The following is a 56,326-nucleotide window of genomic DNA, read 5'->3' on the forward strand; positions in this document are numbered from 1 at the left end:
CATCTAAGTGTGAAACTCGCCTCGAGATGAGATTTCCCATCTAATTAATAGAGTAAGACCCCTCAGAGATGATGAGGTAGATAGGCTAGAAGTGAAAGTGCTGTGAGGCATGGAGCGGACTAGTACTAATCGGTCGAGGACTTAACCAAAGAGTCAAATGAGTGGTTTGTTTAAGGAAAAAGAGAAGTAAGGATTATTTAGTTTTGAGTGTAAAAGCTCAAAAGGTGTCGTGTCGATGGCAAAGAGGAACCACCTGTTCCCATCTCGAACACAGAAGTTAAGCTCTTTAGCGCCAAAAGTAGTTGCCGGAACGCTGGCTGCGAGGATAGGACGATGCGATGCCTGTACATATAAAAATGAAAAAGAGTTTTGGAGAGGTGTCCGAGTCAGGCTTAAGGAGCACGGTTGGAAACCGTGTAAGCGGTTAACGCCGCTTCGAGGGTTCGAATCCCTTCTTCTCCATTCTTTCGGACGATTAGCTCAGCTGGGAGAGCACCTGCCTTACAAGCAGGGGGTCACAGGTTCGATCCCTGTATCGTCCATTTAAAATCTCTTTTTTTATTTTTACAGCGTGCACAATAGTGTTTGATAGGGTGCAAGTCCCTAGCATGTTGTTCAGTTATCAGACTGATTTTATTATACTAATCTTAGGGATATAGTTTAATGGTAGAATAGCGGTCTCCAAAACCGTTGATGGGGGTTCGATTCCCTCTATCCCTGCCATGGCGGTAGTGGTGAAGTGGTTAACACACTGGTTTGTGGATCCAGCATGCGAGGGTTCGATCCCCTTCTACCGCCCTAATAAAGTATTTATACTTTATATTGCCCTTGTGGCGGAATTGGCAGACGCGCTGGACTCAAAATCCAGTGGTGGCAACACCGTGTGGGTTCGACTCCCACCGAGGGCATACATACAACCTGGACTTTTGTCCAGGTTTTTTTGTTTATAAAAGGCCTTAAGAACCTTGATTATCAGGCCTTTTTTAGGTATTCTTAATATTAGTAAACTAGGGACAATTGGCCTGGTTTGGAGGAAAATTTTGGACCAAGAAACATTCAAAAAATTATTGAAAGAGGCTGGATTAGCCCTTTCAGATAAGCAAATGGAACAGTTCGAGACCTACTTCAACGAACTCGTTTTGGCCAACCAGTCTTTCAACTTGACGGCCATCACGGAGAAAAAGGAAGTCTATTTAAAGCACTTTTATGATTCCTTGACTTTAGCCCTTGAAATTCCAAAGTTAAAGGAGGGTGAGCCAACCTTAATTGACGTTGGTTCCGGAGCGGGTTTTCCAGCTTTACCCTTGAAGATTGCCCTACCTAACCTTCAAGTGACGATGGTTGATTCCTTGAATAAGCGTGTCAACTTCTTAAAGGAAATGGTCGTAAAACTCGGCTTAACTGGGGTAACTGTTATGCACGGTCGTGCTGAAGATTTAGGTAAGGATTTAAACTTACGTGAATCCTTTGATTATGCAACGGCACGAGCCGTTGCTCGGACACAGGTTTTGGCCGAATATACCTTGCCATTTGTAAAGATTGGTGGCGAATTCTTGGTGATGAAGGGTTCTGCTGGTAAGGATGAAATGGCGGCTGGTAAAAAAGCCTTGGCGACTTTGGGCGGAAAGTTAGTTTCCGAAAAGTCCTTTGAATTACCTAACGGCGATCCACGTGTTATTCAAGTGGTTGAGAAGGTTTCAAAGACCCCTAAGAAGTATCCTCGACAGGCTGGAACACCAACGAAGAAACCTCTCTAAGATTTTTGTAGTAAAGGAGCCTTATTGTGGCGAAAATCATTGCATTAGCAAATCAAAAGGGTGGTGTCGGTAAGACGACGACCAGTATTAACCTTTCGGCGGCTTTAGCAAAGGCTGGTAAGAAGGTTCTTTTAGTGGACGCTGACCCACAGGGAAACGCTTCTTCAGGAGTTGGGGTTGATAAGTCCGAACTAGAACACGACATTTATGATGTTTTAGTGAATGATTTCCCAGTGCAAGATGCTATTATGGCTTCTTCCTCAGAAGGATTAGACATTATTCCAACGACGATTCAGCTTTCAGAAGCGGAAGTTCAATTAGTGGACATGGAAGAACGAGAGTATCGTTTATCTAAGGCGCTTGCAAAGGTTCAAGGAAATTATGATTACGTTATTATCGATAATCCACCTTCGTTGGGATTGTTAACGATTAATTCCTTTACCGCAGCAGATGCTGTTTTAATTCCAGTGCAGACTGAGTTCTACGCTTTGGAAGGTTTAGGACAGTTGATTAACACGATTGAATTGGTTCGTCAGGGATTGAATCCAGACCTTGAAATGGCTGGTATCTTGTTGACGATGTACGATGGTCGTACGAACCTTGGAAAGCAAGTATCTGAACAGGTCCGTTCTTACTTTGAAGACCGTGTTTACGACACAGTGATTCCACGTTCTGTTCGATTATCAGAAGCACCATCATACGGACAAGCCATTATCGACTTTGATCCTAAATCAACGGGTGCTAAGTTGTACACGGAGTTTGCCAAGGAGGTCATCGCACAGTATGGCTAAGCAAAAAAGTGGCTTGGGAAAGAACATGGATTCCTTATTTGGTTCCAATGGGATTTCTAAACAAGCATTAGAACATTCAAAAACAATTACACGAACAGTTGAAGCTGGTGAAAAAGTCATTGACTTGCCATTGGCTAAAATTGAAGCCAACCCATTCCAACCACGTCTTCATTTTGATGAAACGTCAATTAAGGAATTGGCCCAGTCAATTCAGGAAAATGGTTTATTAACGCCAATCATCGTTCGTAAGTCCGGTGCTAAGTACGAAATCATTGCTGGAGAACGTCGTTTCCGTGCAAGTAAGACTTTGGCAAAGAAGACGATTTCAGCAATCGTTCGAGAGACCAACGATGAAACGATGGCGACCTTAGCCTTGATTGAAAACTTGCAGCGTGATGACCTGGATCCAATCGAAGAAGCCCGCGCCTATGCGAACTTGATGGCACAGCTCGATTTGACCCAGTCAAAGTTGGCTAGCCGCGTCGGAAAAGAACGTGCGACGGTTGCTAATGCCTTGCGTCTCTTGAAGTTACCAGATAACGTTCAGGAATTAGTTCAGCAGGGGCAGTTGTCCATGGGGCAAGCCCGTGCCTTACTCGGTCTTGAAAAAGAGTCACAGATGAACGCTGTGGTTTCTGCCATCTTGAAGGATGGGCTGAACGTTCGTCAGGTTGAAGCCTTAGTTAAGCGAGTGAACGCCGGCGACAAGCCTAAGCGAGAGGAAAAGAAGCCTTCGCCATTTGTTGAAGACTTATCCCAACGCCTAGAGGAAAAGTTTGGTACTAAGGTCAAGGTGAACGCTGGTAAAAAGGGTTCTGGAAAGATTGAAATTAACTACGTTTCCAACCGTGATTTGGAACGCATTTTAGAAATTTTAGCCATTGAGGTGGATTAATCATGGTTGATCAAAAAGACTACGGTCTAGGTGATTTGGTTGAAATGAAGAAGCCACATGCATGTGGTACCAATGCCTGGATTATTAACCGAATGGGGGCTGACATTAAGTTGACCTGCTCAGCCTGTGAGCGGACAATTATGTTGACCCGTTTCAACTTCGATAAGCGCCTTAAAAAGGTGTTGAAGAAGGCAGATGACAAACAAGAAGATTAGTCAAAGGAAAGGACTGATAACATGGCTTTAACAGCTGGTATCGTTGGTTTACCTAACGTCGGGAAATCAACACTTTTTAACGCAATTACGAAGGCCGGGGCCGAAATGGCCAACTACCCCTTCGCAACGATTGAACCAAACGTGGGAATCGTTGAAGTGCCTGACAAGCGTTTGGCACGCATTCAAGAATTAATTCCAGCCGATAAGGTTGTTCCTACGACTTTTGAATTTACTGACATCGCCGGAATCGTTAAGGGCGCTTCAAAGGGTGAAGGACTGGGAAACAAGTTCTTGGAAAACATCCGTCAAGTAAACGCCATTGTGCACGTTGTTCGTGCCTTCGATGACGATGAAATCATTCACGTTAACGGTAAGGTTGACCCATTGGATGATATCGCAACCATCAACACTGAATTGGTTTTGGCTGATTTGGAAGCCGTTGAGAAGCGCTATGCAAAGGTTGCTCGTGCAGCGAAGGGTTCTGATAAGGCTGCCAAGGCTGAAGCCGCAGTTCTTGAAAAGATTAAGCCTGTTTTGGAAGACGGTAAGGCCGTTCGTTCCATTGACTTCACTGAAGAGGAACAGGCCGTTGTCAAGGGATTGTTCTTGTTGACGTCAAAGCCAACGCTTTACGTAGCAAACATTGCCGAAGACGACATGGGTGACCCTGAGAATTCTCCTTACTACAAGCAAATTAAGGAATTCGCAGACAGCGAAAATGCCGAAGTGATTGCCTTGTCTGCAGAAGCAGAAGAAGAAATCGCTCAGTTGGATGACGACGAAAAGGCGGACTTCTTGGAATTGGCTGGTGTTGAAGAACCCGGTTTGGACAAGTTGATTCGCTCAGCCTACCACTTGTTGGACTTGCGTACCTTCTTCACCGCAGGTGAAAAGGAAACGCGTGCCTGGACATTTAAGGCCGGTTACAAGGCACCTCAAGCTGCTGGTGTTATTCACTCCGACTTTGAACGTGGCTTTATCCGTGCCGAAACCTTCTCATTCGATGATTTAGATAAGTACGGTTCAGAAAAGGCCGTGAAGGAAGCTGGCCGTTTGCGTTCTGAAGGTAAGGAATACGTTGTTCAAGATGGCGACATCATGGAATTCCTATTCAACGTTTAATATTTAGAAAAAGGTGAGACGATGACAGAAGTCGAACACAAATTTACGAAGAAAAACCAGGACTTCCTTTTCCATTTGGAAAAGGGCTTGGCTGATAGCGATAAAATCAGTGAAGAAAAGAAGGAAGAAATCCTAGGTGAAGTTGAACAACAGTTGGCCGAAGGACAAAAGCTTGGGCACACCGCTGCCCAACTCTTTGGTACACCAGCAGAAACTTTGGAAAAATATCTTAACCCTGTTGCCTTGGCAAAGGGCTTCCACGATTATTCCTTTGGATTTTTAGCTGGTGATACTGCCTTGGTTTTGATTATGTTCTTAACCGGTTTCTTTACAGTAACCATGGGATTCTCAGGATCTAAGTCAGGATCTGAAGGAATTGGTGTTTCATCAATTATCTTACTTTCCCTCTGGGGTGGTGCTATCTATACGATGGCCATGCAACGTTTCATTCCAAATCCTAAGGAAGACCAAAGCAAGAAAAAGATTCCAAGCTGGTTGATGTTGGTAATCGTCGCACTGCTTTGGATTGGTGGCTTTACAGCCTTCCTTTACTTGCCAGCTGCATTAAACCCAGTCTTGCCTGTATGGGGTAACGGTTTGATGTTCTTCATCGCTTGGGCACTGTACTTTGTTAACCGTCGTTATGCCGGCTTGAAGCGTGGTGGTGTTTTGGCCATTTCAAAGCTTGCACAACAGGAACGTTTACGTCAGGAAAACGAGAAGCAAGAGAATCAGAAGCGAGGCTAATCATGAAGATTTTAGTTGTTGATGACGATCAAGAGATCGCTGAATTACTCGAAATTTATCTGAAGAACGAAGGCTACGAAGCCCTTATCGCTAAAGACGGTAAGGAAGCTCTGTCAAAGTTTAATACGAACCCTGACATTGCTTTGATGGTCTTGGACATTATGATGCCAAACATGACAGGATTTGATGTGTTGAAGGAAGTCCGCAAGGACACCCACATGCCAATCTTGATGCTGTCTGCGAAGTCATCGGACATGGATAAGATTCAAGGTTTGATTTCTGGTGCTGACGACTATGTGACAAAGCCTTTCAACCCATTGGAAGTAATGGCACGTATCCGTTCTTTGATTCGCCGCTCACAAAACGCCGTGCAGGAACAAAAGCCTGATGTGTTGAACGTCGCTTCATTGGTGATTAACAAGGATTCACATGATGTGAAGACGGCATCTGGGGAATTGGTTAACCTGACAGCCCTTGAATTTGGCATTCTCTACCTTTTGGCTTCACACCCAAACCGTGTCTTCTCTGCTGATGACATTTTTGAACGTGTTTGGCAGCAAGAGTCCGTTGTTTCAGCCAAGACGGTTATGGTCCACGTGTCACACCTTCGTGATAAGCTTGAAGAAGCGACGAACGGTGACCAGGTCATTCAAACCGTTTGGGGTGTTGGTTATAAAATTGAAGTGAACTAATATGGTCAAAAAAGCAAAAATTATCTGCCAATCGATTCTTAAAATCATTTTCGGAATTGGCTTTATCCTAGCAGCAGGCTGGGTGCTTTTCTTTGACATTTTGAAAGAAAGGCCCAGCTGGTCATCATGGACTAGTTGGCCTTCTTTTTGCATTTTCACAGGGCTTTTGACTTTGCTTTTGCTGGTTCTTACCATCCGACGTGCCAAGAAAGAAGTTCGGATGATGCGTTTGGTGAATGAGCTTCAGTCAGCGATTGAAAAAGAAGAGAAGGTTCAGTTACCAGACAAGTTAACCGGCCCAATGGACCAGCAAATTAAAGAAATCTTTGATTTAACTCAGCAGCAGTTTGACGAAGAGCATCAGGAGCAGCTGCAGATGGCTGCTTCGAAGGAAGAGATGATGACCAACATCTCTCACGATTTGCGTACTCCTCTAACTGCCATTATTGGTTACTTGGGGTTGGTTGTGACGCCGACAACCGTCATGCAAGCAGAGGATGAAAAGAAATACCTTGAAACGGCTTACCATAAGGCTAACCAGATGAAAGTCCTGGTAGAGGACCTCTTTGAGTTTGCTAAGCTACAGTCTTCCCAGATTACATTGAATGTGTCGGACTTTTCACTGGGTGATTTGTTTGACCAGGTTTTGGCCAATTATGCCGTTGAGGCCGAGAAGAAGGGAATTCGTTTGACTACCCAATTGGCACCTGAGTTAATTGTGATGGCTGGCGACTCAGAAAAGCTGGCCCGTGTTTTAATTAACTTGGTTGAAAACGCTTTGAAATATGGGCAGGGTGCCTCGTTCATTAAGTTGACGGCGCAAGAAAAAGCGGATGGACAGGTTGAAATTCGTGTTGTCAATAACGGTCCTGCCATCCCTGAGCAGTCCTTGAACCAGCTCTTTAACCGTTTTTACCGTGTTGAGTCCTCTCGTAACACGAAAACAGGTGGAACGGGCCTAGGTCTCTCCATCGTGAAGGGTGTCATTGATAAGCACCATGGGCAGGTTCGTGCCGAATCAAATGCTGATTTAACGGCCTTTATTATTACTTTGCCAAAGCAACAAGAAAAAGAAGAAGTGAATGTTTAAGAAAAAGAAGCAACCTAAATTGAATCAGGTCAAGCAGCAGAAAAAGGGGGACCGCAGTAAGTGGTACGCTTTTGCCTTTTTTGTATTGGCCTTTGTAGCCATTATGGCTGTGGTTTTTTGGCCACACGTTCATAAAACGGTTGTTCAATCGACAGGAAAGACGGAAGAGCCCGTTCAACTTTCAGTTGATGCGAAATCCGGTTTGGTTGTGGATCTAACAACTGGTCAAATTATTGGGGAGAAGAATGCTAATAAGCAGGTAGCGATTGCCTCTCAATCAAAGATGTTAGTTGCCTACGGTGTTTTAAAGGCCATTCAAGAAAAGAAAATCGAATGGACTGATCAGGTAACCATTCCATCAAATGCTGACCTATCTAGTCAAAGTGATTCTTTGTATTCACACCTCGATATTAAGACTGGTGATAAGGTTTCTGTTAAGGATTTGTACACAGCAATGTTTACAAATTCTGCAAATGATGCCGCCTTTGCCTTGGTGACTTTCCTATCTGGTGATTCAAGCAAGGATCAAGCGACTCTTGAAGGCTGGGCGAAGGATTTGAAACTATCTGGTTCTGCCTGGTACAACGGTGCCGGTCAAAAGAACGGCGACGCCTTTGAAAACGAAATTACCTCCGCTTCTTCATCTGACTATAACCATGCTTCTGCAACACAGGTGGCACAGATTGCTATGAAGATTTTGAGCATGGATCCTGATTTGATGAAGTTGACTGAATCGGCCAACTTGAACTACACGAAGAATAAGACGACAAAGATTTCCCAGGCATCAGACTTTGGAACTTCATTTGCCAACATGGAAGCTAATCTGGACAATCCTAATAATTTGCAAATGTTGGGCTTGAAGACAGGGTCGACTCCAGAATCTGGTGCCTCTTACACGGGTGTTGTGAAGGACCAAAACGGGCACCTCTTCTTGACGGTGATTAACGGTGCTGCCGATTATACGGATAAGACGGAACGCTTCCAAAAGACTTTGGAAATGGTTGACCAGGTTTTGAAGGAGCGGAATGCACATGACTATAAGGCGGGAACGACTTTGTCGGGAGCTTCAAAACTTGCTATCAAGGATGAAAAGGTCAAAGCCAAAGTGCAGGTTGCTGCCTTAACGACCTACTGGACCAAGTCGAATAAGAACTTGTCCTTGATGGAAGCACCAACTTTGTCAACGAAACCAAGCACGACGGATACAGACGTATTGGCACACATTGCCGTTAATTTGAAGGCTAAGTACCTGCCTGGTACATCTGAAACGAAGAAGGAAATTCCACTTGAATTAGCGGGACAACCCGTAGAAAACGACTAAGTCTTTCGTTTCTCCAAAGGGCTTAAATAAGAATAATAAGCATTGAAAATGCTGAAGGAGTCTTCATGACTGCAATTCAATTTGATTCACATGGTGTTAAGACCTTTATTAAAGAACATGAGTACGAAGAGCTAAAACCACAGTTGGCTATGGCTCAAAAGCTTCTTTTTGAAAAGAAGGGGGCTGGTTCTGATTACACAGATTGGGTTAACTGGGCGTCAAACTTTGACCAACAGGAGCTGCAAGAAATTCAGCGCTTGGCTAAGAAGGTGCAGCAGCAATCAAAAGTCTTGGTTGTGATTGGCATCGGTGGTTCTTACCTCGGTGCCAAGATGGCCTTAGATTTTATGAAGTCACCTTGGTATAACGATTTACTCGAAGACGGGCAGACTAAGATTTACTTTGCTGGTAATAACTTGTCAGCCATGGCCTTGCAGCAGTTATTGCGCGTTATTGGTGATCAAGATTTCTCAGTTAATGTGATTTCGAAGTCAGGTCAAACGACGGAAGCCGCTTTGTCCTTCCGATTCTTTAAGCAGGCTTTGGAAGAACGTTATGGACGCGAAGGTGCCGTTGATCGCATCATCGCAACCACTGACCAAAAGAAGGGAACCTTGCGTGAAGAGGCCGATACTGCTGGTTACGAAACGTTGGTGGTGCCTGATGGTATTGGTGGACGCTTTTCTGTTTTGACTGCTGTTGGTCTCTTACCAATGGCCGTTGCTGGTATTGATATCGAAAAGGTTCTTGCTGGTGCTGCAGCGGGCGAAGAAAATTATCGTTCAGCTAATTTTAGCTCAAATGCTGCCTTGCAGTATGCAGCCAGCCGACGGATTCTTTACGATAAGGGATACACGACCGAAATCTTAGCTTCTTGGGAACCTTCCCTCCAGTATTTTGCTGAATGGTGGAAGCAGTTGATGGGGGAGTCAGAGGGGAAGAATTTGAAGGGGATTTATCCCTCATCTGCTAACTACTCGACTGATTTGCATTCCTTTGGTCAGTACATTCAAGAAGGTCGTCGTGACCTTTTTGAAACGGTTGTCCGTGTTGATGAAGTAGCGTCTGACCTTGATGTACCTAAGACACCTGAGAATTCAGATGGGTTAGCCTATCTCGAAGGGAAGACCCTTGATCAAGTGAACCAGACGGCGGCCGATGGCGTTGCCATTGCCCATATTGACGGTGGTGTTCCGAACTTAGCCGTTCGAATTGCTAAGCAGGATGAGCGAACTTTGGGTGAGCTGATTTACTTCTTTGAAATGTCAGTGGCTATCTCGGCTTACCTCTTCGGTATTAACCCTTTCAATCAACCTGGTGTGGAAGCATACAAAACAGCGATGTTTGCCTTGCTTGAGAAGCCTGGTTATGAAAGTGAAAGTCAACTTTATAAAGAACGATTGAAGAACATATAAAAAAAGCAGACCACATGGTCTGCTTTTTTATTTTGATTAATTTGTGGATGGTCCTTCGAAGAACTGTTGGATGGCTTCTACTGTTTTTTCCGTTCCAACAAAGTAAATGGTGTCACCCGGTTGGATGTTGGCATATGGTCCTGGTGAAAGAATCAAATCTTCATCGTGTAGGACCGCGATGATAGTTGCCCCAGTGTTCTGCCAAATATTTAGAGAACCGATTGAGCGGTTGAGCTTGTCGGAATTGGCATCGGGGATGTATTCAAAGGGAGACATTGGATTGTGCTGATTGACACGCTGGGTCTGGTCGAGCAAAAGAGTGAAGGATTCGTCCAAATTTGTTAGATCTTCTTTTTGCTTGGCAATCAGTGCTTTAATTTGGCTGTGTGTTTCCTGTAGGTTACGGGATTCCTTAGCCTGTGAGAGAAATTCGCGGGCCCGCTCGCGGGAGAGCACCTCAACGCCAGATCCGTGGACGACTTTGACAATATCTAAGTCTGCAAGAACGGAGATGGCCTTGCGGGCTGTTTCGGCAGACACGCCAAAAGTAGCGGCCAGTGTCGAACGAGCGTGTAACTTTTGGCCAACTTCAAATTTTTTATTAACAATCGCTTCAGCAATTTCTTGGGCGATTTTATGATAGCGGGGTTCCTTAATTTTAGGCATCAGATAGCATCCTCGAATAAAATGTTACTTAAATTTAATATTCATTTGAAAAAAAGTGACAATCTATGTATGATAGTAGGTGGTCACTATTGCCCATCTGCTTTTTTATGCAGGTGGTCACTTGTTAGTTTATTTTAAATTAATGAGATAGTCAACTATAGGAGGATTTATGCCAAAAGTGCAACTGAAGCACCTAACTAAGATCTTCGGTAAGAAGCAAAAAGCTGCTTTGAAGATGGTTAAGGAGAATAAGTCTAAGAACGAAATCTTTGAGAAGACTGGTTCAACAGTCGGTGTTTACGACATCAACCTTGAAGTTAACGAAGGGGAAATCTTCGTTATTATGGGTCTCTCAGGTTCTGGTAAATCAACGTTGATTCGATTGCTTAACCGTTTGATCGAACCAACTTCTGGCCAGATTATCTTGGACGGAAAAGACATCACCCACTATAACAAGAAAGAAATGTTAGACATCCGTCGTAAGAAGATGTCGATGGTCTTTCAGAATTTCGCTCTATTTCCACACCGTACCATTCTGGAAAACACAGAATACGGTTTGGAAATTCAGGGAGTGCCTGCAGCAGAACGTCGCAAGCGTGCTGAAAAGGCCTTGGAAAATTCAAAGCTAATTTCTTTCAAGAACCAATACCCATCACAACTTTCAGGTGGTATGCAACAGCGTGTTGGTTTGTCACGTGCTTTGACAAACGATCCAGACATTCTGTTGATGGATGAGGCTTTCTCAGCCCTTGATCCATTGGTTCGTCACGAAATGCAAGATGAATTGTTGGACTTGCAGCAAAACGTGCAAAAGACAATTATCTTCATCACCCACGATTTGAACGAAGCCCTTCGTTTGGGTGACCGGATTGCCATCATGAAGGATGGTCAGTTACAACAGGTTGGAACTGGTGAAGAAATTTTGACTAACCCAGCAAACGATTACGTTGAAAACTTCGTTGAGGACGTTGACCGTTCAAAGGTTTTGAACGCTGAATCAATTATGATTCCTGGTTTGACGGTTAACATCGATTCAGATGGTCCAAACGTTGCCTTGCACCGGATGTCTGAAGAAGAAGTTTCTGGTTTGGTTGCCGTTGATGGTAAGCGTAAGTTTGCCGGATACCTAACATCCGATAACGCAGTGAAGGCCCGTAAGGAAAAGTTGCCATTGCGCGATGTGATTGACGACATGCCAATTGTTAAGCCTGATACGCTTGTGGCTGACATTATGCCAATCATCTACGATGCCCACTCACCAGTGGCCGTTGTTGATGATGACCAAAAGATGCGCGGAATCATCATTCGTGGTGCCGTCATCGAAGCCTTAGCACAAACGGAAGGAGACGGACAAACAAATGCCTAGTTTATTCTCCATTGATAAATTGCCATTGGCCCAATGGGTATCGGATGGCGTGAACTGGATGACAAAGAACTGGTCAGGTTTCTTTGATGCCATCCAAAATGGTGGACAAGCCTTCATGGACGCCATGACCAACTTCTTGACGGCCATCCCACAGCCGGTCTTCATCATTGCATTGGCCCTCTTGGCCTGGTTCACAACACCTAAGAAGTATGGTTTGCCAACTTTGATTGTTCTTGGTTTGGCCTTGATTGCCAACCAGGGACTCTGGTCAGATTTGATGCAGACGATGACTTTGGTCATCACCTCATCATTGGTTTCATTGATTATCGGAATTCCTTTGGGAATCTGGACGTCAAAGTCGCCTAAGGCCTATGCCATTATTAAGCCAATCCTGGACTTCATGCAGACGATGCCCGCCTTCGTTTACTTGATTCCAGCCGTTGCCTTCTTCGGTATCGGAATGGTTCCTGGAACCTTCTCATCAGTGATCTTCGCGCTGCCACCAGTTGTGAACTTCACTTACTTGGGAATGAAGCAAGTGCCAGAAGCCTTGGTTGAAGCAGCCGATTCATTCGGTTCAACCACTTGGCAAAAGCTGTTCAAGCTTGAATTACCTTCTGCCAAGCCATCAATCGTTGCTGGTTCAAAGCAAACGATTATGTTGGCCCTGTCAATGGTTGTGACGGCTTCAATGATTGGGGCACCAGGACTTGGTCGTGGTGTTCTCTCTGCCGTACAACACGCCGACGTTGGTGCTGGATTCGTTAATGGTATTGCCTTGGTTATCTTGGCCATTATCATCGACCGTTTTGTTTCAAAGTTGAACACGGACCCTGTTACCACACCAAAGTTGCCAAAGTGGCGTAAGTGGGGCGCATGGGCCATGGTTGCCATCATTGCCGTTGCTGGTATCGCTGGTTCAATCACTGCTGCTCAACAATCTGGTAAGAAGGTTAACCTTGGTTATGTTGAATGGGATTCTGAAGTTGCCTCAACAAACGTCTTGGCCGAAGCAATGCGCCAACACGGTTACGATGTAACGACAACGCCATTGGACAACGCGGTTAACTGGCAATCAGTTGCTAACAAGCAAATTGATGGTACGGTTTCTGCTTGGTTGCCAAACACTCACAAGGCCATGTACAACAAGTACAAGGACCAAGTGGATGTCTTGGGTACAAACTTGAAGGGTGTTAAACTTGGATTAGTTGTTCCTGATTACATGGACGTTAATTCAATTTCTGATTTGACCAACCAAGCTGACAAGCAAATTATTGGTATTGAAGCTGGTGCTGGTGTTATGACCGCCGCACAGAAGACAATCGATACTTATTCAAACTTGTCTGGTTGGAAGCTAACTGCCTCATCATCAGGTGCCATGACGGCTGCCTTGGATAAGGCTTACAAGAACAAGCAACCAATTGTTGTAACTGGTTGGACACCACACTGGATGTTCAACAAGTACAAGTTGAAGTTCCTGCAAGATCCTAAGGGAACGATGGGTGGTGACGAAACCATCAAGACGGTTGTTCGTAAGAACTTGAAGTCAACCAACCCTGACGTTTACAAGGTCATGAAGAACTTCCACTGGAACCAAGAAGATATGCAATCTGTCATGTTGGATATCCAAAACGGTAAGTCTGCTAAGCAAGCTGCCGATGACTGGATTAAGACACACAAGAGTCAAGTGAACGCTTGGTTTAAGTAAGCACTTAATAAAGTTAAAGAAAAAGCGTAATCCGAAAGGATTACGCTTTTTTGTATGTCATTAAGTATTTGCTATGACTTCTTTTTCTTTAACCATTTTTCAGGTAGCAAGGAAGCAAGCAACTGCTTTGAAATGTTTTCTTCTGAGTAGGAGAGAACATTCTTCTTGTAGAGCTTCAAACCAAAGTGGAGTAGGAAGGCGAAGAAGAGAATGGCTAGGACTAATGAAAGGCTAGCCTGCCACCAAGCCGCATAGTGGTTGGCCAACTGACTTGGCATGATGGACTGTCCCATGAGGGGAATGTAGGAGAGAACCTGGATAAAGGCGTTGTTTCCTGCACCGGCTGAGGAGCTGGAGATGGCAACGATGTAAGGCACCATGGCAATCAGCGTCACTGGCGTCATGGCCTGTGAAATCTGACTTTGATCGTTGACTAGTGAAGCAGCGATGGCCGCCAGAATCAGGTAAGAGGCCGTCGAAATGATAACAAAGGCCAGCGTGAAGAACCAGAAGCCAGGTGTTAGCGCGGTTAGATATGAGAAGACCATCTTGGTAATGGCCATTTTCTGTCCGACCATGGCAATGACGCCACCGGCTAGTCCGTAAAGAACAAGCTGCGTAAGGAGCAAGTAGGAAACACCAAGAATCTTACCGAAGTACTGAGCCTTCGCTGATGAAGCCGCTAGCAAAGTCTCCATGATGCGTGAGGACTTCTCGTTAGCAATTTCATTTCCAATGATGGAAGAGTAGGTGGAAACGATGATGAAGACGACAATACCAATGGCCATCGTCAAAATTTGCTTAACGGCATCGGCTGCTTCGGAATCCTTCTTTTCGTTCTTATCAACGACCTTAGATGACAGGTTGAAGGGGCTCTTTAGGTCAGCAATCTGCTTATCCGTCAGGTTGTACTTAGCAGCTTTATCGGCTAGGAGTTGCTTACTTAGGAAGGACTTCAACTTATCGGTATCGATGCTGTTTGACTTCGGCTGCGTGAGCAGGGTCCCCTGGTCATTATTGATGATGAGGACCCCGTCGAGGTCACCGTTGTTCAGGGACTGCTTAGCAGCGGTCTCCGTTTTCTCGTTCTTGACTTTGATGTTCAAGTGTTTTTGATTCTGCTTGATGGCCGATTGTACTTCGCTTGGTGCAACCACCGCCACATCCGCTGTTTTATTGGAAGAGAAGACGGAAACGCCCCAGCCAATGGCGGCTGAGAAAACAATGAGGGCGACTGGTCCGAAGAGGACCCACCAGAAGGACTTTTTCTTCAGGCGTGTGAAGAAGGTATGCTTGGCAACTAGTGTAATTTGCTTATCCATGGCTGGCCACCTCCGTCTTGAAAATTTCTGCCAGAGTTGGTGGCTGCTGTGAAAAGGCAGGGATGTAACCATTAGCGGTTACCTGGTCGAAGATTGCCTTTCCTGCGTTTTCATTATCCAAATAGAGTAGGTAGCCGGCACCCTGTTTCTCGACACGGTTAACACCATCCATGGCACTGTAATCGACTGCTGAAAAGTCAGGGGCTTCAACATAGAGTCGAATCCGTCCAAAGGACTCACGAATCTCTTGGACAGGGCCCTGTAGGACTGTGCGTCCTTGCTTCAACATGACTAGTTGGTCGGAGATTTCTGTCACGTTATCCATGTTGTGGGATGAGAAGATAATCATGGCACCCTGTTCTTTTAGTTCCTTAATGGTATCCATGAAGAGTCCGGCGTTAACGGGATCCAATCCAGAGAAGGGCTCATCCAAGATGATGAAATCTGGTTTGAAGATCAAAGCCAAAATCATCTGAATTTTCTGGGCGTTTCCCTTGGAGAGGGTTTGCACGAGGTCAGAGGCCTTGCCGACAACCTGGAGTTTGTTCATCCAGTCTGTTAGGGCTTCTTTGGCATCCGCCTTGTTCATACCGTGCAATTCGGCCAGGTAGAGAACCTGATCCTCAATACTTTCTTTTTGATAGAGTCCACGTTCTTCCGGCAAAAAGCCAATCTTGTGGCGCTCTTTTTCAGTTAGGGGCTGACCGTCCCAAGTGATGGAACCAGAGTCTGCTTCAATGAAGTTCAAAATCATCCGGAAAGTCGTTGTCTTTCCAGCACCGTTTTGCCCAATCAAACCCAGTACTTCACCGGGCTTAATGGAAACAGATAAATCTGAAACCGCTTGGTGGTCACCGAAAGCTTTATTAAGCTTCGAAATGGTGATCATATTCTGCTCCTTTGTATTTTTTGGCAACTCGAATAAGTGAGTTACTCATCACTACTATTATACTGAATTCGATAGTTACTATTAACCCGATTCCGGAATTTCACTGGTTTTCGAGTACTTTGAAGGCCTGACTGCCTCTGAGTTTACGTCTAAAAAAGTCGCGCTTCTTATTGACCGAATCGCATTTCTTTAGTAAACTAATTAAGTGCTAAATTTATGGCCCCATGGTCAAGTGGTTAAGACGTCGCGTTCTCAGCGCGGAATCGAGGGTTCGACTCCCTCTGGGGCTATCAGAAATAAAAAGGTTCAACTCAGCGTTTGAAAGTGCTGTGGTTGAGCCTTTTTTGTTTTTCGGAGTTCTATGAATTACAAGAGAGTTCAAGCAAAATAACACAAAAAATAACACATAAATATATAGCGGGGAGGTTATGTCATTTAACTGTTTGGTTGACCTTGCTTTTCTGTAGCCCAAATTGGGTAATATTATAGATTAGCCAACGGTTCTTCAATCCGACGCTAAAAGAGTGTGGCCTGTTCGCTTTTATGATTCTTTTTCTACTTTCTTCTTAACCACACGACTATAAAAGGTGTGCGTCAATGTATCAACAACCCATGCGATTAATACGATTTCCAATATATTCAAGAACACATTTCCGCTGAATAATTTCTTATAAAGAAATAACCAAATTACAAGCCCAAATGCAATCAAAGAAAACAAATCTTGTAAAAACTCTTTTTGATCTCTTTTTGTTGTCCGTTCAATTTCAATGGTGGTATGCACACCACGCTTACTCATGTATTCTTTTTTCATGTTTAGATTAATCCCTCTTCTCTTCGTCTGACCAATGCTGTGTTCCATCATACGCGGGATGATTGGTTTCTAAAACCACTTCAATATCACTTGGTTTGATGTCATCTAATCCAATTGTGTAGCCGAGGTTAACTTGATCCATTACTTCAATCATGGCGTCGCCGGTTTCGTTGGACCATATTTCAACTAAAAATCCTTCACGACCATCTTTTAATTTGACGTAATCATATTGTTTTAATTCCATGTTCTTGAGTCTTTCAACGATTTCCTATAATACTTATTAAGCTATCTTTTTTAGTTTATCAAATATACCTGTTCTAATTCCCCTTACTTTTTAATTAATTTTGTTTCATACCTAACAGTTTGATTGTTCATACAGATTTGATTTCTAAATTCCTGTACACTATTTAAGTATTGTATTTATACAAAATGAGAGAGAAAGTATAGGAATTTTATAATGAATAACATATTTGCCATGTTGTTTTTCATTGGAATCGTCTGGTTTTTCGTTGAATGGCGTAAAAATCGTAAGAACGGTTTGAAGTTACAGAAGAAGGGCAAGTGGTTACTTGCTGCCAGCTTACTTTTCTTCGTTGGGGTTGGTATGACTGCCGATGCGGACGATAACCAGTCCTCGTCCACCCATCAGCAAGCCGCCAAGACCAGTCATAAAAGCAGTTCGTCTAAAAAGTCGTCAAGTGCTAAGTCGGATTCAAAGAAGAAAACCTCTTCGTCAGATAAGGAGGACTCTTCGAAATCTTCTAACCAGAAGCCTGTTCAAGAATCAGACGGTGTTCTGACTTTTACAGGAAAGAAACAGCACGTCATGGGAGACTTAGACTCCTTGCAGCGTGCGACCTACTCCCACATCCAGTTACAGGATAAGGACGAACCGAAGAAGAAGCGTTCGGCTCGTTTGACCTATAACCCCGTTGGTTGGCACAATTTTAAGTTTTACTATGGGGATGGTTCCAAGCAGGCCTGGCTGATGAACCGTGGCCACCTGGTTGGTTATCAGTTCTGCGGCTTGAACGATGAGCCAAAGAACCTGGTGCCTGAAACGGCCTGGATGAATGCTGGTAACTACAAGGGCATGAATGATGGTAACAAGGATTCGATGCTCTATTATGAGAATCGCTTAGATTCTTGGTTAGCTAATCATCCTCATTACTGGCTGGATTACCAGGTAAAGCCAATCTATCAGGGGGATGAGCTTATTCCTCGTCAGGTTGTTTTGTCCTATGTTGGCCTTGATTCAGACGGAAAAGTCTTAGAAATTAAGTTGGGATCGGATAAAGAGTCTGTTGATGCTGCGGGAATCACACACGTGACTTTGGATAACGTATCACCAAATGCACAGATTGACTATTTGACTGGACGTGCCACTAATACGGTTGATAAGGAAAGTCATACCGTTAGCTCCTCAAAGTCTAAAAAGAAGAGTAGTAAGAAGTCGACCGAGAAGAAATCTGAACCTGCTGCTAGCCAACCTGCTCAGCAATCACCAGCTGTGCAACAGCCTGTTCAAAACGAAAATGCTGGATCAAGCCGAACAGTTTATGTAACGGGCGGTGGTAAGTCTAACGTTTGCTGGTATGACACAAGTAATATGCCTGCTCGAACGAACAAAGCAAATATTATCACGATGACGGAAGCGGATGCCATTGCGCAGGGAAAGCGATTGTCGAGCCGATGATGAAACTTTGATATTACGATGAGTTATGGGGATGGTAACTTTTTGATGCTACAATTTATTTGTGGATAAGCATAAATTCATTGGCTTCTATCTTTCCCGAGAGCCGCCATGGAGATGGTGGCTTTTTTATGCTATAATTCATCTAGAATAAGTACGAAGTCGAGTTTCCGACTTTCCAAAGATCGCCATGGGGATGGCGGTCTTTTTTGTACAAAAGAAGCCCCGACTGGGTAGTCGAGGCACGTACGGTTACTTCTCCTTTTGGAATTGTAACCATTTATCCAATCGAGCTAGTATCAGCTCAGTGATAAGCTGTATGGCTAGATTATCTAGCAATTGAATTAGAATAAGTACAAAATCTATCATAAGCTTCCTCCTTTCCCGGCACCTAGTTCCAATGCCGTAAAAAGGGAAGTTTTTGAAATCCATACTGAATATCACGAGAAAGAAGTAAAATTTTCTCAGTTTTGAATTTCTTTACACAAAATGATTACTGAATTAACTTAAAAAAGTCAGCATCCCATCACGGTTTGCTGACTCTTTTTATGTATTTAGAAGGATATTACATTTCTGTTGTTTAGAGAATTTCTGAGACATTGTATTTATATTTTATACTGTTAGAATGAAGGTGTATTCAGATGAACGACTTTTTTAGCCGCACGCGTAAAAAGGAGATTAATGATGCACTACAGTTCAGGAAATTATGAAGCTTTCGCACATCCCCGTAAGCCCGAGGGTGTTGATCAAAAGAGCGCCTACATTGTGGGTGGGGGATTGGCTGGTTTATCAGCTGCCGTCTTTCTAATCCGTGATGGTCAAATGGCCGGTGACAAGATTCATATTTTGGAAGAATTAAAAGTCAACGGTGGTTCCTTGGACGGAACGGAACGCCCTGACGTTGGTTACGTGACCCGTGGTGGCCGTGAGATGGAGAACCATTTTGAGTGCCTATGGGACATGTACCGTTCAATTCCTTCCTTGGAAGTTCCTGGAGCGTCCTATTTGGATGAGTATTACTGGTTGGATAAGGATGACCCAAACACTTCAAATTGCCGTATGATTGAAAAACGCGGTAATGAAGTACCAACTGATGGCCAATACACCCTTGGTAAGAGCTCACAGGAATTGATGAAGTTGATTATGACTCCTGAAGAGAAGTTGGGTAATCAAACGATTGAAGACTTCTTCTCCGATGACTTTTTCAAGAGTAATTTCTGGACGTACTGGGCAACGATGTTTGCCTTTGAAAAGTGGCACTCATTAGCTGAGATGCGCCGTTACATGATGCGTTTCATTCACCACATTGACGGCTTGCCCGACTTTTCAGCCCTTAAATTTAATAAGTACAACCAGTACACTTCAATGGTCATGCCACTGTTGAAGTACTTGGAGGACCACGGCGTGGATTTCCAGTTGGGTACGCAAGTACAAAACGTTGAAGTTGATACGTCCAATGGTAAAAAAGTCGCTAAGAAAATTGATATGACGGTCGATGGTGAAGCAAAGTCCATCGAGTTAACCAAGGACGACTTGGTCTTCGTCACAAATGGTTCAATTACTGAAAGTTCAACTTATGGTGATCAGAACACGTCTGCTGAAAAGACGGACGCGCCTGGTGGCTCATGGAAGCTTTGGGAAAACTTGGCCGCTCAGTCGGACGACTTTGGCCACCCAGGGGTCTTCTACAAGAACTTGCCTAAGAAGTCCTGGTTTATCTCAGCCACGGCGACGATTAAGAACACCGAGTTGGACCCATACATTGAGCGCTTGACGAAGCGTTCTTTGCACGACCACAAGGTCAACACCGGTGGAATCATTACCATTACTGATTCAAACTGGATGATGAGCTTTGCGGTTCACCGTCAACCTCACTTTAAGAGCCAAAAGGAAAACGAGACCATCGTTTGGATTTATGGTTTGTACTCTGATGTTGAAGGAAATTACATTCACAAGAAGATTGAGGACTGCTCTGGTCAAGAAATTGCTAAAGAGTTGCTCTACCACTTAGGAGTACCTGAGAGTGAAATTGATCGCTTGTCATCAGAAGATTCGATGAACACGGTACCTGTTTACATGCCATTCATCACTTCTTACTTCATGCCACGTGTAAAAGGTGATCGTCCTGATGTTATCCCTGCAGGTTCAGAAAACTTGGCCTTCATTGGTAACTTCGCGGAATCACCAACTCGTGACACAGTCTTTACGACCGAGTATTCAGTCCGTACGTCAATGGAAGCGGTCTACAGCCTCTTGAACGTTGAGCGTGCTGTACCTGAAGTCTTTAACTCGACTTATGATATTCGTTACTTGCTCCGTGCCATGTACTACATGAACGACAAGAAGGGTATCTTGGAAGCTGACTTGCCAATTCCAAAGTTGGTTGCAAAAGTTGGATTGAATAAGATTAAGGGTACCTGGGTCGAACAGTTGATGAAGGAGCAGCATTTGATGTAAAGTTTGCTTGCTGATTTCGGCTAATGCCTTAATTATTGACAATATAAAAAAGGAAACGGTTCGTGAAGAATCGTTTCCTTTTTGTTTTGCTGTAAAGGTTGTGGATTAGTTCAAAGCGAAGGTAACTTTTTCCTTCTTTGAGAACATGTTACCGTCATAGATAACTTTCAATTTATCTGATGAATTAGCTTCACCAATCAAGTTGCTGGTTACTGAAGCACCCTTAGCTAAATCACCACTTTTTAGAGTGTCTTCTGTGTCTGGATCGTATGAATCCATATCCGTTTGATTGCCATTATCATCAAGCTTGAAATCAAATGGGTTATAAGAAATTTTATCGTCATTATCCTTGTTTGTGATAGTAACGTTAACGACAACGTACTTGTTGCCATCTTTATCAGGCTTTACATATTCGTTTCCAGAATTGTAGTTAACACTGTTAATCTTATATTCAACACCCTTGTAAGTAGCTGTTTCGCCGACTTTAAAGGTACGAGTTGAAATCTTATCAGTGCTCTTTGAACTTGTTGCGGTTCCAGTTGCCTTGTCGATTTCGTTAGAATACGTATTTTGAGTGCTCAAAACAATAAAGAATGCAACAACTGAAAGTACTAGACCAACAATTGACTTAGTCTTCTTTGACTTACGGTTCTTAACCAAAGCGATGATTCCCAAGATGGCACCAACAACGGCGAAAATAGCAGCCATGTTGTTAATGATTGGTACCCATGAAAAGGCTAATCCGATTGCACCAAAGACAATTGCTAAGATAGCGAGTACTTTATGCTCGTTATGTTTACTCTCTTCCATTATGAAGATACTCCCTCGTACAGCTTTTAACGTGGTTCAGCTTTGCACGTATTGATTTCTTTTGTTTGAATAAATTAGAGTAGTGCTAATTTAACAGAATTCTCTAGAATTATTATAGTAATATAATCACAAGATGGCAATGGCTTTTATTTTAAAATAAATCAATATTTATGTTACTTTTGACATTTAATAATTATTATTGAAATATAAAGTGAAAACTGTTTGTTTTTTGCTCTCATAAATTGTTTTAATTAATCTGAATGTTTGGAAAATAAAAAAAGAACCCAAAGGTTCTTTTTGAATAGTATGATTATTAAATCACAAAATTCTGTTTTTCATGCTTCCAATAAGCTAGAGCCAATAACAATTGACCGACTAGTAAGAATCCAAATAGAATCAGTACGTCGTTTTCCAGGTTCAAGCTATTGAGCGAGATTAACTTTTTAAAACCATCGATACTATAGGTCACTGGTAGGTAGGGGTTAATGGTTTGAAAGCATGAAGGAATCGTTGAAAGAACAAAAAATCGAGCGGATTATTCCGCGTGATGAGAACGGTCACTTCTTAGAAATTGATTGGCAGTCCGTATTAGCAAAGTAAAAAGGCCAGCCCGATGGGCTAGCCTTTTTTGAGTGGGTAATTTATGCCAACAGCCATGTGTAAGCAACCATGCATAATACTGCCAGGATGCAGACAAGGATGAACCATGGATTTTTATACAAGTAGAAGGTTGGTTGCTTCTGTTCTTCTTGATTTTTGTTCATAGCATTTCTCCTTTTGCATTCTCTCTAGTTCGAATATAGTCTCATTGTTCAGAAAATGCAAAGAGCGCTATAATAGAATTATTCTTAATAACTGGAGGGTTCTATGAAATTCGGAATGCGAACACCATCGTTGAAAAAGTCGTTTAGTGCACGGACCAAGGGACGTGCCACGCGTGCTTGGAAGTCAGCTGTGATTCCCGGATACGGGAAGAAGGGCATGGGGATGATTAAGAACCCTCGTAAGTCACTGCACAATCGGATTTACCACCGCACGACTTTTTCACTGACAGATTTGCTGAAATAGCATAAAAGAAAAGCAGACCGGAATGGCCTGCTTTTTTATTCTTTCATTTAGACAGCAACTGGTGCCTTGATGGCTGGTTCTGATTCATAATCAACCAACTTGATGTCGTCCATTGTGTAGTCGAAGATGGACTTCACTTCAGGATTCAACCAAATCTTTGGCAGTTTATGCATTGGACGTGAAAGTTGTTCTTTCACTTGATCCACGTGGTTCTTGTAGATGTGGGTGTCGCCGATGGTGTGAACAAAGTCGCCCACCTCCAATCCAGTCTGTGCTGCAATCATGTGAATGAGCAGTGAGTAGGAAGCGATGTTAAATGGCACACCGAGGAAGAAGTCACCAGAACGTTGGTAAAGTTGTGCAGATAATTTACCGTCGGCTACGTAAAACTGTGAAAGGACGTGGCAGGAAGGCAATGGTGCCTGTGGCGTTGTCTCAGGGTTCCAGGCCGTCAAGATTAAACGACGTGAGTTGGGGTTCGTCTTAATCTGTTCGATTAAGTTTGAAATTTGGTCGGTTTCTTGTCCACCAGGTAAAACCGATGCCCATGAACGCCAAAGCTTACCGTAAACTTCACCGATGTAGCCAAACTTTTCCATGAAGTCATCGTCTTCTAGGATGAGTTGAACAAAGCGGTCCTTTTGCTTCAAGTATTCTTCCTTGAATTCTGAATCTTGTTCTGAACGAAGTCCAAAGTCAGTCATATCAGGACCATCGTAGTCTTCTGACTCAACCCATTGCTGGAAGGCCCATTCGTCCCAAATGTGGTTGTTGTGTTGGAGCAAGAAACGGATGTTGTTATCACCGCGCAAGAACCAGAGTAGTTCAGACTTGATGAGCTTGAAGAAGACTTTTTTAGTTGTCAGAAGGGGGAAACCTTCTGACAAATTGAAACGCATTTGTGTTCCAAAGATTGAGTAGGTACCAGTACCGGTACGGTCACCTTTTTCGTGCCCTTCGTCCAAAATCTTTTGGGCTAAGTTCAAATATTGTTCTTCATTCTTGCTCATCTGACATCCTCGATTTCTTGAAAATTCTTCTATTAAGTATGAGCAATTCGGCTCTCATTTGCAAGACTTTTAAATTAGTTAGCATCTAAATAAAAAGTCCAGCCTTAGGCTGGACTGCTTTGCATGCTATTGAATAAATTGTCCTAAATCGATTTGATCGGCGGTTTCCTTTTCGAAGGGTACCTGAACAAGGGGAACCTGCTTTTGCTTGAGCAACTCTTCTGCAAAGGGGTCGTTGCGGTAGTCCCGCATAAATTTGATGTTTTTAATACCAGCTTGTAGGAGTAACTTAGTACAGAAAACACAGGGGGCGTCCGTTACGTAGAGTGTTGAATCTTCGACGGGAATTCCCATTGAGGCCGCCTGCATGAGGGCGTTTTGCTCAGCGTGAACGGCACGGATACAGTGGCCGTCGACGATGTAGTCGCCCACTTCGGTACAGTGCGGTGTACCCGAAACGGCACCGTTATACCCGGAGGCAATAATGCGGTGATCCTTTACAAGGATGGCCCCGACGTGTCGCCGTGTACAAGTCGAACGAGTGGATAGGATTGCAGATTGCGCGATGAAATACTGGTCCCATGAAATACGTTGATCGGCCATTTTATCTCCTTTAGTTGCGAACATTTGTTAAAATAACAGTAATATTATTTTACAACAGTTCCGCCGAATGGGCGAGTAAAGAGGCAATGATGGCTCAAATTTTAGATGGAAAAGCAGTAGCGAAGGAATTACGTGAAAAGCTAGCGATTGAAATCGGTGAATCCGGTTTACACCCAACCCTAGCGGTTGTTTATGACCCCAATGACGGCGGGTCAAAACTCTACGTCGGCATGAAGCAAAGGGCTGCTGCAAAGGTTGGTATTAAAACGCAGGATATTGCGGTACCTGCTGGTTCAACAACAGAGGCAGTACAGCAAATTGTTCGTGAACTAAATCTTGATCCAGACGTGACTGGTATTTTAATTCAAGCACCATTGCCAGCCGGGGTGGATGATGCAAGCATCTTTGCGACGGTCGCCCCTGAAAAAGACGTGGATGGTCTGGGCGTTACCAACCAGGGTCGTCTTTTCGCAAATGAGGAAGGGCAATACCCAGTGGCAGCAACGCCAAAGGGTGTTATGACCTTACTTGACCACTACGGTATTAATCCAGCCGGAAAGCAGGCGGTTGTTATTGGCCGTTCACAATTGTTTGGCCGTCCCATGGCTGCCTTGCTATTGAATGCGGATGCGACGGTGACAATCGCTCATCGGTATACGGACGAGGCGACTTTGACAACTGCTTTACAGCAGGCGGACATTGTGGCTGTTGGCGTGGGAATTCCTGGATTCGTTACCGTGGACCCAATTAAAGAAGGTGCCGTGGTGGTTGATGTGGGGATGAACGTGGTTAATGGCAAGGCCGTTGGCGATGTTGACCCACTAGTGGCAGAGAAGGCTGGCTGGTTAACACCAGTTCCCGGTGGTGTTGGTCCAATGACCATTGCTACTCTGTTAGAATCAACCTTTGAGGCGGCTAAAGAGCAAGCTAAGTAATTAAATATTTTTATTTTAAAAGTCCAATTTGAGCGATTGGGCTTTTTTCTATGCTTTTTTAAATCTTCCCTCGTGTAATGGTGGTGAAAGGGGAAAGAAATGAATAAAGAAAGAAAATGGCCCCAGGAAAGGGGTGAGTCAGTAAAAGATTACTTGGAAAAGTTGCTAACACTGGCTTTTGAACATGGGTTTTCGGACCTATATTTTTTACCAAAGGAGAATGGATACGCAATAACTGGTCAGCGTTTAGCGCGCCTCGAATCGGTGGGAACGGTTTCCAATGACTTTGCCCGTTCAATGCTGTCTTTAATGAAGTACTGGTCGAATTTGAACCTGGCCGAGGAGAGGCGCCCGCAGTTAGGGCGGTTTGATTTCGCTGGGGGTTTTGTCCGGGTATCGTCGGTGGGTGATTTTTTAGATAGGGAAAGTGTTGTGCTGCGTCTAATTGCTGGCAGTCATCAGGATTTCCAATTTTCTTCTGAATCGACTTGGAAAGAACTGTTATCAAACCAGCCCGAAAGTGGTCTCTATTTGCTGGCGGGTCCAACGGGTTCGGGGAAGACGACGATGATGTATGAATTACTGAAGCATTGGTCGGAAGGGCAGGTGGTGCTAACGGTTGAGGACCCGGTGGAAATGGCTCAGAAAGAGTTCCTGCAATTGCAAGTGAATGAGCAGGCAGGGATTACTTATCAGGAATTGATTAAAGTAGCCTTGCGACACCGGCCGGACATTCTGGTGATTGGTGAGGTGCGTGATGGTCAAACTGCTGAGGCTGCTTTGCAGGCTGCGCTGTCGGGGCACTTGGTCATCGCAACTATCCATGCCAACTCAGCAGAGTTAGTTTTAGAACGTTTAGTCGATTTAGGTTTAAAGGAAAGTCTAGTTCGTGAAGCCTTAGTGCAATCTTTGTATATGCGTTTAGAGCCTGGCTCTTCTGGTGAATTACAGTCCAGTTTTACCCGGGTTGACTGGCGTGAAAAGAGGCGGCTGTACCGACGGTTACAACATCCGTTGAATAAAGGAGGTGACAGTCATGATGGGATTTAGAAAAAAGAAAACGTTTCGATTGAATGCATCAGATCAGGCAGCCTTTTTGTCGGAATTAGCAGAATTGAGTCAGGCTGGTTATTCTCTTGGATTATCTTTGGATGTTTTAAAAACGGGACATCCGCATTGGAGCCCTGGTCTATTAGCCGTTCAAGAAAAATTGGCGGTAGGCATGGACTTGAGTGCTGCTTTGAAAGAACTACTGAGTCCAACTTTGGCGACCTATCTGGATTTGGCTCGGCAACACGGACGCTTTGATGAAACCTTGCATCTTTTAGCCGAAAAAGTCCGACAATTATTGAGCTATCAGCGTCAACTAAAACAAGCACTGGCTTATCCAGTTCTACTAATTTTTATATTAATCGGTCTTGTCTTCACCTTGGAACAGACCCTTTACCCGGTTTTTGCTGAGTTAGCAGGAAACGTGGGGAGTTCTGGTGGGAATAACTGGCCACTTGCTTTCTTACATGGGTTACTGGGAATGGTGATTATGCTGGCCGTAGCACTCTTTATCTTTTATGCTTATCTGTTGAGGTGTACACCTTTAAAGCGCCTCCTTATCTTAACCAAGGTACCCATTTTATCCGGAATGACCAAAGACTTAGTTAGCGCACTGTTAGCTGAAAATCTTGCCGTCTTTTTGGGCGCCGGGTTAAGCCTCCCATCAATTATTGAACATTTTTTTAATGGGGGTGATGAAGATCATTCACTTAGCGCTGAGTTAGCAAAATATGCCAGAAGGGCGCTTCTCCTTGGAATAAGCGTGGATGAATGGTTAGAAAAACAAAGTTATGTACGTCCGGGCTTATCTGCCTATCTGACGCGTGGCTTTGATTCCAGAACTTTAGCGGCCTATCTGTCTTATTACGCTAAGCGAGAGTACGAACGTTTTGATCAACAAGTGAAGTCTTTTTTCGCGATGTTACAGCCCGTTCTATTTTCAATTATTGGCGGAACAATTGTTTTACTTTACTTAGCGATGTTATTACCGCTGTACCAAAACCTAGGAGGTTATCAACTATGAGAAGAGAAGTGATGAGAAATTCAACAAAAAGTTTATTAGCTAAAGGGGAAAGGTCTGCTTTCACCTTAATAGAAGCGACCGTGGTTTTATTTATTATTGCCTTACTACTTTTACTAATATTGCCCAACTTGAATCGACAGCGTGAGCGAGCCGAAGCAACCCATCGGCAGGCCATGGTTGGAAGAGTGCAGACCCAGGTTGATTTGTACTTAAACGATCACCCGGACCAAAAGTCCGTTAGCTTTTCCGATTTAAGAAAGGGGGACTACCTAACCAAGGAACAGATGGAAAAGGCGCAGAAATTGAAGATTGTCATTAAGGGACACGATGTTAAAGGTTAGGCGGCGAACTGCCTTTACACTGGTGGAAAGTATGCTTGTTTTGTTTATGTTGTCCTTAATTTTAACCCTAACAATTACTTTTCGTCCCCGGAAGAACGAGGTAACGGTTCAACAGTTCAAAGAGGTGTTTACTAGTACTTATACCGCAGCTAAAACAAGGGCGCAACTGAAGCAAAAAGAACAAATCATTTACTTTGAACAAGACGGAATGCAAGATCAGGGAAAGTTACTTCCATATCCGACTTCCTACGTTCTTGTTGAAGCTAAAAAAATAAGAATTAGTTCTTCTGGATTTGTCTCGCCACAGTCAATCAATTGGAAAAGGGGTGGGGAAATATTGAAGTTAATCATACAGTTTGGAGGTGGATCCTATCGCTTTATTAAAGAATGAACGTCCGTCCTTTGTAATTGTTGAAGGATTAGTCGCTCTATCGCTAGTTGTGATGGCCATTATGGTTGAAGTGGGTGTCTTGCACCATTATCAAGTAAAAATAACGGAGGCTAGGATGACTTTGAAAAAACAGCTTGTCGAAAAGGAACGAGCTTTGGAGGATTGGCAGCGAGTAGTTGATGAAAGGGAAACCAAAGAACATGTTGAAAATTAGGGGACAGCCCGCGTTTACACTTTTAGAGAGTCTCGTTGCTTTAGCGGTAATGGGGATGGTTTTTACGGGGTTGTCTTATTTGATTCGCGGTAGAACAATCAATCAACCGCCTATTAGCGAGGAGCGACTGGCGGCTGTCTGCCAGCAACTGCAAAAACAAGGTTATGTGTTAGAAAAGTCTACCTCTCATCAACTAACTCTTTCAAAAGATGACCGTGAAGGTCAAAAGATCTTGTCGGTCGTCAACGGACAACTGGTTTTACAAGGTGACAAACGTGGGAAAATGGTCTTGCTTAATCGAGTGAAGCAAATTGATTTCCAAAATTTTGGTTCCTATCAAAGGGTTACGGTAAGAGATGCTAAGGATAAAAAAGCAGTAGCTGTCCTTTTTTTAGATAGGAGAAAGGAGGCGGAGCATGTTGAAAAACCGTGAACGTTCGGCCTATGTTTTACTGCCGACAATCTTGATTTTATCTGCTCTTTCCATGGGCTACATCCTCCAAAGTCGCGCCCTCACCCAACGCCTTCAGGCCACCAAAGCAATCATCCGCCAGGAAGAAGTGGACACTCTTCAAATCCGAGCCGCGACGGCATACCACCAAAACGGTCAGAAAGAGGGAGCCAACAAAAAAGCATCAGCCTCCTATGAAGTGCAACCTGAAAAAGACCGCATTCAAATTACGGTAAAAGGGGATGTATTCGAGCGCCCACTTCTCCATCCATGAGCTTGCCGGAGCCTTTAAAAAAGGCTAAAATAAAGGCATGACAAAAGTAAATATTCCAGAACAATTTCAAACGATTGATTCCGTCGTACAACGGGTCAAAAAGAGTGAACAGGTAAGTTCACGACAAGCCTTAGTACAAACTTTGGCAACTTTACATGAACAGGAATTATCAGCCGAAGATAAAGAGGTTTTTTCTGCGGATAGCCAGCTTGCTTTAAAAGAGCTGTTTTCCATTAATTGGGCATCTTTTTCTTTCCAAGAACGTCGTCATATTTTGCAGTTGTTGATTTTGAAGGCAGATAAAGAAGATAAGGTCCCTGCTAACGAACAATTGACGCCAGATGGTATTGGTTACCTATTAGGTGACCTGGTTGCTAAAACGGCAAATTTGGATAACCCCGATTCAGAAGCGGCAACAGTGACAGACATGGCTGTTGGTTCTGCTAATCTTCTCTGGACAGTCCAAGAAGTATTACAAGCTAAGAAGGCTACGGTTAAGACAGTTGGAATTGATACCGTTGATTCCCAGTTGGCCTTGGCCTCTGTTACTGCGGATTTGCTAAATGACAATCAAGTTGACTTCTTTTTGGGGGATGTCGTTGATTTGCCTGAAGATGAATTACTGCCAGCAGACGTTGTCATTGCGGATTTGCCAATTGGCTATTATCCAAAGGAAGCGCCGGCTGGTTTCGTTACAGCCTTTAAAGAAGATAAGTCTTACGCGCACTTCTTAATGATTGAAAAGGCTTTGGATCTAATTAAAAAGGATGGTTGGGCTTACCTAGTTGTTCCAGCCGATATTTTGTCCGGTGCGCATCATGAAAGTATCTTGAAGCTCTTTGCTCAAAAGGCTCAGTTGAAGGCCTTCTTGACTTTGCCACAGGCATACTTCCAGAAGAAGGAACAGCAAAAGGCAATCTTGGTTATTCGTCATTCTGACGCTAAGCCAAAGAGTGAAGTAATGCTCGGTCAATACCCATCCGTTAAGGAGAGTCAGGCGCTAGAAGAATTTTTGCAAGATTTAGGCGACTGGGGTAAACTGAATAAGGAAAAAGAGCTAGATTAGACTAAGAATAGGTGGGAAAATTTTCATGGCAAAGATTATGGCTGTTAACGCTGGTTCATCTTCACTAAAGTTCCAATTGTTGGAGATGCCAGCTGAAGAAGTAATTGCCCAAGGGTTGGTTGAACGAATCGGAATGGATGACGCCATCTTTACGATTAAGTTTGCTGCTAACGCAAAGGCTGAGGCTAACGATCAAGTAGAAGTAAAAGGCCAAAAGGCTAAGTTCAAGACGGTAACTGCTATCAAGGATCACTCAGTTGCTATCAACATGATGCTTGAAGAGTTGTCAAACTTGGATATCATCTCAGACTTCAACGAAATCGTTGGTGTTGGACACCGTGTTGTTGCCGGCGGTGAATACTTCGACAAGTCTGTTTTGATTGATGACGATGTTTTGGCAAAGATTGATGAATTGGCTGACTATGCACCATTGCACAACCCAGCCAACGCAATGGGAATCCGTGTCTTCCAAAAGCTTTTGCCAGATGCAACAGAAGTCGCTGTTTTCGATACTTCCTTCCACCAAACAATGCCTAAGGTTAACTACCTTTACTCATTGCCATACAAGTACTATGAAAAGTATGGCGCACGTAAGTACGGTGCTCACGGAACTTCACACCGTTATGTTGCCGGTAAGGCTGCTGAACTTTTGGGTAAGCCCCTTGATGAATTGAAGCTGATCACACTCCACCTAGGTGCTGGTGCTTCAATCACAGCGGTTAAGAATGGTAAGTCTTTTGATACATCAATGGGATTCACACCATTGGCTGGTGTCACGATGGCTACTCGTTCTGGGGATGTTGATGCCTCATTGGTTGCCTTTATTCAAGGTAAGGAAAACTTGTCCAACGATGAAATGTTGAACGTTTTGAACAAGCAGTCTGGTGTGCAAGGTATTTCTGAATTGTCATCTGACATGCGTGACCTACGCGCTGCACGTAAGGATAACGAAAAGGCCGAATTGGCTATTAACATTTTCGTTGACCGTGTTGTTTCATACATTGGTCAGTATGTAGCTAAGATGGATGGTGCTGATGCCATTGTCTTCACTGCTGGAATTGGCGAGAATGCTGATTGGATTCGTGAAGAAGTGGCAGAACGACTTGGTTACTTCGGTATCAAGATTGATGCTAAGAAGAACGAAGGCTGCACAGACGAAGCCGATATTTCAGCTGCCGATGCCAAGATTAAGACATTGGTTATCCCAACCGATGAAGAATTGATGATTGCCCGTGACGTTCAGTCATTGATGAAGTAATCATTCCTTTTATGAAATCAATTTAAAGTTAAAAGACACCGCCCGTAAGTATTGGTGGTGTCTTTTACTGATTATCTAGAGAAAGCTATCCGATATGGAACTTGAATTTAACAAACGACTCAAAAAAAATAAGAAGAAGCATCCCGTTCGTAATATTATCCTAATTATTTTAGCTTTGTTAATTGTCGGTGGAGCTTCTGCCCTTTATGTTAACCATCGCGGGTATTCGGCGAAGAACCCTGATGATATGTCCTTGACTGAGGTTAAGGTTTCTTCATCCGATTCAATCTCACAGGTTGGTAAGAAGCTGCAGAAGAAGGGCCTAATTCGTAACGAACGTTATTTGACTCGATATGCAAAGCGCTATGGTGCTAAGTCAATCAAATCTGGTACCTATCTCTTCTCCCCAGTGCAAAGCATCGATAATGTTTACGAAGAACTGGCTCAAGGCCCTGAAGAAACCCCAGTCTTAGATTCAGGTTACACTTACATCGATGGCAATAAAACGGCTGCACAGACTGCCGGTACCATGGCAGACGCGGCAAACGTTTCAAAGACCGATTTGTTAAAGGCATACTCTGACAAAGACCTGATTAAGGAAATGAAGGAAAAGTATCCAAAGCTTTTCTTGAATGCTAAGTCTGATTTGACTTTGTACGATCTGGTGATGCCAGGTATTTATAAGCTGAAGGACGAAAAGTCTGCAGATGCCCTTGTTCGTGACTTGATTAAGCGAACAAATAAGGAAATGAAGGATTATTATCCCGAGTTGAAGAGCAATGGTATTCCAGTTTCAACTGCTGTTCTTCTAGCTGAAAATGGTGGTAAGACGGAGTTCGACCGTCGCTTAGCCTTTATCAAGAAGATTGCCTCGTATGCACAGCAACTAAAGAAGGACTACGGAATTCTTCCTTCAATTTCAATTGCACAGGCAATTCATGAGTCAAACTGGGATGATTCAGCTCTTTCTTCTAAGTACAATAACTTTTATGGTGTTAAAACGGATGATACGACTACTGGAAAGTCGGTTGTTTTGGAAACACAGGAAGTTGAGAATGGGGTTACTGTAACGAAGAAGGCACGCTTTGCGGTCTATGCTTCTTATAAGGATTCTATGAAAGCCCATGCAAAGACTTTGGTCAATGGTAATACTTGGAATGCTAACCAGTTTAAGGATGTGATTGCAGCAACGAATTATAAGGATGCAGCGCAAGCTCTTTATGATGATTCTTATGCAACAGATCCAAATTATCCTGCAGCCATTATTCGAATTATCCAAAATTGGAATTTGGTTCAGTATGATAAGTAATAAAAAGGCCTAGTTTTCTAGGCCTTTTTTATATTTATAAGAGATAACGGGGATTTTTATTACAAAAAATACAAAAAAAGTGTTGTGTAAGCGGTTACATTACTATATAATAATATTTGTAATCAAGTGAAAGGAGTCCACTAAGATGGATTTTGCAATTATTATGGCCTTGCTCCCTGCCTTGTTCTGGGGGTCAGTTGGTATCGTTACCACAAAGATGGGTGGTACCGCCGCTCAACAAACAATGGGAATTTCATTTGGAAGTTTGATCTTTGGATTGCTTCTGATGTTCGCCTACGTTATCCCAAACGGTTTCTACTTGGGACCTGAAATCTGGGTGACTGGATTACTTTCAGGATTGGTTTGGGCGATGGGAATCGCTTTCCAATTCATGCTCTTTAAGCAAATGGGTGTCTCACTTGGTGTGCCACTTTCAACTGCTGGACAGATTATTATGAACGCCTTGCTTGCTGCTACGATTTTGGGTGAGTGGACAACGGTTGCCATGTGGGTTGTTGGTATCATTTCAATTGCTCTAGTTGTAACTGGTGCGGTCTTTATTTCAAAGCCAGATAAGAAGGCTGCGGTTGCATCAAAGATTGATTCAAAGTCAATTTTGTACCTTGTATTATCTACTGCTGGTTTCATGATGTACTTTGTTTTGCCTAACTTCTTGGCAAAGATTGGCTATGTCTCAGAAGAAGTACGTTCAGCTGGAAACGGTTTGCAATATATGACAGCCATCATCGGCCCACAGTCTGTTGGTCAAGCTTTGGGTGCTGTATTGATTGTTATCTTTATCTTCCACGAGCAAAAGCAAATGTTTGCTAAGCCTTCATGGAAGAACCTCTTGACTGGACTTGTTCAGGCTTTGGGTAACTTGTTCATGTTCTTGGCTGCTGCTAACCCACACGTTGGTCAGACAATCGCTACGACTTTGTCACAATTGAACATCGTTGTTGGAACGTTTGGTGGTATCTACATCTTGCATGAAAAGAAGACTCCAACTCAAATGAAGACAATTATCATTGGAACCGTCCTTGTTTTGATTGGGGCCATGATCATTGGAAATATTCATTCCTTTGCCTAATTACTGAAGTTAATTCTAAATAAAACCTTAAGAAAGTGCTTGTCACTTTCTTTTTTTATAAAAAGACTTGTGTAAGCGTTTACATTGAGTTACAATAGTATACGTAATCAAGTGAAAGGAGTCCACTAAGATGGATTTTGCAATTATCATGGCTTTGCTCCCTGCCTTGTTCTGGGGGTCAGTTGGTCTTGTATCAACTAAGATGGGCGGTTCAGCCGCACAACAAACACTAGGTATGTCAGCAGGTGCTTTGATCTTCGGATTAATCACAATGTTTGGCTACGTTATCCCTAACGGTTTCTACATGGGGACTGAAGTTTGGGTAGTTGGTCTCTTGTCTGGTTTGGTTTGGGCAATGGGAATGGCCTTCCAGTTCTTGCTCTTCAAGCAGATGGGTGTGTCACTTGGCGTGCCACTTTCAACTGCCGGACAGATTATTATGAACGCCTTGTTGGCCGCTACTTTGCTTGGAGAATGGACTTCTGCAGCAATGTGGTTGGTTGGTATCATCTCAATCGGCTTGGTTGTAACGGGTGCCATCTTTATTTCAAAGCCTGACAAATCTGCAGCAGAACCTTCAAAGATTGATTCTAAGTCAATTTTCTACTTGATCATGTCAACTGTTGGGTTCATGTTGTATTTCGTCTTCCCTAACTTCTTAGCTAAGGTAGGCTACGTATCAGAAGAAGTACGTTCAGCTGGAAACGGTTTGAACTACATGACTGCCATCGTTGGCCCACAGGCCATTGGACAGGTTATTGGCGCTTTGATTATCGCTGTCTTCGTTCTTAAAGAAGGTAAGACAATGTTTGCAAAGCCAACTGCCAAGAACTTGGTAACTGGTTTGGTTTGGGCTTTGGGTAACATCTTCATGTTTGCCTCAGCCGCTAACCCACACGTTGGTCAGACAATTGCCACGACGCTTTCACAATTGTGCATCGTTGTTGGAACGTTCGGTGGAATTTACATCTTGGGTGAGAAGAAGTCTTCTACTCAGATGAAGGCAATCATCATTGGTACTATTCTCGTTGTAATTGGTGCTATGATTATTGGTAACATTCACTCATTCGCTTGATATTGATAATTAATTAACAATATAAAAAAAGAAAAGGAAGTGCTTGGCACTTCCTTTTTTATATGGATAAATCTATTGAAATTCCTTTATATAGGTACTTTAAGAACAATAACCATATTCTTTCTATTCTATTTGTGAATAATTAACAAATAAACGTTGTGTATTATTTCACAGTATGTATAATTGGCCTTGTACGAAAGTAAAGGGGAAAGAAAATGGACATTGCCATTGTACTAGCTTTACTACCAGCTTTATTTTGGGGCTCGGTAGGGATTGTCGCCACCAAGATTGGTGGATCAGCTTCACAACAAACTTTAGGAATATCCGCAGGGGCTTTATTATTTGGGCTGTTTGTGATGTTTGGATATGTTATTCCAAATGGTTTTTACCTGGGGCCAGAGGTTTGGATTGTTGGGATTTTGTCTGGTTTAGTCTGGGCTGTTGGAACCGCTTATCAACTATTAACGTATAAGCGCTTAGGCGTCGCTTTAGGGCTTGCACTTTCAACTGCTGGGCAAATTATCATGAACGCCTTATTGGCAGCTACAATCCTTGGAGAATGGTCTACAGTAGCCATGTGGGCCGTGGGAATTATTTCGATCGCTTTAGTTGTTACGGGAGCCTTCTTCATTTCAACGCCTGATAAGTCCGATGCCAGCAAGCCAAAGGTTGATTTTAAGTCAATGCTTTACCTGACAATTTCAACAGCCGGTTTCATGATTTACTTCGTTCTACCAAATTTCTTAGCAAAAATCGGGTACATTTCATCATCCGTTCGAACTGCTGGAAATGGATTGAATTATATGACTGCCTTGCTTGGCCCCCAGGCTTTAGGTCAGGTAGTTGGAGCCGTCTTAATTGTTATCTTTGTCTTCCATGAAAAGGACGCCATGTTGGAAGCACCATCGTGGAAAAACATGCTGACAGGGGTTGTTTGGGCCTTAGGTAACATTTTTATGTTTATCTCTGCTGCGAACCCGGCGGTTGGTCAAACCATCGCGACAACGCTTTCACAGTTGAATTTAGTTGTGGGAACCTTCTCAGGGATCTACATTCTTCACGAGAAGAAGTCGTCCCGTCAAATGAAAGCAATTATCATTGGAACAATCCTGATTGTGCTTGGTGCGATGATTATTGGTAATATTCATTCTTTCGCATAAAAATAAAAGAGTAGTGGACATTATAAGGTCCTCTACTCTTTTTTATTGCATAAAAAAAGACCGCTGAGCGGTCTTTTCTATTACTTAGCACTTTCGACTTTGAGAATCTTAACTTCGATCATCACATCGTTTGGAAGTGGCACGCGAACAGTGTCGCCTTGGTGCTTTTCAAGCAAGGCAGCAGCCATTGGTGATTCGTTTGAAATTTTACCAGCCAATGGGTCAGCTTCAACAGAACCGACGATTGTATAAGTTTCAGGTTCTTCGTCAGGCAATTCCTGGAAGGTAACCGTCTTACCCATTGCAACTTGGTCAGCATCTGAGTCATCAGCTGAAATAATTTCAGCGTTTTCAATCATCTTACGAAGAGTAACGATACGTCCTTCGACGAAGGCTTGTTCATCCTTGGCTGATTGGTATTCAGAGTTTTCTGAAAGGTCACCATATGAACGAGCGATTTGGATTCGCTTCGTAATTTCTGGACGCTGACGTGTAATTAAGTCCTCCACCTCAGCTTGTAATTTATCGCGGCCTTCGGCCGTCATTGGAAATGTTTTTTCTTCCGCCATGGAACTTCATCCTTTCAATGCTTTAGGCATAAAAAATACAGCAAACTGACTATATCACGGGCGCTTGCTCCGTGCAAGTGAGAAGAATCTTTTGTATCCGTAAATAAGAGACAACAAGAAGGCAAAAGTCCCGCTAATCACTATTCCTACCATTAGGTAAGGTGGTGTGTAGGTTAGCACAAGGTGGTGTTTTCCTGGTGTGCTTGGTACCGCCAAGAGACCGCTTGCAACTTGCTTAGTTGCTACCGTATGGCCATCTAATTGAGCTTTCCATCCAGGAGCATAAAGGATGGAGGTCATGATGAGTGACTGCTGTTTAGTAGTTGTCATTTCTCCTTCGATACGGCGAGAACTTGATTTTGTGATTTTTAATGGGTGAGTATGAAGCTTTTCCAAGTCCTTTTGGACTTGCGTTTTATCAAAGGCGTATAGTGCCAAGTCATCTAGGTAGCCCTTGCTGGTACCTTTTTGAAGGACGATGGCTAAGGTTTGCTCCTGTCCCTTTGCATCGTTTGCAAGATTTAGTGCAACGGTATGATTATAGCCACTTTCCTGCTTAACTTGATGTCCGTTTAGAGTCAGGATGACGCCCGATAAATCAAAGGCGCCACCAAGGTTCAAGTAGTAGGCACCATCCGTTGTTGGCGTAAAGGTTAGGAGTAGGCTAGCAGGTTCCTTCTTATTTACCGCTTGAATGACACCGCCAGTAATATTTTCTGACTTAGCTAAATTGTAAGAGCCTGACATGGAAAGGGGTTGTTGGGTGAGCAGGATTTCGGCTTTTTTGCCCGCTAGATAAGTCAGCAGTCGCTCTTGATTTGCTAGAGGATAGCGGATGTTAATCGGTGTATTTAATGCCTGATTTGAGGCAGCATAGGCAAGTGGAAGAGCTGTTTCATTTTTCTTAATTGCCCAACCCTTACCGGAGGCAACGATTGGAGCATTTTGATAATCCGGTCGGGTGGACCTTTTAAGAGTATTTGTTTGTTTCGATGAGCTATCGTTACTTTGATCCAGATAGTACTTGAAAGATAGTAGGGAGTCCAAAACGGTTGTACCGTTGTTATATGAAACCTTGGAATCACCTGAAATTTGTCCCATGTTGCGGTAAAAAGTAGCGGAATTGGCAGGCAATAGGGATGAGAAGTGTGATCCAGCCTTAAAACTACCTAAAAAGCCATCGTTATAGGTCCGTCCCAGTCCCTCAGCCACACGGTACCAAGAATTATCTTGCTTTAATGATTGGTTGACTATGCTTACCTGCTTTGCCCCCGATTGGTATTCCTTATTAGTTAGATAAGAAATATGGTTTAGGGTCATGGCCAGGTTCGCTATCAAGAAGAAGGCGGTTAGAATGCCAAGTACCCAAAGTCGCAGGATGTGTTGGTTTAAAAATAAGAGGGTCAGAATCGTTAATAGGTAAACGAAAAGAAAAGTGAGCAATTCTGGTTTATCTATATAGGATAGCTTGTTTAGCTGCAGTGAACCGCAGATGGTGATGGCTAAGGTGCCAGCAAGGAAGAATAAACGAGCAAGAATGCTTGGTAGCCATCCGGGCTGGTAACCACGTGCTGCTAGGATGATAGCAAGTAAGGAAATGAAGAATGAAAAACGAGCTGGGTACCAAACAGGGTATTGACCGCCGTGGAAAAGCAAAATCAAAGGTGTCCAGCAAGTGGCTAAGATGAGGATGGCCATCGCAAAGAGCGAGAAGAATTTCTCGGTTAAGCGAATCGACTTTTTAGAGAAGAAGGCCCAAATGAAAAAAATGATAATTGGGGCAACTAAAAAGTTTGCCTGCCCATTCTGCATTTGGTTAAAGTCGAAGGAACCGGGAATTAACTTAAAGAAAAGAAAGGCCGGGTTGTTTTCAAAGCTGAGTGTCCACTTTGCTGAATGGGTCGTTTTCCCCATTTGAAGTTGCGCGAGTGTGGGTAGCCAAAGCCAGGCAGTTAGTAGAACGGCGGAAAGGCTAGCGATTGCCACTTTTAATAGAAGAAGGAGGGGCTGCTTTGGCCGCTCGTTAGTCCAGGCGATTGGTAAGTATAGGATTAGAAAGAGTGCTAGCATCCAGGCGATGTAGTAGTTCGATAGGATGGCTAAAGATAGAGATAGCGCGAATGGCCAGGCTTTGCTGGTGCGAAGTAATTTGTGTAGGGTTAAGAGAACGATAGGGACAAGAATTGCCGTATCCAGCCAGAGTAGGTTTAAATCATTTGAGATAAACCAGGCGGAAAGTGGATAGTTGATGGCAAAAATCGTGACGATGTAGCCCTTTAAATGAAGGGCTCGTTCTAAAAATATGGCCATTGTTAGTCCGGCGAAGGCGATTTTGAGGAGTGTGACGAGTAAAATCCAGTCGGGCAAGGTCGTGGGGTTAGCTAGTAAAAAGATAAAGTTAAAGGGCGACATTAAGTAGTAGGACCATTCAGCTACCATGTCGCTACCGAGACCGGATGAAAATGAATAGAAAAAAGCGGACGGATCCTGGAGAACTGTATGCTTAAATTGTGCAAAATAATCCAGATACTGTTGCCCTAAATCGACAGTTAAAATGGTCGAATTTCCGAAGGGCGCCATGTGCCGATAAATAAAGTATGTTAATAGAAAAAAGAATGGCAACCAAAAAGAGAGTGCCACAGGACTATAAAGTGAATTTTGAATTGTTTTTTTCATTCTTATCATGTTTTAAGAATACCAAAAAATACCGGATTTTTAGCGGAAAATTCGGACGATATGGTAAAGTAGAAGAGATTGAAAATGAGTGAATTCACTCGAACTTTTCTTGGAAAGATGAATTGTAATTATGAATCGTAATCGTTACTTAGAAGATGGTAATAAAAACGACGCTCAGGCAAACTTGCCAGGACGTCTAAAGTTGTTATTAGGCCTTGTTGTAGCCCTAATCGCGGCTCTAATCATTCAATTGGCCTTTCTGACTTTAAAACAAGGTGCAGGTTATTTGAGCGAAGTGAATCAGTCTGACCAGACGGTGGAAAAGGGGAATGCCCCCCGTGGGTTAATCTATGATTCGACCGGTAAAGTCATCACAGGGAACCAATCCTCGTTGGCTATTACCTATACACGTGGCTCAACGACAACGACAAATCAAATTGCGACGGTTGCAAAGAAATTGTCTAAGTATATCTCCATTGATACGACACGTCTTAGTGCCCGTTCAACGGCCGATTATTACTTGGTGACCAATTCGAAGGCTGCTACGAAAGTGCAAGCTGCTGTTAAAAAGGAAAACCCAAAGACAGCTTCTTCATGGTCAACGACTCAGTTGAACACGGCCATGGCCAACTACGTAATGAACCATAATCTGGATAAGAATGTCGACAAGAACGTTGCCATGATTTTCCAAAAGATGTCGGGGGCCTCTGCTTTATCAACTACCTATATTAAGGAAAGTGATATTTCGGATGATGCACAGGCTAAAATCGCGGAGCGGTTGTCGGAGATGCCAGGTGTTAAGATTGGGGAGTCTTGGTCCCGTAACTATCCAGAGGGAACGGATTTCCAATCTTTGACAGGAACGGTCAGTGATGAATCAGCTGGATTACCTGCTGATCGCCTTCACCGTTTGCTGGCACAGGGTTATTCACAAAACGAACCTGTTGGAACTTCTGCATTGGAAAAGCAGTATGAATCATTGCTGAAGGGATCACCATCGCAGACGGTTGTCTCAACATTGGGAAACTTAAAGACGTCCTCGATTAAGTATGAAGGACAATCTGGTGATTCACTAAAGTTGACCATTAACGCTGAATATCAAAAGAAGGTTCAGAAAATCTTGGAAGACAATCTTCCGGGTGGAAATGTTCAGGGAGCCTATTCAACGGTTATTAATCCTTATACCGGTGGTATTTACGCCATGGCTGGGGTTAGTCGTGATTCTTCAACTGGAAAGAAGACAGCCAACCAGTTGGGTAATATTAACCAGGCCATTGTCATGGGGTCTGTTGTTAAGCCGGCAATCTTGGCTACTGGTTTCCAAAAGGGGGTTGTGACGGCTTCGTCAAACACAATGAACGATCAGGCCATTAAGATTGCTGGAACGCCAGAGATTACTTCTTATTGGAATAAGACTGGAACGCCAACACCGATTGACGCCCGGACCGCCTTGGAAACTTCTTCTAACACCTACTTTGTTCAGTTGGGAATGAAGATTGGTGGACAAACTTACTCATCTGGTTCGTCACTGCATTTGAACTCGAACGCTTTCCAGACGTTGCGAAATGGTTTGGCACAGTTTGGATTGGGAACGAAGACGGGAATTGATGTGGAAGGCGAAACAGCCGGGTACAAGGGGTTGACTACCGGAGCCAACCTGGGTAAGTATTTGTACGAGTCCTTTGGTCAGTACGATTCTTATACGACCTTGCAGCTGGCTCGTTATGTTTCAGCTATTGCCAACGGTGGCTACCTTGTTCAACCTCACCTGGTTGGTTCGGTGCTTCAGACCGATAAGGACGCAAAGTATCAGCGTACCGTTTGGACGGCTGAACCTACTCTGCAGTCCCAGGTTTCTTTGAAGGACGATGAATGGAAGGTTATTAAGGATGGTATGTACCAAGTTGCTAACGGTTCATCATCCCATAACACAGGAAGCTCATTACACAATATGAATCCAAAGGTTTACGCCAAGACGGGTACCGCCGAAACAACGACGAACGGTCATACGACCTTTACCGAGTCAATGGTGGTTTATGTTCCTGGAACACCATTTGCTATGTCATTGGCAATTCCTGGAATGGATTCCTACTTGGATGGAACGAACGGACGTATTGCTAAGCAGATTATCCAGGCATTCTGGGATACTGTTGTTGCCAACACGAATAATTAAAAGACTGTAAAGTCATAAGAAAAAGCCCCTTGATGTATATCAAGGGGCTTTCTTTAATTATTTATTTTTAAGAATGTACTTCGGTAGTGCTTGGCTCAACACCATAAAGATCGATACGGTATTCCGTAATCTTTAATCCTGTAGCAGCTTGTGCTGCTTTAATTAATGGGGCAGGATCGAAGTTGGCCGCATCAATGATTTCGTTCGTCTTTGTATTAATAACGTGGTAATGAGGGTGGTCGGCGGCATCATAGTGTCGTTTTCCATCTGAAATGCCATCGATAATCACGACCAACTTTTTCTCAACAAACTTTTCCAGTGTGTTGTAAACCGTTGCCAGCGAGATGTCTGGTAACTCATTGTGAATCATCTCTGCTGTGGGGTGATTGTCGTGCGTCATCATATATTCGAGCAGGGTCAAGCGTTGCGTTGTGGCTTTTAGACCATGTTCTTGTAAAACGTTCTTTAATGGATTCAGCATGTTAACCTCCTATTTACTATTACGTTCATGTCAATTATAACATTAGAATGATACAAAACAAAGAATTGACATCAAGAAGAATTCTTAGTATAATAGTTTAGAACCATTCTAATATTATAGGAGAATTCTTATGGAAAAGCAATCACTTATGGCTCACAACAATTTGGTCCGGGCCGGGGTCATGGGAGGCAACGACGGTATCCTGTCTGTTGCCGGAATCATTGTTGGTGTGGCCGGAGCCGGGCAAAGCCTTGGAGCAATTATGTTGTCAGGTTTTGCCGGGACTTTGGCCGGTATGGTCTCGATGGCGATGGGCGAATTCGTTTCAGTTCGGTCATCTCACGATGCCCAAGAAAAGGCTCGTATTGGCCAAGAGAAGGCATTGAAAGAAAATTACGATGGCGAATTTAACTTCGTCAAAGAGAAGTACCAGGCAGATGGTATTTCAGAAGAACTCGCCACACAGGCGACGGAAGAAATGATGAAGAAGGATCCATTGGAAACAACGGTCCGCGAACGTCACGGTTTCTCCCTGAAGTCTCAGGTTTCTGCTGGTGGTGCTGCATTGGTGTCCTTTGTGACTTTTCCAACCGGTGCGGCTTTGCCAATGGCCTTTATGGCCTTTGCTCCTAAGGACTTGCGCATTGCCGCTACCTTCTTAGCCGTTTTGATTGCCTTGCTCTTTACAGGATACATGGCTGCTGTTGTTAACGGTGCGAACCGTACAAAGGGTGCGATTCGAAACCTTTTGGCTGGTATTTTGACAATGATTGTAACCTACTCAATTGGGTTGCTCTTTAAGTAAGGGAGAGGTGTGAAAAATGACTGCACTATTTAAGAATTGGCACTCAAAGCGTGCCGAAAAAAAGTCCGGCCAAACGATGGAAGAACGTCTAAACACCATCCGTGCTGGAATCTTGGGTTCTAACGATGGAATCTTGACGGTTGTCGGGGTTGTCTTCTCCGTGGCCGCTGCTACATCAAACCGTCTGGTGATTGTGCTGGCTGGTTTGTCGGACTTGTTTGCCTGTGCCCTTTCAATGGGTTCTGGTGAATTTGCCGCTGTTTCTTCCCAGGCGGATTCTGAAAAAGTCGCTGTGGCACTTGAAAAGGCCCGCTTGAAGACGGAATTTGACCAGCAAATGGAAGAAGTTGCGGCCTTCTATACTGACCGTGGTGTTAGCCCCGAAACGGCGAAGGCTATTGCGGCTGAATTGTTGGCTGAAAAGCCATTGGAAACGGTTCTGTCAGTTAAGTACGACATGACGCTTGGCCACTATGTTTCTCCAATTTCTGCGGCTGTATCATCAACGTTTTCAGCTGCTTTGGGTGGGGTATTCCCATTGGTTGCCCTACTGATTTTCCCAGTGCAATATCAGTATTTGGCGGCTATTTTAGCAACGGTTGTGGCTTCAGCTCTAACTGGATTGCTATCTGCGCTTTTCTCACAGGGAATGGTCGGTCGAGCTGTTTGGCGTAACATCTGGGTTGGATTGGTTACGATTGCCATTCACTACGGCATTGGTTTGCTGTTCTAATCGAGTTTGGAAGTTCGAATTCTCTTCGGGCTTTTTTTACTCAAAAGAATCGTTATAATGAAGTTGTCGAAAAGTAAGCAAAGAATATTTTTGGAGGTTACTTATGAAAGTTGTCGTTATTGGAGCGTCCCACGGTGGACACGAATCTGCGCACGAGCTACTCACTCGCTACGATGATATGGATGTCACAGTCTATGAGGCTGGTGATTTCATTTCCTTCATGTCCTGTGGAATGGAATTATTCCTACAGGGAAATGTGACGGAACGCGATGCCGTTCGAAACTTTAAGCCAGCAGATATTGAGCAGTATGGTGGAAAAGTCTTCGCCAACCACTTAGTTGAATCTGTTGATACTGACAAGCAAGAAGTGACGGCTTTGGATAAGCAGTCTGGTAAGACTTTTACGGACTCTTATGACAAGTTGATTATCTCTTCTGGTGTCACGCCAGGCACCATTCCTGTTCCTGGTATGGATTTGGAAAACGTCTTCTTGATGCGTGGCCGTGATTGGGCCATGAAGCTTGACGAAAAGTTGCATGACGATGCGGTTCAAAACGTGGTGGTTGTTGGCTCTGGTTACATTGGTATTGAGGCCGCTCAGGTCTTTGCTGAAGCGGGTAAGAAGGTGACGGTTGTTGATATGATTAACCGCCCACTTGGAAATTACTTGGATTCAGAGCTAGCCGATGTGATGGCTGATGAATTGACGGAAAAGGGCGTTGCCTTACATTTGAATCACGGGGTTTCGGCCTTTGAAGGACAAGGTAAAGTAACCGCTGTTAAGGATGATGCCGGCCAGACTTTGCCAGCTGATTTGGTCATTGTGGCTGCCGGTGTTAAGCCGGCTACGAAGTACCTAGAGGGAACGGTTGATTTGGATGACCGTGGCTTTATTAAGACGGATCCTTACTTGCATACTTCAGCCAAAAACGTCTTTGCCATTGGGGATGCAATTAAGCCACTCTTTGCACCAGCTGGTCAACCAGCACCAATCGCTTTGGCAACGACTGCTCGAAAAGAAGCACGTTATGTTGTTGAAAACATTGCTATTGAAAAGCCAGCACGTGCCTTTGCTGGTGTGAATGGCTCTTCTGCCTTGACAGTCTTTGACTACAAGTTGGCGACAACGGGTGTGAATGCTAATAATGCTGAAAAGATGCACTTGAATGTTGCGAGTGCATTCTACAAAGGTAAGGTACGACCTGACTTTGTAACGGATGGCAATGCGGATGCCTTTGTCAAGCTGACCTATAATCCAGATAGCCATGCTATCCTGGGTGGTCAATTACTCTCAAAGGCTGATTTAACAGCCCATGCAAATACAATTGCCTTGGCGATTAAGGGAAAGATGACTCTGGAAGATCTCGCGGAAGCGGACTTCTTCTTCCAGCCAGGATTTGATAAGCAATGGTCTCTTTTGAACGTTGCAGCCCAGGTTGCACTGGGGCAAACACCTTCTGTATAAGTGGGTAACAAAAAAAGGACGTCGTGAAGACGTCTTTTTTTATATAATAGGATTACTATGACGAAATCATTCAAAAATACTTGGGATTTTCTTGATCGCAAGTTACATATCAATGATCTGGTAACATACTTTTCCCGGTCACAAATTACGATGGTCGGGCCGACTTTTGCATACTATGTTTTATTAACATTGTTTCCACTGTTAATCACGGTGGTTCTGCTTATTTCGGCCATGGACATTTCAGCGATGCGATTGAATCACATGATGGCGGATTTTTTGCCGGCTTCAGTGCATGATTTCTTATCGCCCGTTTTAACGTCTGTTGCCCATGCAGATACCAAGTCTTACTGGTCCTTGTCCATTCTCTTTATTTTTTGGTCACTATCACGGGTGACCTCTGTTTTGCGTGATTGCTTTAACCGCATCACGGATACGGAAGAGACTGGATTGCCAATTTTGACCCGTTTCTGGTCCTTTATCTGGCTTTTGTTAATGGTAGTTGCTTTTACTGCCATGGCCTTTGCCGGAAATATCTTAGCTGTTTACCTGCATAAGATTCCAGGCTTGGCCGTTTGGGTGGCACCAACGCGCATCCTATTATTACTTGGAATGTGGTTGGTCCTGTTGTGGATGAACTATCAGTTGCCTGCTAAAGCGGCACGGCCACCGTTTTTGGCTTCATTAGCTGGTTCGCTCTTGGACTTGCTTTTGCTGAACGGTTTAAACAAGGTCTTTGCGCTGCTGGCCTCTTTCCAGGTTGGAAAGTACAGTTTCTACCAGTCGCTGACTTCCATCACCATCTTTTTGCTCTGGTTAAACCTGGTCGCTGATATTTTGGTGATTGGTTTCGTGGTGATGACTTGGCTAGCTGGTTTCCGAGGAATACGAGGAGAGAAGAATGTTTCAGAAGAGTGATTTTGATATTTTTAACGACCAGACTTTAAACGGTCGAATGGATAAAGTCCGGACGGTGATTGATCCAAAGTTTGAAGCCTTTGCGGCTGCTGCCATGCCAATTCTAATGGCGGATGGGCGCCCCTGGGTAGCCCATGTGGCCAAGCATAAGATGCGTAAGGTTAACCCACCGGAAAACACCTGGGTGGCCTTTGCGCCCAACAAGCGTGGCTATAAGATGGAGGCCCACTTTGAATTAGGTCTCTGGGATGACCATCTTTATTTCTACTTGGCTATTGAAGAGAATATGAAGAAGACGAAGGCGGACGGTCCGGTTATTGCTGAAAAGCTTCGTGGGATTGCCGATAGGGTTGCTGAACTACCTGCTGACTTTGTCTTGTCGCAAGATCACATGGCAAACAACCGCCACTCTTTGAATGAGTATGATGCCATCGTGGACCGTTATGCGAAGGTGAAGGCTTCCGAAGTCTTAATTGGCCGTCAGATTCCAAAGGATTCTCCTTTGTTAAATGAGAAGTCCGATGAACTCGAGGCCTTCTTGCTGGATACATTGGAAGAGCTCTTACCACTGTATGAACAGTTGGCAGACTAAAGTGTTTATTAAGATAGAAAAAAGCAGACATAAGAATTATGTCTGCTTTTTATATTTGAGAAAGAATTATTCTTCTTCACCCGTTCCCTGTTCCATTAGAAGCAAGGTTTGAGCTTGGTTAATTTCGGTGTAGAGTTCATCGGCTACCGCTGCCTTAACGTGTCCAGCCGCTAGTTCAGTGGAAAGGTGGCTGTACTCGTCGGCGAATGCTTGGATGTATTCAGCCGTTGGTACTGAAACGGCTTCCTTACGGTAGTCGTGGGCAACGATTCGGAAGAAACGGTCCAAGAGCTGGCGAACAGCATCGACGTTTTCGGTGTTTTGATGTTCTTCAAGTTCCCGTTGAAGAGCAGCCGTTAGGAGCTGATCAGCGGCCTTTTGAACGTCCTCATTCAAAGATAGCATGGCCTGACGTCCGTCTTTCCACTGGGCGACTTTGGCAGCAACCTTTGGATTACGTTCCATGAGTTCTTGCTGGTAACGGAGACGTTGTCCCTTTGTAAAAGTTTTTGTCTTCCAGTGCCAGGCAATCTCGTGCTGATAGTGGTGAATCCGCTGGTTTAAACGAGCGAGTGGGTGACGTGAATTAGCCGGTGACAGCAAGCCACGTTGAAGGAAACGGCTATAACGTTCAACGATATCCTGGTCGTAGCCCTGGTTAATGAGATCATCGAGGTAAAGCTGTAGCTCATCTGAAATTTGGCTGAGCAGTGCTAGTGATGCTTGCTCATCGTGTCCCTTTGGACGACCGGTTGTCAGCTTTTGGGACTGAAGAACCTGGGCGATTGCGGCCTTTGTATCATGGTCGGTTAAGCGCTGCTCCATCTTAATAATGGCCGCGTCAATCATATCTGTTCGGGCTTGATTCAGTTCTTTTTCGCTATAGGCCTGTTCCTCCTTTTCAAGTAGGAGAGGCAGAATGAAGGCGGCGACAATCAGTGAAATTAAGATAACAAGGGTGGAAACGAGCAAAATTTCATTTAAGAATGGGAGTGGATGACCGTGGACGGTTGTTGGCAAGGACATAGCCAAGGCCAATGTGACGGCCCCGTGGACCCCGGCGACACCAAAGATTTGGGCCCGCTGTAAGCGGTCCTTTGTTTGGTGCTTCCCGAAGAAACCTTCGAGTCGGTCCTGCTTTTGGAAGGAAACCCAAAGGAAGCGGGCGGCGAACATGGCTAGATAGATGAGCAAGGCTAGCCAGAAGAGTCCAAGGGACTTTTCAAAGCCGAAAGTGCCAATTAGGTTTAGAATCTTTGGAAGGGAGAGACCTAGGATAACGAAGACAATTCCGTTCAATAAGGTGGTAATGGTTTCCCAGATGGTTCCAGAAACAACTCGTGATTCTGTGGCGATTAGCTGCATACGAGACTGCTCGTAGTTATGCAAAATTCCTGCGGCAACAACGGCTAGGATGCCAGAGACACCGAGATGTTCGGCTAAAAGATAAATGACAAAAGGTGTCAGAATGTTTAGCGGAATGGTGGTTGCCTGTGCCGATGAGGCGTGGAAGGAAAGGTAGAGGCGCAGGGCGATGATTAGGCCGGAGGCGATAGCCCCAACGATTAGTCCGCCAAGGGCAACGAGTAGGAACTGTCCAATGCCATCGACCAGGTTAAAAGAACCCTTAGTGTAGACCGAGAGGGCCAAATCCAGCAAAACGATACCAGTTGCATCGTTAAAGAGTGATTCGAGTTCGAGTGACTGATTTAACCCCTTGGGCATTTTTAAGCCGGTGGTCATTGACTTGACGGCAACGGCGTCGGTTGGGACGACGATGGCTGCTAAGGCAATGGCGAGGGTTAATGGCCATTCGGATTGAATCTGGTCGGTAATGACAGCGACGACGGCCACGATGAAGAGGGCAAGAATGACTGAAAGTTGAATAATAGCATTAGCGTGCTTTTTGATTGTTGTAAAGGAAATTCCCTGCCCTTCTTGGAACATCAGTGGCGCGATAATTAGGAAGAGGAAGAACTCGGGATCTAATTCGAAGTTCTTAAAGAGCGGGATGAAGGTGAAGAGGCCTCCAACTGCAATGAGCACTAAAGCCTCCGGAACACGGGGGATGAAGGGCTTTACGATGTTGGCGGCAATTACTGCAATGAGAAGTAGGGCAATTAAATAGAGTACTGGCATGTTTTTTCCTTTTTAATTAGGCGAATGTCTGCTTGCTACTATTATAAATGTGACAAAGATTTCATACAAGAGTGGTAGGAATTCTACCAGAATTCTTTCATTTTCAATCCCCTTTCGCTATAATGAATTTAAGATTCATATTTTCATATTTTTTTAATAAAGGAAGGTATTTTGATGGCATCCATTCAACGTCTTTACGACATTTTTCAACCAGAACACTACGATTTGTTCATTGAGGTTTCTCGTGAGAAGAAGCTGATTACAGGAAAGACAGTCGTGACCGGAGTTGCCAAGCAGACCAAGATGGCCTTGCATCAGCACGATTTGAAGGTCGAATCCGTAACAGTTAACGGCCAAGCCGTTGATTTTAAAACGGTTGATGCAGAAGATCAAATTCAATTTGACGTTCCTGAAGCAGGAAAGCAAACAATTGAAGTTGTCTATGAAGCACCTTTGACTGATAACATGAATGGTATTTACCCTTCATACTACCAAGTGGACGGTGAAGATAAGCAAGTTGTTTCAACTCAGTTTGAAACTTACTTTGCCCGTCAAGCATTCCCAGGAATTGACGAACCAGAAGCTAAGGCGACATTCTCTCTTGCTTTGAAGTTTGACGAGCAACCTGGTGAAGTTGCCATCGCCAACATGCCTGAAACGCGTGTTGAAGACGGTGTGCACTACTTTGAAAAGACAGTCAAGATGTCAACTTACTTGGTTGCCTTTGCCTTCGGAGACTTCCAATCTGTTGAAACCAAGACGAAGTCTGGTATTAAGATTGGTGTCTATGCCACTAAGGCACACCCAGCTAAGGACTTGGACTTCGCTTTGGATATTTCAAAGCGTTCAATTGAATTCTACGAAGACTTTTATCAGACACCATATCCATTGGCGCAATCTTTGCAAGTTGCTTTGCCTGACTTCTCAGCCGGAGCCATGGAAAACTGGGGAATGGTTACTTACCGTGAGGCTTACTTGTTGGTAGACCCTGACAACACGGAATTGGCCATGAAGCAAACCGTTGCCACTGTGATTGCCCACGAATTGGCTCACCAGTGGTTCGGTGACTTGGTCACAATGAAGTGGTGGGATGAATTGTGGTTGAACGAATCATTTGCCAACATGATGGAATTCGTGGCAATCGATGCCATTGAACCCGACTGGCACATTTGGGAAACTTTCAACGCTAACGATGCCCAAGCGGCCTTCCGTCGTGATGCCGTGCCAGGCGTACAACCTGTCCACGTTGAAGTGCACCACCCAGAAGAAATCGATGCGCTCTTCGATCCAGCCATCGTTTATGCCAAGGGTGCCCACTTGCTCGTCATGGTTCGTTCATTAATTGGTGACGACGCCTTGCGTAAGGGCTTGAAGGCCTACTTCGAAAAGAAGTCATACGGAAACGCCACTGGGGATGACCTTTGGGATGCCTTGGGTGTTGCTTCTGGACAAGACATTGGTGCCGTGATGAAGACTTGGTTGGACCAACCAGGTTACCCATTGTTGACGGTGTCAATTGAAGACGGTCGTGTTAAGGTTCGCCAGGCACCATTCGTCTTGGGTGAAAAGCCAGCAAACGACAAGCGACTTTGGCAAGTACCTTTGAAGGCCTCTGCTGAAGGTTTGCCAGCCTTGCTCACAACGGAAGAAGCAGACTTGGGTGACTGGGCTGAAATTAAGGCTGCTTCAAAGGGCCCATTCCGTTTGAACGTTGGAAACGCCGGCCACTACATCGTGCAGTACGATGATGAAATTTTGGCAGAACAAGTGGAAGGCTTGAAGGCGATGTCAGCCATCGACCAGGCCCAGTTCATTCAAAACGCCCTCTTGTTGGCCCAGGCCAACAAGGTTGGCTACGCCGACATCTTGCCAGTCTTGCCTTCTCTTGCTGATTCTGACTCAGCCCTTGTTCAGGACTTTGTCTACCAAGCGATTGCAGCCGTGAAGGTCTTTGCAAAGCCAGGCTCAGATGTTGAAAAGAACTTGAAGGCCTTTACTGCTGAGCTATCTGAAAAGAGCTATGCTCGTCTTGGCTTGGCTAAGAAGGCTAGCGATTCAGTTTCTGATGAATTGGCTCGTCCACAAGTTGTGGCAGCCGCTCTTTACGGTCAGAACAAGGACATGATGGCCGAAGCACACGCCGTCTTTGAGAAGGCAGGAAGCGCGCAAGCATTGCCAGCTGACGGTCGTACTCAAGTCTTGAAGAACGAATTGGTGAACTACAACAGTCAAGAGACTTTTGCAGCACTCTTGTCAGACTACCAAGCAACGTCAAACGCCTCATTGAAGCGTGATCTGTCAGTGGCTTTGGCCGCAACGCCAAACGACTTGCAGGTCAAGGAATTGATTGCCTCCTTCCAGGACCCAGCAATCATCAAGCCACAGGACTTGCGTAACTGGTTCGCCGGTGTATTGGCTAACCCAGTTGGTCAAGACCAGGCTTGGGATTGGGTACAAGCAAACTGGGGATGGTTGGAAGACCGCCTCGGTGGCGACATGTCATTCTCTTCATACATTACCGTTATCTCACGTATCTTTAAGACCCGTGAGAAGTTGGATTCATTTAAGAACTTCTTCGATGGTAAGAAGGACCAACCAGGTATCGCTCGTGAAATCGTGATTGATACGGAAGTCATCGAAAACCGCGTAAACCTTGTTGAAAAGCAAGAAGCTGCCGCGGCAAAGGCTTTGGCTGGTTTGGCTAAGTAAAAATAGATGAATAAAAAAGGACGCCCACTAGGACGTCCTTTTTATTGTGCGATTCGTTTGATGTGCTGAATGAGTTCGTGGTTGGCCTGGGCCACTTCTTCATTACTCTGAGAAAAGCCCTGATGAATCCAGTAGATAATGATGGACGACATGCCGCCGGCCCCAAAGTAGGCAGTTAAATCGTGAATGGGGTCGTGTGGAACTTGAATGATGCTCTCGTCCCGCTTTTCCAAAATGACCTTCTGTAGGAGATACTCTCGCTGGTTCTTAGCAAGGGCCAGCAGGAAGGCTTTGTCGGGTTTAAGTGTTTCATAGCAGCTGTTCAAGACTTTTTCAAAAGTCATGTGGGAAGGATCCATGGTGCCATAGAGGCGGTCGACTAGGCGGCTGACTTTGAGTGTTAATAAATCATCGACTGTTTGAAAGTGCCGGTAGAATGTGCGCCGGGAGAGACCGGCGGTGTCGGTTAGTTCTCCAATCGTGATCTTATCAATTGGCTTGTCCTGCATGAGTTTGGTCAGCCCGCCGAGAAGCATATCGATTGATTGGTTGACCTGATCGGTTCGTTTTATCTTTTTTTCTGTCACGACTGATTATCCTTTGTGCCACTTGGGCGAAAAGCCTTTTATTCTTTCTAAAACTTAGTATACTTTAAGTAATCAAAAGACACAAATGAGACAGTTGGAGGTTAGCCCATGGCAGACTACAAGATTAACTTTAAGATTGATGGCCGAGAAGTAACGCAGGAAGAAATTCACGAAGTCGAATTAAGCCGTTACCACAAGGTGTTCAAGGAGTTCGGTGAAAAGAACATTCCTTTGCAAATGAACGGTCAGTCTTACAAAGTCGAAGACGCCCTGGAAATGACTTTGGAAGACGCTCGAGAATTATTAGCGCAAAGTAAGGAAGCCGTAGGTAAGCAGGGGATGCTTGACTACTACAAGGACGAATTGATTCGTGCCGATAAGATGTGGGAAGACATCGCTGATAAAGCAGATGACAAGCAACCCATGAAGCAGGCGATTGTTGAAGTTGAAACAGAAAATATTTCCCTTATTCAATTCATGCTCTTCAACCAATCCTTGATGGCAGAAAACAACTTGTACTTGCCTTCAAAGGTTCACCCAGAACACTACTACTTTGAAGCTGGTAAGGGGGGGACACAAACAATCGTTGAAACCTTTGGAATGTACAAGGATCCATCTTACTTGCACTTGGTGCCGGGTAAGGGAATGGCCCGTCCTATTCAGCCAGATGCCGATACGGACATGGTGATGATTGGTAAGACGCTGTTAGCTCACAACATGGCTGACACAAAGATTATTGGAATGCACCAGTTCAAAGGTAAGAAGAACGGTTTGCACGTTAAGCTTGGCGTTTTCCTTCCACAATCAGCACCTGATGAAATCCTTGAAGGACACAAGTGGCACTTGATGGTCGAATTCAACAACGGCTTGCACATTGCCAAGGACAAGAAGCCAAACTGGCTACAAAAGATGATTTTGCCACTCGCTTTGAAGAAGGCGGCAAAGGAATTTAAAGAGTAATGATTCAATAAAAAAAGACTTCCAATTGGAAGTCTTTTTTTGTTTTACTGTCCGTCAGGTGTAAAACTGTCGTTTTTAATAAAGGACTTGAAGTCGGCATGGACTTCGGAGAAAAGGTCGTCTGGTCCGTTATAGAGCATTTCTCTTGGGAAGAAGAAACGCTGGTCGAGCGATGCCCGGCCCTTAATGGCGGCCACCAGTGTTGAGAGCTCGGAGAGTTCGCGTTGGCTACCGTCTGGAAGGACGATTTCGATTTGCGTCCGAGGCTTCTTAGCAGTTGGCTTATAGTCATCGTATGGCAAGTCGTAGGCGTCGTTTCGAGCTGTGTAGTAACGGGGATCGAAGCCGGCTTCCTTGACGACTTTTTCGAGTCGGTCCAGGTGAGGAGCTGTTTGCTCGTTGATTTGGATGGACTTCAGTGGCTTACGTCCCAAGAAGCGGCGGGAAAGGTCAGACAAAATCGTATCGTCTGAGTCCTGCCAACCGTTAATGGCGGCTAAGAAAACGTTGTCGTCCAAACGAAGGTACTCGGAAACAGTGAGGTCGTGGTCAGGCTGGAAGGCTGGCGCTAAGAGTGGGCCAACCAAGCTTTTATCTTCCTTACCACTTGCTAGCAGTTCCTTTACGCGGTACAAGATGTGTTCCAAGAGAATTTCCATTCCACGGGAAACAGGGTGGAAGTACACTTGAAGATACATCTGGTAACGGGCAACCAGGTAAGATTCCACGGCATGCATACCGCCAATGTTGACGGCGATTCCGTTCTTGTATGGACGGAGCATGCGAACAATACGGGAAAGGTCGAATTCACCGTATGAAGCGCCGGTGTAGTAGGCGTCGCGGAGCAAGTAATCCATCCGGTCCACGTCGAGCTGTGACGAGATCAGCTGAACCACTTGTGGGTTTGGATAGGTTTTGGCGATGACGGATGCGACTTTGTTAGGAAAGTCAGGACCTTCTTGGAGCAAAACTTCGTGAACTTCAGTGTCGCCCATGATGATTTGCTGGGTCATGGCCTCGTGATCCGTATCAAAGAGGTGTTCGAAGGTGTGGGAGAAAGCACCGTGACCAACATCGTGAAGGAGGGCGGCCGCAAGGGTCACCATTCGTTCTTCAGGGTTCCAAAGACCGTCGCCCTCTTCCTTGGTGGCGTAGTACTCATCAAAGTAGTCGGTTACACGACGAGCCAGCTCGTAGGCACCAGAACAGTGGCCAAAGCGGTCGTGTGTGGCACCGTGAAAAATAGAGTTGGAAACGCCCAGTTGTTGCACACGGCGCAAACGTTGGAATTCCTTTGTGTTAATCAAATCCAAAATCAGCTTATCTTGGATGTGGATGAAGTCGTGAATAGGGTCTCGTAGGACTTTTTCTTGTGCTAATTTTTCCAAAACTTTCACCTTTCCCTTCGTCAATATACCTATTATAATAGAAAGAAGCAAAACTTGCGAAAAATGAGGGCAAATCAACATGGCTGGACAAGCTGTCAAGGTGACTTTTGAATCCAAAATCGTTCAAGACGAGGGCGATGAATCCTATACAATTGAGGCTGACGGCCGTTTAGTGCAAAAGGGTGCGGCCTGGTATTTAACCTATGAAGAAGTGCTCGAAGAGCAGCCGGTCACTAAGGTTTTAGTCAAAATTGAACCAGACCATGTGGCCATTACCCGAACGAACGTCACGAAAACCCGTTTAGTTTTTGAACGGGGATTGGTCGACCATCAGCCTTATCAAACCGCAGCCGGGGTGATGATGCTGGGAACAAATACCAGCGAGTTGCTAATTGATATTGACGAGGAAGAACTACTTGGTAAAGTCGCGCTGTCCTATAGTCTGTCAGCGAACGGGGAAGTCGTCGGCCAATACCAGGTTTCCTTGCAATTTGCTCAATAATTCAGTATTATTAACTAGTTAGAAGTGCGAAAGGATATAAGCCATGTCACAAATTGAAAACGGTCAACTAAAAGAAGAAATGGCCCTGGTGGAAATCGCCACGGCAATCCTATCCGAGCAAAAGCAGGCCATGGCCTTTGCTGATTTAGTACAAGCCATTGAGAACTTCCTGGGAGTTGATGATGAAAGCTTCAAGTCCCGTTTGTCACAGTTCTACACGGACTTGAACACGGATGGTTCATTTATTTCCCTTGGAAACAACGAATGGGCTTTGCGTGCATGGTACCCAGTCGACGCCATCGATGAATCAATTCACGAAATTGATGACGAAGAAGAAAAGCCAAAGAAGAAAAAGAAGGCGTCAAAGAAGGTCAACGTCTTTGCGGATAACGCAAACGATGACGATGTGATCGATTACAACGATGACGACCCTGAAGACGACGACTTTGATGATGTTCCTGATGATGAAAAGACCGACGACGATGATGACGCCGACGAGCAAGATCAAAAGGACGAATCAATCGATGAACACTTGACGGAATTGGCCGGCTCTGATGACTTGGACGACCTTTCTGACGGTGATACAGAGAACTAATTTTTTTCAAAAAATTACTTTTAGAGGCTTGCTTTTTTTAGGGCCCTTCTGTAATATATATTAATGTGCTAAGCACTGATTGCTTCCGTAACTCAGTTGGTTAGAGTAGGGGATTTTTAATCCCAAGGTCCTCGGTTCGAATCCGAGCGGAAGCACTGATAGTCATATCAGGAGACCTTGGGAGATTTCCAGAAAAACGTTCGACAGAGATGTCGGACGTTTTTTGTTTTTCTGCTACTTTTTGTGGTACTTTTTATTTGAAATTTTAATATTAATTAATAAAAACACCTATTTCATTTAGCAAGTAACCGTGCGAATGTAAGCGCTTGTTTATCATTTTTCTTTCATTTTTCTTGAAAAAAGTCTTGCATTTGGTTTAATCATCATTTATGATAGGTTCAACGTAAAGAGGACGAGTAAGTTCGATACAGCATACAGCGACGTCATGGTTGGTGAGAATGGCGGGTGTACGAATTGAAGACTACCTCTTATAAACGACATACGAGTAGCGCGTGAAAGTATGCCCGGTTTGACCAACCGTTACATCGGTCAGATTAAGGTTACGTGTGTTAACGTAGCAAATTTGGGTGGTACCACGCGACGGCGTCCCTAGCTTTGAGCTAGGGACGCCTTTTTTGTTAACACAAACCCGATTAGGAGTGTCTATCATGGCAGAAAAAAATAATGAATTGAATCGATCCCTTTCATCATTCCAAATGGAAATGATTGCATTGGGCGGCACCATTGGTGTCGGCCTCTTCATGGGGGCGGCCTCGACCATTCAATGGACCGGGCCATCTGTTATCTTGGCCTACCTATTGTCAGGTTTGGTCTTGTACATTGTGATGCGAGCTTTGGGTGAGATGTTGTACATCGACCCTGAAGTTGGATCTTTTGCAAATTACGCTAAACACTACATTCATCCAGCTGCTGGTTACTTAACGGTATGGG

Annotated in this window: 55 protein-coding genes, 7 tRNA genes and 2 rRNA genes (1 of these 64 cut by a window edge); 49 read left to right on the plus strand and 15 right to left on the minus strand. The window is 44.3% G+C overall.

The features are described 5' to 3' along the window. The 17 genes from BMZ93_RS00005 to BMZ93_RS00085 form a co-directional block, all read left to right on the plus strand. Positions 1–149, plus strand: a 23S ribosomal RNA gene (locus BMZ93_RS00005); the annotation flags it as partial. Between the two features lie 76 nt (positions 150–225). Beyond that, positions 226–342: ribosomal RNA gene (rrf, locus tag BMZ93_RS00010) — 5S ribosomal RNA — on the plus strand. Between the two features lie 29 nt (positions 343–371). Further along, positions 372–462 (plus strand) — tRNA-Ser (locus tag BMZ93_RS00015). A 7-nt stretch (positions 463–469) separates the two neighbouring features. Then, a tRNA-Val gene (locus BMZ93_RS00020) sits at positions 470–542 on the plus strand. A 107-nt stretch (positions 543–649) separates the two neighbouring features. Continuing rightward, positions 650–723, plus strand: a tRNA-Trp gene (locus BMZ93_RS00025). Positions 724–725: 2 nt separating this feature from the next. Beyond that, positions 726–798 (plus strand) — tRNA-His (locus tag BMZ93_RS00030). A gap of 26 nt (positions 799–824) precedes the next feature. After that, a tRNA-Leu gene (locus BMZ93_RS00035) sits at positions 825–908 on the plus strand. Positions 909–1,040: 132 nt separating this feature from the next. Continuing rightward, the gene (rsmG, locus tag BMZ93_RS00040; RefSeq protein WP_091500971.1) at positions 1,041–1,757 is read left to right on the plus strand and encodes a 16S rRNA (guanine(527)-N(7))-methyltransferase RsmG; all 717 of its coding nucleotides are present in this window, start codon (positions 1,041–1,043) and stop codon (positions 1,755–1,757) included. A gap of 26 nt (positions 1,758–1,783) precedes the next feature. Continuing rightward, positions 1,784–2,548 carry a ParA family protein gene (locus BMZ93_RS00045; protein WP_091500973.1) on the plus strand — a complete coding sequence of 255 codons (765 nt, stop codon included), beginning with the start codon at positions 1,784–1,786 and terminating at the stop codon, positions 2,546–2,548. Beyond that, positions 2,541–3,443: a ParB/RepB/Spo0J family partition protein gene (locus BMZ93_RS00050; protein WP_091500975.1), complete on the plus strand. Its 903-nt coding sequence runs from the start codon at positions 2,541–2,543 to the stop codon at positions 3,441–3,443. The genes BMZ93_RS00045 and BMZ93_RS00050 overlap by 8 nt, the downstream gene beginning before the upstream one ends. A 2-nt stretch (positions 3,444–3,445) precedes the next feature. After that, positions 3,446–3,658: a DUF951 domain-containing protein gene (locus BMZ93_RS00055; RefSeq protein ID WP_091500976.1), complete on the plus strand. Its 213-nt coding sequence runs from the start codon at positions 3,446–3,448 to the stop codon at positions 3,656–3,658. Positions 3,659–3,679: 21 nt separating this feature from the next. Further along, entirely contained in the window at positions 3,680–4,780 is a 1,101-nt protein-coding gene (gene ychF / locus BMZ93_RS00060) for a redox-regulated ATPase YchF (RefSeq protein WP_091500978.1), read from the plus strand. Between the two features lie 21 nt (positions 4,781–4,801). After that, positions 4,802–5,527, plus strand: coding sequence for a DUF1129 domain-containing protein (locus tag BMZ93_RS00065; protein WP_091500980.1), 726 nt, complete (start codon positions 4,802–4,804; stop codon positions 5,525–5,527). A 2-nt stretch (positions 5,528–5,529) separates the two neighbouring features. Then, entirely contained in the window at positions 5,530–6,219 is a 690-nt protein-coding gene (locus tag BMZ93_RS00070) for a response regulator transcription factor (protein ID WP_091500982.1), read from the plus strand. A 1-nt stretch (position 6,220) separates the two neighbouring features. Next, positions 6,221–7,309 carry a sensor histidine kinase gene (locus BMZ93_RS00075; protein WP_091500984.1) on the plus strand — a complete coding sequence of 363 codons (1,089 nt, stop codon included), beginning with the start codon at positions 6,221–6,223 and terminating at the stop codon, positions 7,307–7,309. Continuing rightward, entirely contained in the window at positions 7,302–8,630 is a 1,329-nt protein-coding gene (locus BMZ93_RS00080) for a D-alanyl-D-alanine carboxypeptidase family protein (protein WP_091500987.1), read from the plus strand. Before BMZ93_RS00075 ends, BMZ93_RS00080 begins: the two co-directional genes overlap by 8 nt. 65 nt (positions 8,631–8,695) lie before the next feature. Next, complete coding sequence (locus BMZ93_RS00085) at positions 8,696–10,045, plus strand: glucose-6-phosphate isomerase (protein WP_091500989.1); 1,350 nt, start codon at positions 8,696–8,698, stop codon at positions 10,043–10,045. Positions 10,046–10,081: 36 nt separating this feature from the next. On the opposite strand, the gene BMZ93_RS00090 is transcribed toward BMZ93_RS00085, so the two are convergent. Further along, positions 10,082–10,711: a GntR family transcriptional regulator gene (locus tag BMZ93_RS00090; RefSeq protein WP_091500991.1), complete on the minus strand. Its 630-nt coding sequence runs from the start codon at positions 10,709–10,711 to the stop codon at positions 10,082–10,084. Positions 10,712–10,880: 169 nt separating this feature from the next. Between BMZ93_RS00090 and BMZ93_RS00095 the strand changes: the two genes are divergently transcribed. Together BMZ93_RS00095 and BMZ93_RS00100 are read left to right on the plus strand one after the other, a co-directional pair. Continuing rightward, entirely contained in the window at positions 10,881–12,077 is a 1,197-nt protein-coding gene (locus tag BMZ93_RS00095) for a quaternary amine ABC transporter ATP-binding protein (protein ID WP_091500993.1), read from the plus strand. Beyond that, positions 12,070–13,785 carry an ABC transporter permease/substrate binding protein gene (locus BMZ93_RS00100; protein ID WP_091500995.1) on the plus strand — a complete coding sequence of 572 codons (1,716 nt, stop codon included), beginning with the start codon at positions 12,070–12,072 and terminating at the stop codon, positions 13,783–13,785. Before BMZ93_RS00095 ends, BMZ93_RS00100 begins: the two co-directional genes overlap by 8 nt. Positions 13,786–13,856: 71 nt before the next feature. On the opposite strand, the gene BMZ93_RS00105 is transcribed toward BMZ93_RS00100, so the two are convergent. Both BMZ93_RS00105 and BMZ93_RS00110 read right to left on the minus strand, forming a co-directional pair. After that, positions 13,857–15,107, minus strand: coding sequence for an ABC transporter permease (locus BMZ93_RS00105; protein ID WP_159427759.1), 1,251 nt, complete (start codon positions 15,105–15,107; stop codon positions 13,857–13,859). Beyond that, positions 15,100–15,996, minus strand: a complete 897-nt coding sequence (locus BMZ93_RS00110) for an ABC transporter ATP-binding protein (protein ID WP_091500999.1) — start codon at positions 15,994–15,996, stop codon at positions 15,100–15,102. Before BMZ93_RS00110 ends, BMZ93_RS00105 begins: the two co-directional genes overlap by 8 nt. Before the next feature lie 218 nt (positions 15,997–16,214). On the opposite strand from BMZ93_RS00110, the gene BMZ93_RS00115 reads away from it, so the two are divergent. Further along, positions 16,215–16,286 (plus strand) — tRNA-Glu (locus BMZ93_RS00115). 251 nt (positions 16,287–16,537) lie between these two features. On the opposite strand, the gene BMZ93_RS00120 is transcribed toward BMZ93_RS00115, so the two are convergent. Both BMZ93_RS00120 and BMZ93_RS00125 read right to left on the minus strand, forming a co-directional pair. After that, a complete protein-coding gene (locus tag BMZ93_RS00120; RefSeq protein WP_091501001.1) occupies positions 16,538–16,807 on the minus strand; it encodes a hypothetical protein in 270 nt (89 codons plus the stop codon). Positions 16,808–16,814: 7 nt separating this feature from the next. Next, positions 16,815–17,051 (minus strand): hypothetical protein, encoded by a 237-nt coding sequence (locus BMZ93_RS00125; RefSeq protein ID WP_091501002.1) that lies wholly within the window; start codon positions 17,049–17,051, stop codon positions 16,815–16,817. A 213-nt stretch (positions 17,052–17,264) separates the two neighbouring features. Between BMZ93_RS00125 and BMZ93_RS00130 the strand changes: the two genes are divergently transcribed. After that, the gene (locus BMZ93_RS00130) at positions 17,265–18,503 is read left to right on the plus strand and encodes a DNA/RNA non-specific endonuclease (protein WP_244269323.1); all 1,239 of its coding nucleotides are present in this window, start codon (positions 17,265–17,267) and stop codon (positions 18,501–18,503) included. A 681-nt stretch (positions 18,504–19,184) separates the two neighbouring features. Further along, positions 19,185–20,957, plus strand: coding sequence for an oleate hydratase (locus BMZ93_RS00135; protein WP_091501004.1), 1,773 nt, complete (start codon positions 19,185–19,187; stop codon positions 20,955–20,957). 105 nt (positions 20,958–21,062) lie between these two features. On the opposite strand, the gene BMZ93_RS00140 is transcribed toward BMZ93_RS00135, so the two are convergent. After that, on the minus strand, positions 21,063–21,767 hold the full coding sequence (locus BMZ93_RS00140; protein WP_091501006.1) for a DUF4190 domain-containing protein: 705 nt from the start codon (positions 21,765–21,767) through the stop codon (positions 21,063–21,065). Positions 21,768–22,408: 641 nt separating this feature from the next. Continuing rightward, complete coding sequence (locus BMZ93_RS06675; protein WP_280139637.1) at positions 22,409–22,531, minus strand: hypothetical protein; 123 nt, start codon at positions 22,529–22,531, stop codon at positions 22,409–22,411. Between the two features lie 103 nt (positions 22,532–22,634). On the opposite strand from BMZ93_RS06675, the gene BMZ93_RS00145 reads away from it, so the two are divergent. Next, the gene (locus BMZ93_RS00145) at positions 22,635–22,835 is read left to right on the plus strand and encodes a hypothetical protein (protein WP_091501008.1); all 201 of its coding nucleotides are present in this window, start codon (positions 22,635–22,637) and stop codon (positions 22,833–22,835) included. 47 nt (positions 22,836–22,882) lie between these two features. Here the strand turns inward: BMZ93_RS00145 and BMZ93_RS00150 are convergent, their stop codons facing one another. Then, the gene (locus tag BMZ93_RS00150; protein ID WP_091501010.1) at positions 22,883–23,845 is read right to left on the minus strand and encodes a thymidylate synthase; all 963 of its coding nucleotides are present in this window, start codon (positions 23,843–23,845) and stop codon (positions 22,883–22,885) included. A 126-nt stretch (positions 23,846–23,971) separates the two neighbouring features. Beyond that, positions 23,972–24,448, minus strand: coding sequence for a deoxycytidylate deaminase (locus BMZ93_RS00155; protein WP_091501012.1), 477 nt, complete (start codon positions 24,446–24,448; stop codon positions 23,972–23,974). Positions 24,449–24,537: 89 nt separating this feature from the next. On the opposite strand from BMZ93_RS00155, the gene BMZ93_RS00160 reads away from it, so the two are divergent. From BMZ93_RS00160 to BMZ93_RS00220, 14 genes are all read left to right on the plus strand, one after another. Further along, positions 24,538–25,383 carry a bifunctional 5,10-methylenetetrahydrofolate dehydrogenase/5,10-methenyltetrahydrofolate cyclohydrolase gene (locus tag BMZ93_RS00160; protein WP_091501014.1) on the plus strand — a complete coding sequence of 282 codons (846 nt, stop codon included), beginning with the start codon at positions 24,538–24,540 and terminating at the stop codon, positions 25,381–25,383. A gap of 99 nt (positions 25,384–25,482) precedes the next feature. Further along, the gene (locus BMZ93_RS00165) at positions 25,483–26,433 is read left to right on the plus strand and encodes an ATPase, T2SS/T4P/T4SS family (protein WP_091501016.1); all 951 of its coding nucleotides are present in this window, start codon (positions 25,483–25,485) and stop codon (positions 26,431–26,433) included. Then, positions 26,420–27,457, plus strand: coding sequence for a type II secretion system F family protein (locus BMZ93_RS00170; protein WP_091501018.1), 1,038 nt, complete (start codon positions 26,420–26,422; stop codon positions 27,455–27,457). The genes BMZ93_RS00165 and BMZ93_RS00170 overlap by 14 nt, the downstream gene beginning before the upstream one ends. 80 nt (positions 27,458–27,537) lie before the next feature. Then, positions 27,538–27,798: a competence protein ComGC gene (locus BMZ93_RS00175; protein WP_342027613.1), complete on the plus strand. Its 261-nt coding sequence runs from the start codon at positions 27,538–27,540 to the stop codon at positions 27,796–27,798. Further along, positions 27,785–28,189, plus strand: coding sequence for a type II secretion system protein (locus BMZ93_RS00180; RefSeq protein ID WP_091501020.1), 405 nt, complete (start codon positions 27,785–27,787; stop codon positions 28,187–28,189). The genes BMZ93_RS00175 and BMZ93_RS00180 overlap by 14 nt, the downstream gene beginning before the upstream one ends. 61 nt (positions 28,190–28,250) lie before the next feature. Continuing rightward, the gene (locus tag BMZ93_RS06545) at positions 28,251–28,403 is read left to right on the plus strand and encodes a hypothetical protein (protein WP_159427760.1); all 153 of its coding nucleotides are present in this window, start codon (positions 28,251–28,253) and stop codon (positions 28,401–28,403) included. After that, a complete protein-coding gene (locus BMZ93_RS00185) occupies positions 28,390–28,836 on the plus strand; it encodes a type II secretion system protein (protein WP_159427761.1) in 447 nt (148 codons plus the stop codon). The genes BMZ93_RS06545 and BMZ93_RS00185 overlap by 14 nt, the downstream gene beginning before the upstream one ends. Then, positions 28,820–29,128, plus strand: coding sequence for a hypothetical protein (locus BMZ93_RS00190; RefSeq protein ID WP_091501023.1), 309 nt, complete (start codon positions 28,820–28,822; stop codon positions 29,126–29,128). Before BMZ93_RS00185 ends, BMZ93_RS00190 begins: the two co-directional genes overlap by 17 nt. A gap of 37 nt (positions 29,129–29,165) precedes the next feature. Next, positions 29,166–30,194, plus strand: a complete 1,029-nt coding sequence (locus tag BMZ93_RS00195) for a class I SAM-dependent methyltransferase (RefSeq protein WP_091501024.1) — start codon at positions 29,166–29,168, stop codon at positions 30,192–30,194. A 25-nt stretch (positions 30,195–30,219) separates the two neighbouring features. Continuing rightward, complete coding sequence (locus BMZ93_RS00200) at positions 30,220–31,452, plus strand: acetate/propionate family kinase (RefSeq protein WP_091501026.1); 1,233 nt, start codon at positions 30,220–30,222, stop codon at positions 31,450–31,452. A 94-nt stretch (positions 31,453–31,546) separates the two neighbouring features. Then, positions 31,547–32,761, plus strand: coding sequence for an endolytic transglycosylase MltG (locus tag BMZ93_RS00205; protein WP_091501028.1), 1,215 nt, complete (start codon positions 31,547–31,549; stop codon positions 32,759–32,761). Positions 32,762–32,906: 145 nt separating this feature from the next. Continuing rightward, the gene (locus BMZ93_RS00210; protein WP_091501029.1) at positions 32,907–33,851 is read left to right on the plus strand and encodes a GRP family sugar transporter; all 945 of its coding nucleotides are present in this window, start codon (positions 32,907–32,909) and stop codon (positions 33,849–33,851) included. A gap of 130 nt (positions 33,852–33,981) precedes the next feature. Beyond that, on the plus strand, positions 33,982–34,926 hold the full coding sequence (locus BMZ93_RS00215; RefSeq protein ID WP_091501031.1) for a GRP family sugar transporter: 945 nt from the start codon (positions 33,982–33,984) through the stop codon (positions 34,924–34,926). 215 nt (positions 34,927–35,141) lie between these two features. Continuing rightward, a complete protein-coding gene (locus BMZ93_RS00220; RefSeq protein WP_091501032.1) occupies positions 35,142–36,086 on the plus strand; it encodes a GRP family sugar transporter in 945 nt (314 codons plus the stop codon). Positions 36,087–36,166: 80 nt separating this feature from the next. Here BMZ93_RS00220 and greA read toward each other — a convergent pair whose 3' ends face one another. Both greA and BMZ93_RS00230 read right to left on the minus strand, forming a co-directional pair. After that, positions 36,167–36,655: a transcription elongation factor GreA gene (greA, locus tag BMZ93_RS00225; protein WP_091501034.1), complete on the minus strand. Its 489-nt coding sequence runs from the start codon at positions 36,653–36,655 to the stop codon at positions 36,167–36,169. Between the two features lie 54 nt (positions 36,656–36,709). Further along, positions 36,710–39,340 carry a YfhO family protein gene (locus BMZ93_RS00230; RefSeq protein WP_091501035.1) on the minus strand — a complete coding sequence of 877 codons (2,631 nt, stop codon included), beginning with the start codon at positions 39,338–39,340 and terminating at the stop codon, positions 36,710–36,712. A gap of 121 nt (positions 39,341–39,461) precedes the next feature. Between BMZ93_RS00230 and BMZ93_RS00235 the strand changes: the two genes are divergently transcribed. Continuing rightward, complete coding sequence (locus BMZ93_RS00235) at positions 39,462–41,504, plus strand: peptidoglycan D,D-transpeptidase FtsI family protein (protein WP_091501037.1); 2,043 nt, start codon at positions 39,462–39,464, stop codon at positions 41,502–41,504. A 67-nt stretch (positions 41,505–41,571) separates the two neighbouring features. Here the strand turns inward: BMZ93_RS00235 and BMZ93_RS00240 are convergent, their stop codons facing one another. Beyond that, positions 41,572–41,985, minus strand: a complete 414-nt coding sequence (locus tag BMZ93_RS00240; protein ID WP_091501039.1) for a Fur family transcriptional regulator — start codon at positions 41,983–41,985, stop codon at positions 41,572–41,574. Between the two features lie 130 nt (positions 41,986–42,115). Here BMZ93_RS00240 and BMZ93_RS00245 point away from each other — a divergent pair, with 130 nt between their 5' ends. The 5 genes from BMZ93_RS00245 to BMZ93_RS00265 all read left to right on the plus strand — a co-directional run bounded on the left by BMZ93_RS00245 (position 42,116) and on the right by BMZ93_RS00265 (position 46,495). After that, positions 42,116–42,790 carry a VIT1/CCC1 transporter family protein gene (locus BMZ93_RS00245; RefSeq protein ID WP_091501041.1) on the plus strand — a complete coding sequence of 225 codons (675 nt, stop codon included), beginning with the start codon at positions 42,116–42,118 and terminating at the stop codon, positions 42,788–42,790. Positions 42,791–42,806: 16 nt separating this feature from the next. Further along, positions 42,807–43,523: a VIT1/CCC1 transporter family protein gene (locus tag BMZ93_RS00250; RefSeq protein ID WP_091501043.1), complete on the plus strand. Its 717-nt coding sequence runs from the start codon at positions 42,807–42,809 to the stop codon at positions 43,521–43,523. A 103-nt stretch (positions 43,524–43,626) separates the two neighbouring features. Further along, complete coding sequence (locus BMZ93_RS00255; RefSeq protein WP_091501044.1) at positions 43,627–44,988, plus strand: FAD-dependent oxidoreductase; 1,362 nt, start codon at positions 43,627–43,629, stop codon at positions 44,986–44,988. Positions 44,989–45,045: 57 nt separating this feature from the next. Then, positions 45,046–45,903: a YihY/virulence factor BrkB family protein gene (locus BMZ93_RS00260; RefSeq protein ID WP_091501046.1), complete on the plus strand. Its 858-nt coding sequence runs from the start codon at positions 45,046–45,048 to the stop codon at positions 45,901–45,903. Continuing rightward, on the plus strand, positions 45,887–46,495 hold the full coding sequence (locus tag BMZ93_RS00265; protein WP_091501048.1) for a DUF1054 family protein: 609 nt from the start codon (positions 45,887–45,889) through the stop codon (positions 46,493–46,495). The genes BMZ93_RS00260 and BMZ93_RS00265 overlap by 17 nt, the downstream gene beginning before the upstream one ends. 66 nt (positions 46,496–46,561) lie before the next feature. Here BMZ93_RS00265 and BMZ93_RS00270 read toward each other — a convergent pair whose 3' ends face one another. After that, entirely contained in the window at positions 46,562–48,634 is a 2,073-nt protein-coding gene (locus BMZ93_RS00270) for a cation:proton antiporter (protein ID WP_091501050.1), read from the minus strand. A 174-nt stretch (positions 48,635–48,808) separates the two neighbouring features. On the opposite strand from BMZ93_RS00270, the gene BMZ93_RS00275 reads away from it, so the two are divergent. Further along, a complete protein-coding gene (locus tag BMZ93_RS00275; RefSeq protein WP_091501052.1) occupies positions 48,809–51,343 on the plus strand; it encodes a M1 family metallopeptidase in 2,535 nt (844 codons plus the stop codon). A 41-nt stretch (positions 51,344–51,384) separates the two neighbouring features. Here the strand turns inward: BMZ93_RS00275 and BMZ93_RS00280 are convergent, their stop codons facing one another. Continuing rightward, positions 51,385–51,930: a TetR/AcrR family transcriptional regulator gene (locus tag BMZ93_RS00280; RefSeq protein WP_091501054.1), complete on the minus strand. Its 546-nt coding sequence runs from the start codon at positions 51,928–51,930 to the stop codon at positions 51,385–51,387. Positions 51,931–52,038: 108 nt separating this feature from the next. On the opposite strand from BMZ93_RS00280, the gene BMZ93_RS00285 reads away from it, so the two are divergent. After that, positions 52,039–52,890 carry a hypothetical protein gene (locus tag BMZ93_RS00285; RefSeq protein ID WP_091501056.1) on the plus strand — a complete coding sequence of 284 codons (852 nt, stop codon included), beginning with the start codon at positions 52,039–52,041 and terminating at the stop codon, positions 52,888–52,890. Positions 52,891–52,934: 44 nt separating this feature from the next. On the opposite strand, the gene BMZ93_RS00290 is transcribed toward BMZ93_RS00285, so the two are convergent. Continuing rightward, positions 52,935–54,278 (minus strand): HD domain-containing protein, encoded by a 1,344-nt coding sequence (locus BMZ93_RS00290; RefSeq protein ID WP_382419370.1) that lies wholly within the window; start codon positions 54,276–54,278, stop codon positions 52,935–52,937. 79 nt (positions 54,279–54,357) lie between these two features. On the opposite strand from BMZ93_RS00290, the gene BMZ93_RS00295 reads away from it, so the two are divergent. The 4 genes from BMZ93_RS00295 to BMZ93_RS00310 form a co-directional block, all read left to right on the plus strand. Next, the gene (locus tag BMZ93_RS00295; RefSeq protein ID WP_091501061.1) at positions 54,358–54,780 is read left to right on the plus strand and encodes a YwiB family protein; all 423 of its coding nucleotides are present in this window, start codon (positions 54,358–54,360) and stop codon (positions 54,778–54,780) included. Between the two features lie 43 nt (positions 54,781–54,823). After that, positions 54,824–55,375: a DNA-directed RNA polymerase subunit delta gene (gene rpoE, locus BMZ93_RS00300; RefSeq protein ID WP_091501063.1), complete on the plus strand. Its 552-nt coding sequence runs from the start codon at positions 54,824–54,826 to the stop codon at positions 55,373–55,375. An 81-nt stretch (positions 55,376–55,456) separates the two neighbouring features. Further along, a tRNA-Lys gene (locus tag BMZ93_RS00305) sits at positions 55,457–55,530 on the plus strand. 513 nt (positions 55,531–56,043) lie between these two features. Further along, positions 56,044–56,326 carry the 5' portion of an amino acid permease gene (locus BMZ93_RS00310; protein ID WP_091501065.1) on the plus strand. The gene runs 1,094 nt beyond the window's last position, so only the first 283 of its 1,377 coding nucleotides appear in the window; the start codon lies at positions 56,044–56,046; its stop codon lies off the right edge, out of view.

The sequence above is a fragment of the Fructobacillus durionis genome, assembly GCF_900112405.1.
GTDB lineage: Bacteria > Bacillota > Bacilli > Lactobacillales > Lactobacillaceae > Fructobacillus > Fructobacillus durionis.

What these genes read in the sequence shown, in the direction of transcription:
- BMZ93_RS00050 (WP_091500975.1), top strand. Translation starts at nt 2,541, where the DNA reads ATGGCTAAGCAAAAAAGTGGCTTGGGAAAGAACATGGATTCCTTATTT.
- BMZ93_RS00055 (WP_091500976.1), top strand. Translation starts at nt 3,446, where the DNA reads ATGGTTGATCAAAAAGACTACGGTCTAGGTGATTTGGTTGAAATGAAG.
- ychF (WP_091500978.1), top strand. Translation starts at nt 3,680, where the DNA reads ATGGCTTTAACAGCTGGTATCGTTGGTTTACCTAACGTCGGGAAATCA.
- BMZ93_RS00065 (WP_091500980.1), top strand. Translation starts at nt 4,802, where the DNA reads ATGACAGAAGTCGAACACAAATTTACGAAGAAAAACCAGGACTTCCTT.
- BMZ93_RS00070 (WP_091500982.1), top strand. Translation starts at nt 5,530, where the DNA reads ATGAAGATTTTAGTTGTTGATGACGATCAAGAGATCGCTGAATTACTC.
- BMZ93_RS00075 (WP_091500984.1), top strand. Translation starts at nt 6,221, where the DNA reads ATGGTCAAAAAAGCAAAAATTATCTGCCAATCGATTCTTAAAATCATT.
- BMZ93_RS00080 (WP_091500987.1), top strand. Translation starts at nt 7,302, where the DNA reads ATGTTTAAGAAAAAGAAGCAACCTAAATTGAATCAGGTCAAGCAGCAG.
- BMZ93_RS00085 (WP_091500989.1), top strand. Translation starts at nt 8,696, where the DNA reads ATGACTGCAATTCAATTTGATTCACATGGTGTTAAGACCTTTATTAAA.
- BMZ93_RS00090 (WP_091500991.1), bottom strand. Translation starts at nt 10,711, where the DNA reads ATGCCTAAAATTAAGGAACCCCGCTATCATAAAATCGCCCAAGAAATT.
- BMZ93_RS00095 (WP_091500993.1), top strand. Translation starts at nt 10,881, where the DNA reads ATGCCAAAAGTGCAACTGAAGCACCTAACTAAGATCTTCGGTAAGAAG.
- BMZ93_RS00100 (WP_091500995.1), top strand. Translation starts at nt 12,070, where the DNA reads ATGCCTAGTTTATTCTCCATTGATAAATTGCCATTGGCCCAATGGGTA.
- BMZ93_RS00105 (WP_159427759.1), bottom strand. Translation starts at nt 15,107, where the DNA reads ATGGATAAGCAAATTACACTAGTTGCCAAGCATACCTTCTTCACACGC.
- BMZ93_RS00110 (WP_091500999.1), bottom strand. Translation starts at nt 15,996, where the DNA reads ATGATCACCATTTCGAAGCTTAATAAAGCTTTCGGTGACCACCAAGCG.
- BMZ93_RS00120 (WP_091501001.1), bottom strand. Translation starts at nt 16,807, where the DNA reads ATGAAAAAAGAATACATGAGTAAGCGTGGTGTGCATACCACCATTGAA.
- BMZ93_RS00125 (WP_091501002.1), bottom strand. Translation starts at nt 17,051, where the DNA reads ATGGAATTAAAACAATATGATTACGTCAAATTAAAAGATGGTCGTGAA.
- BMZ93_RS00130 (WP_244269323.1), top strand. Translation starts at nt 17,265, where the DNA reads ATGAATAACATATTTGCCATGTTGTTTTTCATTGGAATCGTCTGGTTT.
- BMZ93_RS00135 (WP_091501004.1), top strand. Translation starts at nt 19,185, where the DNA reads ATGCACTACAGTTCAGGAAATTATGAAGCTTTCGCACATCCCCGTAAG.
- BMZ93_RS00140 (WP_091501006.1), bottom strand. Translation starts at nt 21,767, where the DNA reads ATGGAAGAGAGTAAACATAACGAGCATAAAGTACTCGCTATCTTAGCA.
- BMZ93_RS06675 (WP_280139637.1), bottom strand. Translation starts at nt 22,531, where the DNA reads ATGAACAAAAATCAAGAAGAACAGAAGCAACCAACCTTCTACTTGTAT.
- BMZ93_RS00145 (WP_091501008.1), top strand. Translation starts at nt 22,635, where the DNA reads ATGAAATTCGGAATGCGAACACCATCGTTGAAAAAGTCGTTTAGTGCA.
- BMZ93_RS00150 (WP_091501010.1), bottom strand. Translation starts at nt 23,845, where the DNA reads ATGAGCAAGAATGAAGAACAATATTTGAACTTAGCCCAAAAGATTTTG.
- BMZ93_RS00155 (WP_091501012.1), bottom strand. Translation starts at nt 24,448, where the DNA reads ATGGCCGATCAACGTATTTCATGGGACCAGTATTTCATCGCGCAATCT.
- BMZ93_RS00160 (WP_091501014.1), top strand. Translation starts at nt 24,538, where the DNA reads ATGGCTCAAATTTTAGATGGAAAAGCAGTAGCGAAGGAATTACGTGAA.
- BMZ93_RS00165 (WP_091501016.1), top strand. Translation starts at nt 25,483, where the DNA reads ATGAATAAAGAAAGAAAATGGCCCCAGGAAAGGGGTGAGTCAGTAAAA.
- BMZ93_RS00170 (WP_091501018.1), top strand. Translation starts at nt 26,420, where the DNA reads ATGATGGGATTTAGAAAAAAGAAAACGTTTCGATTGAATGCATCAGAT.
- BMZ93_RS00180 (WP_091501020.1), top strand. Translation starts at nt 27,785, where the DNA reads ATGTTAAAGGTTAGGCGGCGAACTGCCTTTACACTGGTGGAAAGTATG.
- BMZ93_RS06545 (WP_159427760.1), top strand. Translation starts at nt 28,251, where the DNA reads ATGGTTGAAGTGGGTGTCTTGCACCATTATCAAGTAAAAATAACGGAG.
- BMZ93_RS00185 (WP_159427761.1), top strand. Translation starts at nt 28,390, where the DNA reads ATGTTGAAAATTAGGGGACAGCCCGCGTTTACACTTTTAGAGAGTCTC.
- BMZ93_RS00190 (WP_091501023.1), top strand. Translation starts at nt 28,820, where the DNA reads ATGTTGAAAAACCGTGAACGTTCGGCCTATGTTTTACTGCCGACAATC.
- BMZ93_RS00195 (WP_091501024.1), top strand. Translation starts at nt 29,166, where the DNA reads ATGACAAAAGTAAATATTCCAGAACAATTTCAAACGATTGATTCCGTC.
- BMZ93_RS00200 (WP_091501026.1), top strand. Translation starts at nt 30,220, where the DNA reads ATGGCAAAGATTATGGCTGTTAACGCTGGTTCATCTTCACTAAAGTTC.
- BMZ93_RS00205 (WP_091501028.1), top strand. Translation starts at nt 31,547, where the DNA reads ATGGAACTTGAATTTAACAAACGACTCAAAAAAAATAAGAAGAAGCAT.
- BMZ93_RS00210 (WP_091501029.1), top strand. Translation starts at nt 32,907, where the DNA reads ATGGATTTTGCAATTATTATGGCCTTGCTCCCTGCCTTGTTCTGGGGG.
- BMZ93_RS00215 (WP_091501031.1), top strand. Translation starts at nt 33,982, where the DNA reads ATGGATTTTGCAATTATCATGGCTTTGCTCCCTGCCTTGTTCTGGGGG.
- BMZ93_RS00220 (WP_091501032.1), top strand. Translation starts at nt 35,142, where the DNA reads ATGGACATTGCCATTGTACTAGCTTTACTACCAGCTTTATTTTGGGGC.
- greA (WP_091501034.1), bottom strand. Translation starts at nt 36,655, where the DNA reads ATGGCGGAAGAAAAAACATTTCCAATGACGGCCGAAGGCCGCGATAAA.
- BMZ93_RS00230 (WP_091501035.1), bottom strand. Translation starts at nt 39,340, where the DNA reads ATGATAAGAATGAAAAAAACAATTCAAAATTCACTTTATAGTCCTGTG.
- BMZ93_RS00235 (WP_091501037.1), top strand. Translation starts at nt 39,462, where the DNA reads ATGAATCGTAATCGTTACTTAGAAGATGGTAATAAAAACGACGCTCAG.
- BMZ93_RS00240 (WP_091501039.1), bottom strand. Translation starts at nt 41,985, where the DNA reads ATGCTGAATCCATTAAAGAACGTTTTACAAGAACATGGTCTAAAAGCC.
- BMZ93_RS00245 (WP_091501041.1), top strand. Translation starts at nt 42,116, where the DNA reads ATGGAAAAGCAATCACTTATGGCTCACAACAATTTGGTCCGGGCCGGG.
- BMZ93_RS00250 (WP_091501043.1), top strand. Translation starts at nt 42,807, where the DNA reads ATGACTGCACTATTTAAGAATTGGCACTCAAAGCGTGCCGAAAAAAAG.
- BMZ93_RS00255 (WP_091501044.1), top strand. Translation starts at nt 43,627, where the DNA reads ATGAAAGTTGTCGTTATTGGAGCGTCCCACGGTGGACACGAATCTGCG.
- BMZ93_RS00260 (WP_091501046.1), top strand. Translation starts at nt 45,046, where the DNA reads ATGACGAAATCATTCAAAAATACTTGGGATTTTCTTGATCGCAAGTTA.
- BMZ93_RS00265 (WP_091501048.1), top strand. Translation starts at nt 45,887, where the DNA reads ATGTTTCAGAAGAGTGATTTTGATATTTTTAACGACCAGACTTTAAAC.
- BMZ93_RS00270 (WP_091501050.1), bottom strand. Translation starts at nt 48,634, where the DNA reads ATGCCAGTACTCTATTTAATTGCCCTACTTCTCATTGCAGTAATTGCC.
- BMZ93_RS00275 (WP_091501052.1), top strand. Translation starts at nt 48,809, where the DNA reads ATGGCATCCATTCAACGTCTTTACGACATTTTTCAACCAGAACACTAC.
- BMZ93_RS00285 (WP_091501056.1), top strand. Translation starts at nt 52,039, where the DNA reads ATGGCAGACTACAAGATTAACTTTAAGATTGATGGCCGAGAAGTAACG.
- BMZ93_RS00295 (WP_091501061.1), top strand. Translation starts at nt 54,358, where the DNA reads ATGGCTGGACAAGCTGTCAAGGTGACTTTTGAATCCAAAATCGTTCAA.
- rpoE (WP_091501063.1), top strand. Translation starts at nt 54,824, where the DNA reads ATGTCACAAATTGAAAACGGTCAACTAAAAGAAGAAATGGCCCTGGTG.